The sequence below is a fragment of the Vibrio crassostreae 9ZC13 genome (assembly GCF_000272045.2).
Lineage (GTDB): Bacteria > Pseudomonadota > Gammaproteobacteria > Enterobacterales > Vibrionaceae > Vibrio > Vibrio crassostreae_C.
The window spans coordinates 139415-197085 of sequence record NZ_AJYZ02000040.1 but is presented as its reverse complement, the minus strand read 5'-3'; the positions used below and the strand labels follow the sequence as shown (position 1 = coordinate 197085).

Here is a 57671-nt window from a genome sequence, read left to right as displayed (position 1 = left end):
CGGCATTCGCCAAGGTTCACGGAGCATCTGCCAACGAAAATGGTAATACTTGTTTAGCTGATTTTCGGTGGTTGGTGTTATGAGTTTAAACATGCTTATTCCTTTAAGCCTAAACCTGCAGCCAGAATGTCACTGGGCCATCATTAACCAAAGACACTTTCATGTCGGCTGCGAATCGGCCACGTTCCGTTGGTAACACTGATTCACACTGGTCAGAGAAATAGTTATAAAGACGCTCAGCATCTTCTGGGTGAGCACCACGAGAGAACCCTGCTCGAGTCCCTTTCTTGGTATCGGCCGGCAGAGTGAATTGAGACACCACTAATACCTTACCTTCTACTTGCTTCACGTTGAGGTTCATTTTATCGTCTTCGTCTCCAAAGACACGATAAGTGGTCACTCGTTCCATCAAACGTTTGGCTTTGGCTTCGTCGTCACCTTTTTCTACGCCTAACAAAACTAATAAGCCTTGTTCAATCTCACCAACTACTTCGCCATCAACACGGACGGCAGCTTCACTTACTCTCTGGATCAGTGCTATCACTGTTGTTTCCTTGCTCTGTGATTTTGTCTTTATCCGACGAGTGTACCATTTCTTTCGAGTCACTCCACTGTTCCTGCTCACCCAATGCAGCGGTCACCTCAGCACCCACCAGCACAATCAACCAGCACAAATAAACCCAGACAAAAAGAATTGGTATTGCCGCCAATGCGCCATAAATCAACTGGTAAGAAGGGAATTGAGTAATGTAGGCCGCGAAGCCTTTCTTACTGAGTTCGAACAACAGAGCCGCCACTAGAGAACCTGCAGCCGCATGAGAAAAGTGTATCTTTTTGTTGGGAACCAACAGGTACAGACCGAAAAACGCAAAGAAAGAGAGAATCAAAGGCAGTTTGCGAATTACGGTATTAAAGGCGCCAGATACGACTTCATTTTGTAGCAGACTGAGCGATGTCACATACGAAGTGGCAGCAATACTCGCCCCAACCAAGATCGGCCCAAGTGTTAGCACCATCCAGTACATTGAGAACGACAATACCGCACGTCGCTTCTCATTAACACGCCAGATGTAGTTTAGGTTCTTATCGATGTTCGAGATCAACATCAGTGCCGCAATGAACAAGAACACACTACCGACCGCCGTCATCTTACCCGTGTTGGCAACAAACTCGAGCAAGGCACCGTGCACCGCATCTCCTGACGCTGGAACAAAGTTGATAATAACGAAGTTTTGAATCACGATACCAACATCAGCAAAGATGGAAAATGATGACAAGATAGAGAGCAGAACCGTCAACATCGGTACGATCGAGAGCAAAGTAATGTACGCCAAGTAGCCCGCATTCACGTTGACTCTATCGTGCGTCATTCGCGCCAAAAGATAGCGAGAAAACTGAATACTGAGTGTGGCGACCTTTTTTATCTTCAACTTGTAACTCCCTTGTAACTCGTTCATAGTCCTAATTAATATTCCGACATATTAATCACAGTAAGTAAATGTTCAAAAATAGCGCAGGAAAAAGGCTTGAGAACAAGGCAGATTTTTTGATAAGTAGTTATTCTACAATCAAAAATTCTAACGTCGTTATCGAGCATTTTAACAAGCTAGGTTGGGCAGTTATTTACTACGATTGATATTATTTAACTATAGGAAACTAGGATGCCTTATTTAATAGTTATAGTCCTCTCTATTTTTACTCTTACTGGATGCCAGTCAGCTTATTACTCCGCCATGGAGCAAGTGGGTTACCACAAGCGTGACATTATGGTCGATAGAGTGGAAGACGCTAAAGAGTCGCAGCAGGATGCTCAGGAAGAGTTTACCAGCGCACTTGAAGCCTTGAGTAGCCTGACTAATTTCAGTGGCGGCGACCTTGAAGACATGTACAACCAAATCAACGATAAATACCAAGACAGCGAGAAAGCCGCGCAAAATGTCAGTGACCGCATTGCTGCGATTGAAGATGTGTCGGATGCGCTGTTTGAAGAGTGGCAGAGTGAGTTAGATCTCTACACCAGTGATTCACTGCGCCGCTCGAGCGAGCAAAAACTTCGTGAAACTAAATTGTCTTACCAAACGATGCTGTCAGCAATGAAGCGCGCCGAGAAGAAAATGGACCCAGTGCTCAATACCCTTCGCGACAACACGCTTTACTTGAAGCACAACCTCAATGCGAGCGCTGTCGGCTCGCTGCAAGGTGAGTTTATGAGCTTAGAAAAAGACATCGCCTACGCAATAGAACAGATGAATGCTGCGATCGCCGAATCGGATAAGTTCCTTGCTCAACTAAACCAGAAATAACGCCCGTAGGCACAAATAAAGATAAGCCCGTATGAACCCAATCATTATAACTGGCGGCCCTGGTGCCGGAAAAACCACACTGATAAATGCGTTGGCTGGTGCGAGTTACCCCACCTTCGCAGAGTCCTCTCGCCAGTTAATAGAACAGCAAAGTCAGCTTGAAAACGGTATCTTGCCTTGGGTAGACCTTCCCGGCTTTGCTGAGCTTTGTTTAGGTGTGATGAGCGAGCAAAAAGACCAAGCCAATCAACATCCGATTGCCTTTCTCGATCGCGCTATTCCAGACATTTGTGGCTATTTGGCTCAGGCTAACCTAGAGATAGATGCGGCCTACCGAGAAGCAAGCAAAGGCTACCACTCACAAGCCTTGTTCTGTCGCCCTGAGGCTTCAATCTATGTCCAAGATGATGTGAGACCTTATCCGTTTGAGGAAGCGCTAGAGATTCACCACGCTTTAGAAAGAGTCTACCAAGAACTTGGCTATGAGGTGGTTGAAGTGCCGTTTATGCCAGTCGAAGAACGGCTTCAATTCGTTGAGCGTTACTTAGGTATCAAAAGCTAGATCCCCAACTCGGTCGTTCCTCCCTCTTGAGGATGACGAAATCTCGTTTAACCGTATCTAAACAAACTAAAAAACAAAAGCCCCGAGCAGCTAGGCTACTCGGGGCTTTCTTACTTATTCTAAAACGTATTGCTTGTTAGCTAGAAGCTAGTCAGCTGGCAATTAAGCCTTAGCTGGACGTGCTGCACGCTTACGTTCGTTTTCCGTAAGAAGCTTCTTACGGATACGAATGCTTACTGGCGTTACTTCTACTAGTTCGTCTTCGTCGATGAACTCAAGAGCTTGCTCTAGAGTGTGACGGATAGGTGGCGAAAGAACCTGTGCTTCATCAGTACCAGATGCACGAACGTTCGTTAGCTGCTTACCTTTCAGACAGTTTACTGTTAGGTCGTTTGAACGGTTGTGAATACCGATGATTTGACCTTCGTATACTTCATCCGCGTGCTCAGCAAATAGACGACCACGTTCTTGTAGGTTGAATAGTGCGTAAGTCAGAGCTTTACCAGTTGCGTTCGAGATTAGAACACCGTTGTTACGTTGACCGATTACGCCGCCTTTGTGAGGACCGTAGTGATCAAATGAGTGGTAAAGAAGACCAGAACCAGACGTTAGAGTTAGGAACTCAGTTTGGAAACCGATAAGACCACGAGAAGGCATCATGAAGTCCATGCGAACACGGCCTTTACCATCTGGAGACATATCAGTTAGCTCACCTTTACGTAGACCGATGTTTTCCATGATGCCACCTTGGTGCTCTTCAAGCACGTCGATAGTCACAGTTTCAAACGGTTCAGTTAGGTTGCCATCTTCGTCTTTCTTGATGATAACTTCTGGACGAGATACAGCTAGCTCGAAACCTTCACGACGCATGTTTTCGATCAGGATAGATAGGTGAAGTTCACCACGACCTGAAACACGGAAACGATCTGGGTTATCAGTTTCTTCAACACGTAGTGCAACGTTGTGTACTAGTTCTTTCTCTAGACGCTCAAGGATGTTACGTGAAGTAACGAACTTACCTTCTTTACCCGCGAACGGAGAAGTGTTTACTTGGAACGTCATTGTTACTGTTGGTTCATCAACAGAAAGCGGAGTCATTGCTTCAACATTGTTTACGTCACAGATAGTGTCTGAAATTTTCAGCTCACCAAGACCAGTGATTGCAATGATGTCGCCAGCGTTAGCTTGCTCAACTTCGTGACGGTCAAGACCTAGGTAACCAAGAACTGTACCTACTTTACCGTTACGTTTTTTGCCTTCTGCATTGACGATAGTTACTTGTTGGTTTGGTTTAACAGAACCACGAGTAACACGAGCAACACCGATAACACCTACGTAAGAGCTGTAATCAAGTTGCGAAATTTGCATTTGTAGTGGACCGTCAAGGTCAACTGCAGGCGCGTCTACTGTATCAACAACAGCTTGGAACAATGGTTCCATGTTCTCGCCAGTTTCGCCTTCAGTCATTGTTGCCCAGCCGTTTAGAGCTGAAGCGTAAACAACTGTGAAGTCTAGTTGCTCATCAGTAGCACCTAGGTTGTCGAAAAGGTCGAATACTTGATCCATAACCCAATCAGGACGAGCGCCTGGGCGGTCAATCTTGTTGATTACAACGATTGGCTTAAGACCGTGTGCGAATGCTTTTTGCGTTACGAAACGAGTTTGAGGCATTGGGCCATCAACTGCGTCAACGATAAGCAGAACAGAGTCAACCATAGACATGATACGCTCAACTTCACCACCGAAGTCCGCGTGTCCCGGAGTATCTACGATGTTGATGCGGTAATCATTCCAGTTGATTGCTGTGTTCTTAGCAAGAATGGTAATGCCACGCTCTTTTTCGATGTCATTCGAATCCATGACACGCTCTTCAGCTTCACCACGAGACTCAAGAGTGCCTGACTGTTGTAGCAGTTTATCAACCAAAGTCGTTTTACCGTGGTCAACGTGCGCGATGATCGCGATATTTCTTAACTTATCAATCTGTGGAGTAGACATGGATTCTCGATTCACTCATAAAAGTAGCCGTCACTTATCTCAAAAGTTTGGATAATAACCGCTAGCTTGATTTAAAAAACGGTCAATAATATACCAGATTCTAGACAAAAACCCAGAAATATGTGATCTGAACCGGGGCTTTTTTCTTTATTAGCGATTCATATCCGCTTAACTTTGATTCAGTACAGTGTTGAACAGCCCAATTCGTAGGACTCTAAAAAAGTATCACCTGCGAGTGGCGAACCAAATCTCCCGCAAAATAACAAAAGTGGATTGACAACTTAGGCAATTCATTGCTGAATGGTGCTCGCTTATGTCTCATATTGGTGCACAGACAAACAATTGCACCAATAAGGTGCGCCCGGAGATCATTTTGGTGCAAAAACCAAATTAAGCAAAACCAAAAAACAAGTAAATCATTGAAATTAATGGAATAATTTTTTTGGCACGTTTTTGGCTATAGATAAATCAGCATCGATTAATGCACTTATAGACATTAATCAATGCTAGTTTCAACCGAATCGAGCTAATACCGAATTAATAACACTGGAGGTTATCCAAGATGTCAGTAGAAAATGTACTATCCCTGATCCAAGAGAACGAAGTTAAATTTATCGACTTACGTTTTACTGATACAAAAGGTAAAGAGCAGCATATCTCTATTCCTTCTCACCAAGTTGATGCAGACTTCTTCGAAGAAGGCAAAATGTTTGACGGCTCTTCAGTAGCTGGTTGGAAAGGCATTAACGAATCTGACATGGTAATGATGCCAGACGCAGCATCTGCTGTACTGGACCCATTCACAGAAGACGCAACACTAAACATCCGTTGTGACATCCTTGAGCCTGCAACAATGCAAGGCTACGACCGTGACCCACGCTCTATCGCTAAACGTTCTGAAGAGTACCTACGTTCTACAGGTATCGCAGACACAGTTCTAGTTGGTCCAGAGCCAGAATTCTTCCTATTTGACGACGTTAAGTTCTCAAACGACATGTCTGGTTCTTTCTTCAAGATCGATGACGTAGAAGCAGCTTGGAACACAGGTTCTGACTTCGAAGGCGGTAACAAAGGTCACCGTCCTGGCGTTAAAGGCGGTTACTTCCCAGTAGCTCCAGTAGATTCATCTCAAGACATCCGTTCAGCAATGTGTCTAGTAATGGAAGAGATGGGCCTAGTTGTTGAAGCTCACCACCATGAAGTAGCAACTGCGGGTCAAAACGAAATCGCTACTCGCTTCAACACGCTAACAGCGAAAGCTGATGAAACTCAAATCTACAAGTACGTTGTACACAACGTTGCTCACGCATTTGGTAAAACAGCGACATTCATGCCTAAGCCACTAGTTGGTGACAACGGTTCTGGTATGCACGTTCACCAATCTCTAGCAAAAGACGGCGTTAACCTGTTTGCTGGTGATAAGTACGGCGGCCTATCTGAAATGGCTCTTTACTACATCGGTGGTGTAATCAAGCACGCTCGTGCAATCAACGCGTTTGCTAACCCATCAACTAACTCGTACAAGCGTCTTGTACCTGGTTTCGAAGCACCTGTAATGCTTGCTTACTCAGCACGTAACCGTTCTGCTTCTATCCGTATCCCAGTAGTACCAAGCCCTAAAGCACGTCGTATCGAGCTACGTTTTGGTGACCCAGCAGCTAACCCATACCTATGCTACTCAGCAATGCTTATGGCTGGCCTTGACGGCATCAAGAACAAGATTCACCCAGGCGAAGCTATGGATAAAGATCTATACGACCTTCCTGCAGAAGAAGCAGCTGAAATCCCAACAGTTGCAGAATCTCTACAAGAAGCTCTAGCAGCGCTTAGCGAAGACCGTGAGTTCCTAACAGCTGGCGGCGTATTCTCTGACGATTTCATCGATTCTTACATCACTCTGAAATCTGACGACGTACAACGCGTGAACATGGCTACACACCCACTTGAGTTTGAACTGTACTACTCAGTTTAATCTCCTGTAGAGATAAGCCATTTCTTACTGCAACCTTGTAAGAATCGCTGACTAAATATTAGGCTCGCCTCGCAGGCGGGCCTTTTTTATATTCTCCCTCCCCCCGCTTCCTCGTACCATACTAGATACCAATCGTAGTAAATAACTACTCAGCCTAGCTTGTTAAAACACTCGATAACATCGTTAGGTTTTTTGATTGTAGAATAACTACTTATCGAAACTATTTTTGCCGAGCAGGGCTGCCTCGTTCTCAAGCCTTTTTCCTGCGCTATTTCTGAGCATTAACTTACTGTGATTGGCATTTAACAAAAGCCCTCAGAGGCTGTCGCGCTAAATACAATAAAACCAACGCCAAACGTGAAATCACCTAGCGGTGAAAAGAGGCTAAAGATATGAAAAACATACTGTTCCTAATCGGGTTAACAGTCGCGCTCTCGTGCTCTGCTCAAACTGTGTATACCTGGGTAGATGAAGATGGCGTGCTCCACTTTAGTGATAACCCTAGCGCTCAAGATGCCGAGGCTCTTCGCCTGCCAGATGTGCAAGCTTCAGCACCCGCCCCTAAATTTGAGGCCTCAACTCCGGTTGACGCTGCTGCTTCCTCTACAACTAAAACGGCAACGCCAGCCAAAACTCAGGCAGAAACCGAAACCACAAAGCGCGAGGTTCCTACTCAATTAGCCCTCACCATGTTGACTCCAGTTCATGATCAAACCATTCGTAGTAATCGCGGCTTAATCCCGATTCAGATAGAACTCAACCGAAAGCTTGGTATAGGTGAGCAATTACAATTGATGCTCGATGGCCGTCGATATGGCGCCCCACAAACCCAACCTATTTGGGAATTAAAAGGTATCGATCGAGGTACTCACACCATTGCAATTCAAGCACATAGAAGCGGCAAGCTTATTGCATCTACTAGTCCAGTCACCGTGTATTTACATCGAGCGACGCTCAAGTAGGCCAATGTGTTAAAAGAGGCCAAATAACCTCTACTTTTCACCTAATCGAAGCAGCTTTCAGCGACTCTAATGAATTATCTTTAGCTTCTGGTTGATATGCGCCATACTTGAACTTAGCTACGCACCAATTTGGTGCAGTGAGAAAAACACCAGTTCAAGGACGAAATAGTGAATCGATCAGCCAAAAGCGACAGCATAGATACACACCATCTTTCCAGCGCCATTCTCGACAATATGGTGACTTCGACATTAATGCTCGATGAGCAATTGTATGTCCGATACGCAAATCCGGCGGCTGAGCAGCTCTTTTCACAGAGCGCACGACGCATCGTTGATCATCCACTGAGCCAACTTATCCAACACGCTTCACTTGATTTGGCGCTTCTGACGCAACCGCTACAAAGTGGCCAGAGCATTACCGACAGTGACGTTACCTTCGTTGTTGATAACCGCCCACTGATGCTTGAAGTCACGGTTAGCCCAATATCTTGGCAGCGAGAGACGCTGTTATTGGTTGAGATGCGCAAGATAGACCAGCAAAGACGCCTTAGCCAAGAGCTCAACCAACATGCACAACAACAAGCGGCTAAGTTGCTGGTACGCGGGTTAGCACATGAGATCAAAAATCCACTCGGTGGCTTAAGAGGTGCGGCGCAGTTACTTGGGAAAATGCTTCCTGATCAATCTCTTAATGAATATACGCAGATCATTATTGAGCAAGCCGACCGCCTAAGAGCTTTAGTCGACCGTCTGCTTGGCCCACAGAAGCCGGGGACTAAATCAGAAGAGAACCTTCACCAGATACTTGAGAAAGTCAGGCAGCTCGTAGAGCTCGAATCGGGTTCAACGCTCGCCATCGAAAGGGATTACGACCCGAGCCTACCGGACATCTTGATGGATTCGGCACAGGTTGAACAAGCGATGCTCAATATCGTGAGCAATGCAGCGCAGATTCTAAAGACTCAAGATTCTGGCAAAATCACCATTCGCACCAGAACGGTGCATCAAGCAAATATTCACGGGCAGCGACACAAACTCGCAGCTCGTATTGAGATCAGCGATAACGGTCCGGGCATCCCCGATGATTTAAAAGACACGCTGTTTTACCCAATGGTCAGCGGACGAGAAGGTGGAACAGGGCTGGGGCTATCGATTTCTCAAAACCTGATCGATCAACACAATGGGAAAATTGATGTTGAAAGCTGGCCAGGCAACACCACATTCACGATTTATCTACCGATTTAGGTCATAAGAACCTCGCTATTGGACAGCGAGATGAAAGGCTTAGCTCGGTAACACAAAGATTAAGACATCATAAAAACAACAATGATTATCACAATAGATTTGGCTGCAAAGGAATTGAATTATGAGTAAGGGATACGTTTGGGTCGTCGATGACGACAGCTCTATCCGCTGGGTAGTAGAGAAAACACTTTCATCTGCGGATATTAAGTGTGAAACATTTGCTGATGCTGAGAGCGTGTTGCTTGCGCTTGAGCGCGAGACACCGGACGTATTGGTGTCTGACATTCGCATGCCCGGCATTGACGGGATTGAGCTATTGCATCAGGTTCATCAACGCTCTCCCGACCTGCCCGTGATCATTATGACCGCGCACTCAGACCTTGATGCGGCGGTGAATGCTTATCAAAAAGGCGCCTTTGAATATCTTCCAAAGCCGTTCGATATTGATGAAACACTGACTCTAGTCGAACGAGCGATCGCGCACAGCCAAGAGCAGAAACGCGAACAAGCCAGTGAGGTCGCTGAAGACACCAACGCGCCAGAAATCATCGGTGAAGCACCGGCAATGCAGGAGGTTTTCCGAGCGATTGGCCGTTTGTCTCGCTCATCCATATCCGTGCTGATCAATGGTGAATCGGGTACCGGTAAAGAATTGGTCGCTCACGCTCTGCATCGTCACAGCCCAAGAGCTAAGAAGCCCTTCATTGCCTTGAACATGGCAGCAATCCCCAAAGATCTGATCGAGTCTGAACTGTTTGGCCACGAAAAAGGTGCCTTTACCGGTGCTAACAGCGTTCGCCAAGGACGCTTTGAACAAGCCAACGGCGGCACCCTATTTCTGGATGAGATCGGTGACATGCCACTCGATATCCAAACTCGCTTGTTGCGTGTACTTTCTGATGGTCAGTTCTATCGTGTCGGCGGTCACTCTGCAGTTAAGGTAGACGTTCGTATCGTTGCCGCAACCCACCAAGATCTTGAGCGCTTAGTGCATGAAGGCGACTTCCGTGAAGACCTTTTCCACCGACTCAACGTTATCCGAATCCATATCCCGGCACTTCGCGAACGTAAACAAGACATTGAAAAGCTGACTCATCACTTCCTAGCATCCGCCGCCGAAGAGCTCGGTGTTGAAGTGAAGACACTGCATCCTGAGACCATTTTGAAGCTCAACCAGCTCAATTGGCCTGGTAACGTACGTCAGCTTGAGAATATTTGTCGTTGGTTAACGGTGATGGCTAGCGGCAGCGAGATACTGCCTTCCGATCTACCACCGGAATTGTTGGAAGAAAAAGTCGTGACCACTTCAGGTTCTGGGGATAACTGGCAGCAACTGCTCGCGAATTGGGCGAAATGTGCGCTTGATTCAGGAGAAAAAGAGCTGCTCACTTACGCTCTACCAGAGTTTGAACGTATACTGCTCGAGGCTGCACTCCACCACACTAATGGTCATAAACAGGATGCAGCTAAGGTTTTGGGATGGGGAAGAAACACCCTAACTCGTAAACTCAAAGAACTGTACTAGACCTTATATGATTCTCGATGCAGCTACTTTTTAACCAAAAAAGTGTCGCTTGGTTTGAATAGTGTCGGTACAATTACAGTACACTATTCACCAAAGTTGTAGCTAAAGATGTCTTTGAAAACACAAATTACTTTGAGAACCGCAGTGGTTCTGCCATTCGTGATGATTTTTCTGTTCACTATGGGTGTAATGGTTTTCACTCAAAAGCTAAGCTACAAAGAGATGGTGAGTGATGTTAGTGCACGCCAGCTGACATCACTGACTGACAATGTTCATCAAAGCCTGTCTAATTTTTTAGAAAAGCCATTTCACGCCAACCTCTCGCTCAGCCATAACATCGGCTACCACCATCTTTATCAAGCAGGCAATCTTAGTAAGGTCCAAGACTATATTTTTTATACGTTTTCAGACCATTACACTGCTGTACCTCAACTCGATGCGATCGGCTTTGGTTCTGAAGATGGTAACTACGTCGGTTTCCGCAAAGAAGCCAACAAAGGCTACACCTTGATGGTGCAAGACGAACGCACCAATGATCAGCTGGTCATTTACCGTGGCAGCAAAATTAGTGAAGACATTCGATCGGTGATTTCAGGTTACGATCCTAGAATCCGTCCTTGGTACACACCCATTGCGACACAGAAAAAACCGTTATGGTCACCAATTTATGCCAATGCTGACGAACGTCAAGAAATCACCTTATCTGCTCTAGCGCCTATCTATGATGATAATGAATTCAAAGCCGTCGTAGTCAGCGACATCAAAATCAATACCTTCAATGCGTTTCTCAGAAAGCTCAAAGATAGAACGGATGCCTCTGTTTACATCATCGATAAGCAGCAACGCTTGGTCGCGCACTCAGGCGGAGGCAGTGTCGTTTCATGGGGCACAGGACAAACCAACAAAGGGCAACGCAAACTAGCAACAGAGAGTGCTAATCCAGTCATACGTGAGAGTGCTAGCTACGTAGAGCAATTCCACCTAATCGAGAATTTGGGCGAGCAGCGCTTTAGTTTTAGCCTAGACAACGAACGCTACTTCAACCAAATCACCCCATACGAAGATGAGCACGGGCTCACGTGGTTTATTGGGGTGTCGATCCCTGAAAGCAATCTGCTCGGTGAATTGCCAGAAAATCAAAGAAACAGTTGGTTGCTTGGGCTAGCACTGAGCTGCATTGGGGTCATTGCAGGATTAATTGCCTTTAATCGCGCAACCCAACCCATCACCTCGACAGCGGATGCGGCAAAACGCCTTGCTAAGGGCGATTGGGACGCGAGCATGCCAAAAACAGGGCATATATATGAAACCAGCATGTTGGTCGAGTCATTCAATGAAATGACCAACAACTTAAAGGCTTCGTTTCATGCATTACAGTCTCAACTTACCTATGACTCATTAACCAAGCTATACAGCCGTGAAGGCTTTATTGACGCTGCCAAGAAACACCCCGACAACGAAAAAGGCACACTGTATTTGATTGGTATTGATCGCTTCCGAGACATCAATGACAGCCTAGGTCATTACAATGGCGACCAGCTACTTATCATTGCGGCCGCTCGTTTAAGAGGCACACTGCCATCCGAATACCTACTAGCTCGCACTGGTGGTGATGAGTTTGCCATCTACGCGCCAAACGTAACGCAAAGCGATGATGTTCAGCTGCTGACTAACCGCTTACTTCAAACCTTCGCTTCCCCATTTTCAATGGAATCGGAAAGCGTGGTGATTAAGGTATCGATGGGGATAGTGAATGTCTCGAATCTTCACGACATTACACTCCTGCTACGCAGCAGCAGCATTGCATTGAGCAATGCGAAACAAGACAAAACCAGTGTCTGTATTTATAGCCTTGAAATGGGCAAAGCATCGAGACATCGCACCAAGATGTTAGCGCGGATGAACCGAGCGATTGAGCTTCAACAGTTCGAACCGTTTTATCAGCCTATTATTGATCTGGAATCTGGCTCGACCATAGGAGCAGAAGCTTTAGCTCGCTGGATAACGGATGAAGGGGTGATCTCGCCACTCGAGTTCATTCCTCTCGCGGAAGAGAGCGGGCTCATTGACGATATCGGAAAACAAATTCTGCATAAGTCGTGTCGAGATACTGCCATCGCGATTGAATCAGGAAAGTGGAGCAAGGACTTCTCTATTCACGTTAACCTGTCGGTCGATCAACTGAGTGAAAGTGGCTTTGTGGAACAAGTAAAAGGCACGTTGCGAGACACAAATCTGCCAGCAAGCAACCTGACACTAGAGATCACCGAATCACGCATCGTCGACAACGACCCGACCATCATCGATAACATGCTGACTCTAAAAGCACTAGGGATATCAATTGCGATTGATGACTTTGGTACCGGCTATTCGTCACTGGCTTACTTACACAAACTGCCATTCGACTGCCTTAAGATCGACCGCAGCTTTGTCAGCAAACTTGATAAAGAGAACCTAGATAGCTCCATCGTCGCGGCCATCGTTAACATCACTAAGGGCTTCAAAGTAAGCTTGGTGGCAGAGGGCGTTGAAACACAGCAACAGGCTGAACTTCTCAAGCAGCTGCAGTGCCCGCTTGCTCAAGGCTTCTTATACAGTCGCCCAGTTCCGTTTGACCAATGGCCTACCGACCTCATCAACTCCAAGCAAAGTGCCAAGGTCAAACAAAATACCACTGAGAGTCTCACCTAAACCAGGCAGAAATCGAATGCGTCAGATACAAAAATGCCAGCATGATGCTGGCATTTTTTATTGTTCTATTCTCTATCGAGCGATTAGATAACGCGAGAGAATTGCTGCTGGCGAGCCTTTGCACGTAAGTATTTATCAAAACACATACAGATGTTACGGATCAGCAAACGGCCACGCAAAGTCACGCGGATTTCTTTGTCGTCAACTTCAACCAACTCATCGTTGATAAAGGTTTGCAGTAGCCCTAAATCTTCTTTGAAGTAACGATTAAAGTTAACCGAGAACTCAGATTCGATCATGTTTTTATCAAGCTTAAAGTTACAGATAAGCTGTTTGATCACTTCACGACGTAGAAGGTCGTCACTGTCTAGAGCAACACCTTTCCAAAGCGCGTGGCGCAGGTCATTCACTTGAGCGTAGTACTTCTTCAGCTCTTTCTGGTTTTGAGCGTAAGCATCACCAACCATAGAAATCGCAGAAACACCGAAACCAATTAAGTCAGCTTCACCTTGGGTGGTGTAGCCTTGGAAGTTACGATGCAGAATACCTTCACGCTGTGCTACGGCTAGCTCATCTTCAGGTAGTGCGAAGTGATCCATACCAATGAACTGGTAACCCGCTCCCGTTAGCGTCTCGATGGTATCTTGCAAGATAGCCATTTTCTCTTTCGCTTCAGGTAGATCTTCGTCTTTAATCTTACGCTGCGCCGCAAACAGCTGAGGCATGTGTGCGTAGTTAAATACCGATAAACGGCCCGGCTTCATTTCTAACACTTGCTTCAATGTTTCAGCGAACAAAGCTTGAGTCTGCTTTGGTAGGCCGTAGATCAAATCCAGGTTAGTTGAACGGAAGCCTAGCTCTTTCGCTCGTTTAACCATCGCAATGATGAACTCTTCATCTTGCTCACGGTTAACCAGTTTCTGCACTTCTTTATTGAAGTCTTGCACGCCAATGCTCAGGCGGTTGAAGCCTTCGTTACGCAGGTGGTCAAGTACGTCTAGCTCAATCTCACGCGGGTCAACTTCAATACTGATTTCAGCGTCAGCGGTGAAGTTAAACTCTTCACGCAAAATACTCATCAAACGAGTGATTTGTGTTTTGGTCAAGAACGTTGGCGTACCACCACCGAAGTGCAATTGCGTCACTTCACGGCCATTCAATAAAGAGGCGCGTTGGCGGATTTCATGTTCAATCACATCAAGGTACTCATCCGCTTTATGCGAGTGACGAGTAATGACTTTATTACAACCACAGTAGTAACAAAGCTTGTGGCAGAACGGGATATGCACGTAAAGAGAGAGTGGACGCTCAGGATATTGAGTACACGCCATGTCGTAATCAGCGACGGTAAACGCTTCATGAAACTCCAACGCAGTTGGGTATGAGGTGTAACGAGGTCCCGAATAGTTGTACTTGTTTAAGATCTCTTGATCCCAAACGATTTGCTGATTCGTTGTTACTGGCTTGCTCGACATAGCGGTATTTCCAATTTAGATCCGCGAGAACCTAAGGTCTCTCAAATCATTTTACATACATTAAAATATAGACGGGTTATTTTGCCACACGACCTGTAAGGTCGTTCCAAGACAAAATCAATTTTTTAGACAAAAACTCAGAACTGCTAGCTTGATCACTAACAAAGCGTCGGGATTAACGAGACGCAAAAGGTAAGAAGGCTCATTTAACACTATCTATAAAGATAAGGTGTCTCAAGAACACCCTGTATTAAACAAGCCTCTATTTTAAATAGTCTTAGCGACTAGATCATCTGAATGTTGATTTGGTTGTTGAGAGGTTTAACCTTCTCTTGCAACCTTTTCAGATCTTCAATGACCGCATCATTCAAGCGAGTCTCTGCCTTATGGCGCGTGAGATTCTGCTGCATGCGCTCTTTCTTCGTCAGTTCCTGTCTTGCCTCTCCGCGAGCCATATCTTTTACGATATGGTACAGCTCAGAAAGAGCAGGATACTCAGAATCAAAATCGACACGCTCATCACCCTGAACATTATCCATAATGATACACACTCGGATACTGATCTCAGGTAAGTCACATTGCCCTTGAATGCCCGCTAAGCACAAAGTATTTACGTTTTCGTAAATCGTCGCGTTGCGTTTTTCAATGGCTAGTGCTTGATGCTGCTTTTGCAACTCCGTCTGCTTCTTCACTTGAAGTAGAAGGTAACCTGCGTAAGAGCCCAAGCCGAGAATGATAATTCCACCAGCAATTGCTAATAAGGTTACGTTCACTGGCTATTAACCTTTAAAGCTGTCTAAATCGAAATCTTCGAATTGAGATAGCAAGTCTTCGTCAGAGCTCGCTTTCTTCTTAGAGGCAACCGGTGCTTCTTCGAAGATCTCTTCTTCATCGTCTTCTGGCTCTAGTAGACCTAAGCGTCCCATTAGGTGTTCGATACGATCAAGTTTCTCATCAACAAACTTCTGTAGACCAGCACCTAGGTTTTCACCATTTTCGATACGATCTAGGAGTGTGTTCAGTTGAGCGTCATTCTCAAGCATCTCTAACTCTTGTTCGTTAGATAGCTTGCGCTCTTGTTTAGTCGGCTTCTTCGCTGGTTCAACGATCAGCGGAATTTTTTTCTTGCTGCCTAAACGTGGATCACGAGCTTGTGCAGCTTTACGCTGTTTTGCTTCGCTACCATCTGAGTGACGGCTGCCAGACTTAAGGCCTTTACGCTTTTTAACACGCTTACGTTCACGACCTTCAACATCAGATTCACTACGGTTACGAGTAACCATAGGCTCCGGAGCGCCAAGTGCTCCCGGCTTTCTTGATTTCTTACTACGACCCATTACTGCACTTTCCTCAGTAAAATTACATCATTTCCAAAAAATTCTAGTTCGAGCTTATCCCGCTCTGCCAAAAACTGGAATGTTTGACGACTAAAGAAGACGACATGTGTCGGGTCATTCTTGTAGTGCCAACCAGCAAACGCGTCTACGTCTATTACTAGTTTAGTCATAAGACCAATCCAGCCCTTGGGTTTAACTAAATTCAACCATTGCTGCCACACTTTGTCTGGGTGATAAAGATGCTCTATCACCTCCGTGGCAGTCATAAAGTCATACGTTTTTTCCAACACAGAGGGTTCTGGGTGGTAATAGATATCGTACAACTCCATGGTGTGTCCGGCTTCTTCTAACATAATAGATAGCGTAGGGCCTGGGCCACAACCAAAATCCAACCCGTGTGAGTTAGATGAAATTTTGTCTGTTAGTGGATCCGCGATGCGAGATAAAAAGCGGCGATAGCCTGCATCACTAGGATCGTTCTCATGGAGATCATAGTGTGCTTTTTCTTCTTTTGCTTCTAACCTTTGTTCAGGTTTAACAAATACCAGTTCACATTGCTGACACTGCAGATAGGCTCTGCGTTTGTCTTCAAAATAGTGATTCACGCCTTGGTGATGGCATAAGGGACAAGTATACATAGCACATCCTTAAACAGGGATGCGAAACATACCAGAAACTGAGTTTATAGTGGAGAGGTATTGGGTGTTTTTTCATCAAATCAATAAAAAAAGCGATAGGAAAACCTATCGCTCTCTAAATCTGCCTATATCGGCCAAAATTTGCATACTCAACTTGGTACACAAATCTCCATTTGTTATTGGTGCTTTCCATGCCAAATTTGTTTGTTGTTCATCGTCCTGATGAGTTTTGGCTATCCTTTTCTAACACCTTGTTGCTGGGCTGTCCTAGCCTGATCCATTTCTGTCTATACCGTTAGACTAGATGATCATCCATATCTAAGTCAGCTCCTAGCTGATGGCGGTTACTTTACCGTGTTACAAAAAGACTACAAGAGTGCGACTTCACACTTTTGTACACAAATCGATCACACATTGATAAATCAGACATAAACACAAAACGCATTAATAAAACCAATACAAAAGAAAACGCCCCGACCATTACTGATCGGGGCGTCTCTTCAATCTCGCTCGAACGTACATTCCTTTACTCTGGCTAAGAGCAAGAAACCGACAAATTAGTGTAAACCACCAACGTACTTCGATAAGGTATCAATATCAGCGTCTGTTAACTTTTTAGCTACATCACGCATCATCGCATTCATGTCGTTATTACGGTCACCATCGCGGAATTTTTCAAGTTGAGCCTTGATGTAATCTGCGTGCTGACCTGAAATCTTAGGGAAACCAGAAAGTTCGGTACCATTACCACGAGGGCCATGACAAGCAATACACGCCGTTACGCCGCGTTCTGCGTTACCCGCTGTGTAAAGAACCTTACCTTCATCTACTACATTTTCAGGAGTAGAGTTACTAGAGATAGGTAGAGAGGCGTAGTATGCCGCTAGGTCAGCCATATCTTCTTCAGATAAAGGCATCGCCATTGCACCCATTACAGGTTCGTAACGACCTTGCTTACCACCACTTGTCATACCTAGCTTAAGCTCTTTTAACTGCTTCTCTAGATACTTCTCATGTTGACCAGCCAGCTTAGGGTACTGAGTGATCAGGCTGTTGCCGTCAGCACCGTGGCAGGCAACACATGTTTGTGATTTGGCTTTACCAGCTTCAATACTACCTTGAGCCCATACTGAGCAGCTGGCTAAAAGACTCAAAATTAGCGCTAATTTCTTCATGACATTCCATTATAATTATCAAGCTTCCAGTACCACTCTATGTTGCCACTCATGGTACAATAGGCGACCTTATGCCGAGCACGGTTATTTTACACAAATTCACAAAAAAGTAATCAATCGACTACACAAAGTCGAGATGGAGTTAACAGTGAGCGTAAAAATTCATTATCAAAACACGCATTTCATTACCAGTGCACCTGATATTCGTCATTTACCAGAAGACGAAGGGATCGAAATTGCGTTTGCAGGACGCTCCAATGCTGGTAAATCTAGCGCGCTAAATCGCGTTACAAACCAAAAAAGCTTGGCGAAAACCAGTAAAACACCCGGTCGAACTCAGCTAATCAACCTATTTAAGGTAACGGACGGTTGTCATATCGTCGATTTACCTGGATATGGCTTTGCTCAAGTACCACTTGAGATGAAGAAAAAATGGCAGAAGTCGCTAGGTGAATACCTACAACGACGTGAAAGCCTGAAAGGTTTAGTGGTATTGATGGATATCCGTCACCCAATGAAAGACCTTGACCAACAAATGATCTACTGGGCTATCGATAGCCGCATCCCAGTACAGGTTTTGTTAACAAAAGCAGACAAACTGAAAAGTGGTGCGCGTAAAGCACAGCTACTGAAAATCCGTAACGATGCAAAATCTTTCGGTGGTGATGTTGCGGTTGATGTCTTCTCTTCAATGAAGGGCATCGGCGTTGACCAACTGCGTGCCAAGATGGATGAGTGGTTTGCGCCTGCGCTTGCTGATCAAATCATTGATGAGTTAGCAGACGAAGAGAACAACGACTCAGAGTAGTTCCTCTACTTATCGCTATAGGTTAGAGCACTTACAACACGTGATTTAGCCTTATCAATGCCCCTCCTTATATAGGTGGGGTATTTTTTTGCCCAAAAATGAGTGAGTTAAGCATAAGTTTTTAGTGTTAAAAATCGGATTTAGCCACTAAAACCAATAGAAGTGAACCATACTAAAAGACACATCTAAATAATCAGAACAATGAGAAAGGAATACTCATGTGGAAAACACCATTGGCCATCATTGCACTTATGTTGGTCTCACTGACAGGGTTTGCCTCTGAAGCAGAACAAGAACAAGCCCCACTGATCAATGTCGATATGACCTTAGACCTCGATGGCATGGAAAAGTACGCCCAAGACGCGAGTGAGTCTCTTGAGGTGATATCGCAATCTTTGCAAGCGATAGTCAACAACCCCAACCTAAGCGACGACCAGCAACAAGCCCTCAATCAAACGGTTGAAAGTATCAATAAGCTTGCGAGCTCCACCAAGACATCACTCAATCAACTGCCACAAGCCTTAGACCAATCTCGACTCGCCTTTAAACAAACCAGTCAAATGCTGTTGGATGACATTCAGACCAAGATCATCATTGCGCTGGCGGCCGTTATCGCTGTCATTATTATAGCTTTGACCGCTATCTATCTGCTTATCCTGAAACCCATGCAGCAAACCTTGGTAAAAGCGACCAACAATATCTCTTCGATGGCACAATCCATCCAGATCACCGCCGAAGCACTGAAATACAGCACCGAGAAACAACAGAAAATCATGGATTACATTGAGCATTCACCGACTCAATACACTGATAAATAAGGCGTGATCCATCAATCCTTTATCGATAACTTGTAAAATAAAAGTTATTTCAAGTGATAAAACAATCGACTTAGAGACGGATTTAAATTACCAAAAGCTGATCGAATTTCAGATCTAAGGCAAATCAGGGGTTTATCACTGTGCTTGAGAAAGTGTAATAAAAGGCACTAAAAATAAGAGGTTTTACGGGGGAATGATAGGTTGGAAATATTTTTCTTTCGCACAAGAAAAAACGCCCCAGTCAAATACTGACTGGGGCGGCTGAATCAGCCTAATCCAATAACGTGAAACAAAAGGTCTGAAAGATAGAACATCTTACCTCTGTACCCTACGAGATTTAATGTACAACAATTGCTCAGAAATGAAAACAACTTTTGTAGTTTTTTTTCATGAATGTTTTATTAAAACACCTAAATTCTTATTACGACTTAACTTTATTTGAGACAAAAAAAAGCCAGTGTTTGTGCACTGGCTCATACTAATTTGCTTATTAAGGTCAAAAACTGATTAGTGGGCTTGATCCCAGTTGTCACCGTGGCCAGCTTCCGCGACAAGCGGCACTTCTAGCTCTGCAGCGGATTCCATCAATTCTTGTACTTTACTTTCAATTTCGGCTAAAGATGACTCTTCCACTTCAAACACCAATTCATCGTGTACCTGCATAAGCAGTTTTACACGACCATCGCCTTCCGCTTGAATCCACTCATCCACCAACAACATCGCTTTCTTAATGATGTCCGCTGCTGTGCCTTGCATTGGCGCATTGATCGCCGCGCGTTCAGCAGCTTTACGACGCATGCCATTACGAGATTGAATCTCAGGAAGGTGCAGTCGACGACCGTAAATGGTTTCAACGAAGCCTTGCTCTGAAGCAGCACTGCGCGTGTCTTCCATATACTGCATTACGCCAGGGTAACGCTCGAAGTAAGTGTCCATGTAGTGCTGTGCTTCGCCACGAGGAATACCCAGTTGCTTAGCCAAGCCAAAGGCACTCATACCGTAGATAAGACCGAAGTTAACGGCTTTAGCACGACGACGTTGTTCAGTGGTCACACTCTCAATATCAACACCAATGATCTCAGCAGCCGTTGCCGCGTGGATATCTTTGCCTTGTTGGAATGCTTCCAGAAGCGCTTTATCACCCGAAAGGTGCGCCATGATACGCAATTCAATTTGAGAGTAATCGACCGCTAGAATCTTCCAACCATGTTGTGCAACGAATGCTTGGCGGATACGACGGCCTTCTTCATTACGAATTGGGATGTTCTGCAGGTTTGGATCTGTTGAAGACAATCGACCCGTTGCTGTCACCGCTTGGTGATAAGACGTATGAACACGACCCGTTTCAGCGTTGATCATCTTCGGTAGTTTATCTGTGTAGGTCGACTTTAGTTTCGCAAGGCCACGATACTCAATGATCAGCTTAGGTAGCGGGTAATCAAGAGCCAACTCTTGCAGCACTTCTTCGTTGGTTGAAGGTGCACCTGATGGCGTTTTCTTGATAACAGGCAGACCCATTTTCTCAAACAGGATCGCTTGCAGCTGTTTTGGCGAGTTCATGTTGAACTCTTGCTCTGCAATCTCGTAGGCTTTCTGTTCTAGCTCATCCAATCGAACCGCAATCTCTTGCGATTGAGCGCCCAGCAACATGTCATCGATGAATACGCCGGTACGTTCAATGCGAGACATTACAGGGATCAGTGGTACTTCGATTTCTTCATAGATGGCTTTTAGCTTTTCATCTTGCTCAATGTTTTCCATCAAACGGTTATGAAGACGTAAAGTCACGTCAGCATCTTCTGCTGCGTATGGAGACGCTTCACCCAGCTCAATCTGGTTGAAAGTAAGCTGCTTCTTACCTTTACCTGCGATTTGCTCAAATGAGATGCAGCTGTGCTGAAGGAAACGCAGCGCTAGGCTGTCCATATCATGCTTGCCGCCAACGCTATTAAAAACATAAGACGCTAGCATGGTGTCGTGCTTGATGCCTTTCATCTCGATACCGTAGCGCGCTAAAACGCTCATATCGTACTTCAGGTTTTGACCGACTTTAGCCTGTGCGTCATCTTCAAGAATCGGCTTAAGCTGTTCAAGTACCCAATCACGGTCGAGTTGTTGAGGTGCATCTAGGTAATCATGGGCAACCGGTACGTAAGCGGCAACGCCTTCTTCGGTTGCGAATGATAGACCAACAAGGTTAGCCACCATGTAGTCCAAGCTATCTGTTTCAGTATCAAAGGCAAACACCTCTGACGCTTTCAGTTTCTCTAGCCACGCATTAAAAGAGGCTTCATCTAAGATGGTTTCGTAGTTGCTGCGATCAATCGTCACTGCAGAGGTGTTCATTTCTACGGTAGAAGTGGTTGATGCCGTGCTGCTGCGCACTGCACCCGACTTCTCATCCGCCTCAACCACACCGCTGCCGCCTTCAAGTAGCTCGTTCAACCAAGATTTGAAGACCAGTTGACCGTATAGCTTAATCAGCTCATCCGTATTTGGTTGTGCTTTTACAAGCGACTCAGGTGTCTCTTCTAACTCGACGTCCAGTTTGATCGTTGCAAGCTCGTAAGACATCTCAGCGTTGTCTTTATTATCAATCAGCTTCTTAGCCATGGTTTTTGAACCACGGAAGCCAAGAGCGGCAATATCATCCAGGTTTTGATACAGCTTTTCGATGCTACCAATGCCTTGTAGTAGAGCAGTTGCTGTTTTGTCACCAACACCTGGAACGCCAGGAATGTTATCCACTTTATCGCCCATCAGTGCAAGGTAGTCGATAATCAGCTCAGGTGGGATGCCAAACTTCTCTATCACGCCTTCGCGATCCATAACCACGTTGGTCATGGTGTTGATCAAAGTAACGTTGTCATCAACCAGCTGCGCCATATCTTTATCGCCAGTACTGATCAAAACCGGCATGCCCGCTTTAGATGCTTGAGAAGCTAGCGTACCAATCACATCATCCGCTTCAACGCCTGGGATCGAGATAAGTGGTAGACCCATTGCGCGAATCACGTTGTGCAAAGGTTCGATCTGACAACGTAGATCATCCGGCATAGGTGGACGATTAGCCTTGTACTCTGGGTACATGTCATCACGGAACGTCTTTCCTTTTGCATCAAAAATAACCGCAATACGATCAGAAGCAAATTGACGCATCATGCTGCGCAGCATGTTAACTACACCGTAAACCGCGTTAGTCGGGATATCACCATTGCTCATGGTGCCAGGGTAAGCATGAAACGCGCGATATAGGTAAGAAGAGCCATCGATCAGAATCAATGGATTATCAGGAATACGAGCCATAATGTTTGTGTATCCAGTAAGTACAGAAATTATCTGTTAAGAATGCCACGTCTGTTGGTTGGATTCCACGTTGTCGATCTGTATCCGTTCACTCGGTTGTGTTCGTTATAATCGATTTGTTGTTATTTTTTGTTCTTAGACGCAAGCGTTCTGTGGATAACTCTGTTTATATTATTTATCCACCCTGTTGAGAACTACGGTGAACAACTCAAAAAACACCAATAAACAACTGAAAATAAAGAATAATTTTACAGATCGAACAGATGATCAACGATCTTTTCTCGATCTTGCGTTGTGGAAAAGAATGCTGATGGCGTTTTATTCATAAAAATACGTGCCACTAAATATGCATCTTGTTGAAATGGTAGGTATAAAAAAAAGCGACACCCGAAGATGTCGCCTAGCAAAAACCGGTAAAGCCATTCAAATTGAATACCACAGCTTTACCTAAAAGCTATAAATTACACTGGAAGCAATGTGAGCAATGTCGTGTCAAAAAGAACTTAGTACAAGTTCGCGAGAATTCTGTTGGGTAACCAAGTAGATACTTGAGTACTTAACATCCTTGTGAACATTTCCTCATTCCCTAAGACGAAGTTAATAATAATGATTCTCATTTAATAGTCAACAATTAAATGAGAATAAATCTCATTTAATTTATAAACCGTTAACAGCAGTGCTTAAATTTGCTTCAAAAAATGGATTCTATGGTCATTAATGTCTTCTTTTTCTTCAAATCTTTCGATTAGGTAACCGTTTCTCAATAACAGGCGCAACATTGCAGGGAACTGGTTACGAGACTTAACCTTTAACTGTCTGTAGCCCTGCTCTTTCGCCCACTGTTCCTGAACGTCTAATTGCGCCTGTGCAACGCCTTTGTTCCTCGCGAGCGGTGACACGCCACCAAACCAGCTGTAAAAAGTATCTTGATCCAATTCATAGCCGATCTTAAAGCCAAGCAACACGCCAGCTTCTTCAGCCACTAAGATAAGGCTCTTTTTCCCTGCCAGCCGCTCTGACAGAGAAGCGACACTCTCTTTTTTAGCGAACTCAGAGATCTGCTCGACCACAGACACCACTTCTTCTAAAGAACCTTCACGTACGACAACTGACATCTTATTCATCCTTATAAACGAAAGGGCTGGCACAATGGCCAACCCTTTACTGATCACTTAAGTGAGATCTACACGGTTACTTTTCTTTTAAATGCTCAGCAGCTTGTGCGTTATCTTCAGCAAGCCACTCTGCGACATCTTTAGCGAAGTAAGTAAGAATGCCATCAGCGCCAGCACGCTTAAAGCACAACAGTGATTCCATGACGGTTTCGCGCTCTTTCAGCCAGCCGTTTTGAATCGCCGCTTTGTGCATCGCGTATTCACCAGATACTTGGTAAGCAAACGTAGGCGCTTGCAGTTCGTGCTTAACACGACGAACAATATCAAGGTAAGGCATGCCTGGTTTCACCATCACCATGTCCGCACCTTCATTAAGATCCATCGCGACTTCATGAATCGCTTCATCGCTGTTGGCTGGATCCATCTGGTAGTTCTTCTTGTTACCACCTTTCAGGTTCGAAGCACTGCCAACTGCATCACGGAATGGGCCGTAGTAGCACGATGCATATTTTGCAGAGTACGCCATAATCTGAGTATGAATATGGCCCGCTTCTTCTAACGCTTCACGGATCTTACCAATGCGACCATCCATCATATCCGATGGGGCAACTACGTCAGCACCCGCTTCAGCGTGTGATAATGCTTGCTTGATCAAGACTTCAGTCGTCTCGTCATTCATCACGTAACCATCTTCATCGATGATGCCGTCTTGGCCGTGAGTGGTGAACGGGTCTAGTGCTACGTCAGTAATAACGCCAATGTTTGGCACATGCTCTTTTAGTAAACGTACAGCGCGCTGCACCAAACCTTCTGAGTTATGAGCTTCAGCTGCGCATAAACTTTTAGCATCTTGGTTCACGACTGGAAATAGAGCAATCGCAGGAACACCCAGCTTTGACAGGTAATCTGCTTCCTCAAGCATGTAGTCGATCGACAAGCGTTCAACACCTGGCATTGACTCGACAGGCTCGCGGCGGTCTTTACCCATCAGGATAAACATTGGGTAGATTAGATCATCCACAGACAATTGATTTTCTGCCATTAGGCGACGGCTAAAGTCGTGCTTACGCATACGGCGCATACGGCGACCTGGGAATTGACCTTGAATTGAAACAGACACTAGATTCTCCTTGCCTAGTCTAAGCACCGAAATACTTAGATATGAAAAGTGCTAAATACAGGCAAAAGCATATCACTGATGGCTCAGGACGCTAGCAGTAAAATATGAAACCCACTCAAAAATAGGGATAAATGGCAAAAAATGACCTTCTCCTCACACTGCCGTATACTCATGACAACTCAGTAAAGACCGCTTTCAGGACAAAACAATGATCGACACCCATGCTCATATTTACGCTAGTGAATTCGATGAAGACCGCGAACAAGTTGTGCAGCGCGCACTGGCTCAAGGGATTGATACCATTCTATTGCCGAACATCGATTTAGAATCTATCGAACCAATGTTAGCAACGGAAGCGCAGTTTCCTGATGTGTGCCGTTCAATGATGGGCTTACACCCTTGTTATGTGGATGCGAATATCGAGCAAACCCTCAAAACCATTCGAGCTTGGTTTGATAAGCATGACTTTATCGCGGTGGGTGAGATTGGTATCGACTTGTACTGGGATAAAACCTTCAAGGCTGAACAAGAGATGGCGTTTGTGACTCAACTGCAGTGGGCAAAAGAGCTTGATCTACCTGTGGTGATCCACACTCGTGATTCCATTGAAGAGACACTTGCCCTACTTCGTAAAGAACAAGATGGCAGCTTACGCGGGGTATTCCACTGCTTTGGTAGCAGCTTAGAGGAAGCTCAAGCGATCAACGAGCTAGGCTTTCATTTAGGTTTAGGCGGCGTTTCGACCTTTAAGAACTCTGGGATGGACAAGGTGATCCCACATCTCGATATGGATTACGTCATTCTAGAGACAGATTGCCCATACTTGGCACCAACACCGAATCGCGGTAAACGCAATGAACCAGCCTACACAGAATTAGTAGCAAAACGCATCGCCGAATTACGCGGAATTACCCTTGAAGAAGTCGAAAACATAACCACCAAAAATGCTAAGGCATTGTTTAATTTATGACAAATCTATTAATAAGTAATTATTACGGATTTTTCCTGAATTTATTTGAGAAAGCTAAGTGACATGTATAGTATCAACCACCTGCATATGGAGGTAGTTGATTATGTGTGACCATTCACAACACTTACAACGTCAACATCGAACCCTATGGCATAAAATTTTGGGCATCAAAGAGCTCTATATATGTCAGAACTGTGGCTATCAGTTAAAGATTCGATAAACAGACATAATAAAAAAGCGGCCCTAGGCCGCTTTTTTATTATGTGATTTTTACTGAAGCATTCCGAATCAAGATTCAGCTTCTTCCTCTTCATCCGCATCTGGCTTACGCGTATAAAAGCGTGCGAAAAACAGACCAATCTCAAACAGAATACACATTGGAATCGCCAACAGTGTTTGCGAGATCATATCTGGTGGTGTCAGCATCATACCGATGATGAAAGCACCCACCACAATGTAAGGACGCTTTTCAGACAGAGATTGAGGCGTTGTTGCCCCCGTCCAACACAACAAGATAATCGCAACAGGCACTTCAAAGGCAATACCAAAAGCAAAGAACAGCGCGAGTACAAAATCAAGATAGCTTGAGATGTCGGTTGCGAACTCTACTCCCCCTAATGATATGGCCGTAAAAAAGCCAAATACCAACGGGAATACAATAAAGTAAGCGAACGCCACACCACAGTAAAACAGCAATGAACTTGAAGCCAATAGCGGCATGATCAAGCGTTTTTCATGCTTGTATAAACCCGGAGCAACAAAAGCCCACACCTGATACAAAATAAACGGAACCGCGAGGAATATAGACGCGATCAAGGTTAATTTCAGCGGTGTGAAAAATGGCGATGCAACATCGGTTGCGATCATCGTCGCCCCTTCCGGTAGACGATCTACCAAAGGTGCTGATACGAATTCATAAATATCATTAGCAAAATAAATTAGCCCGACAAATATCACTAGCACCGCGACAATCGCACGTAGTAGGCGATTACGTAGTTCTAGAAGGTGGCTAATTAAAGGCTGTGTCTGCTCAGTCGAAGACATGTCAAACCTCTTAAACAGGAAGATCGAAAAGGAGCCGCGCGTGTATCTATCCAGTTGAATTGGTATCCACTTGAATAGTTATTTACTTGAATAGATATCTATTTAAACATCTAGCGAATCAAGTATCCGGCGACTCCTCCTTGCGAGACTATTCGGCTTTCTTATCTGACGGTGCTGAAGCTTCACTGTTGACCTGAATGGTTTCAGATTCCACAGTTTCCATGACACTAGGTTTAGTCTCACTTGGCTTATCAGACTCAGGCTTAGCATACGGACGTTGAACCTCAGCAGCGGCCTGCTTGAGTTCATCGACTGACGCTTTAAGGTCTGGAGATAAATCTTCCATACCCATTTTTTCCGCCTTGCGTAGGTTTTCTTGCAGCTCTTGCACCTTAAGCTCATGAGAAAGTTCATCTTTCACACTGTTTGCCATGCTTTTCGCTTGTCCAACAAACTTGGAAATACTGCGAATCGCCACGGGCAAACGCTCAGGCCCTAAAACCACTAACCCAACGACAGATATTAATACCAGTTCCCAAAAACCGATATCAAACACGATTTACGCCTGCTCTTTGTCTTTCTTTGTTTCAGCAGTTGTTTCAGCGTGAGCTTCTGTCTTCTGCTGTTCAATATTCTTTGGTTCGAAGTCTGCATCTTTCTTATCTGCAGGCTTGTCTTCATCGCTCATCGCTTTTTTGAAGCCTTTAACCGCTGAACCTAAGTCACCACCCATACCGCGCAGTTTCTTTGTTCCGAATAGCAAAATTACAATTACAGCAATGATTAGAAGTTGCCAAATACTGATACCACCCATTGTCATTGTCCTCGGGTCTGTCTACACATAAAAATATTAAGAGAGTCTACTGTCTAACGACGGTAAGCTCGCCAACTAAGCAACCAAAATGTGACACCTGCGATGCCACAGCCCATAGATAGCTGCTCATAAGGGCTTGAAACTAATATTGCGGAGCATACGACTAAAGTGGCTCCAACGCCAAACAAAAACTTTCCAGTTGCTTGCTGACGCTTACTATCTCGGTAACCTTGATAAAGCTGATCCATTCTGTGGTTCATCGCTTTACCTTGGCGCAAGCTGTCATAAAGTAGCTCTGGCAGCTCTGGCAGTTTTTCTGCCCAGAATGGCGCGCGCTCTTTTACTGCGTTGATCACAGCTTGCGGCCCCACCTGATTCATCATCCAGGTTTCAAGGAAAGGCTTGGCGGTTGCCCACAAATCAAGTTGCGGATACAACTGACGACCTAGGCCTTCCACATACAACAAGGTCTTCTGTAGAAGTACCAACTGAGGCTGAACCTCCATGTTGAAACGTCTTGCTGTATTAAATAAGTTTAGCAACACATGGCCAAATGAGATCTCGCCAAGTGGTTTTGCAAAGATTGGCTCACACACCATACGGATCGCGAACTCAAAATCATTGACGTTAGTGTCGTGTGGCACCCACCCCGAATCCACGTGCAGCTCGGCAACTTTACGGTAATCTCGATTGAAGAAAGCCAACAAGTTCTCTGCTAAATAGCGCTTATCTTCGCTGTTGAGCGTGCCGACAATGCCACAATCCAAACCAATCCACTGAGGGTTATCTGGATTCTCTGGGTTAACAAATACGTTGCCCGGGTGCATGTCTGCATGGAAAAAGCTGTCTCGGAATACTTGGGTAAAGAATACCGTCACACCGCGTTCCGCGAGCAATTTCATGTTGGTGCCGTTGGCTTCTAGCGTCTCAATATCGGAGACTTGAATACCGTAGATACGCTCTGACACCATCAGGGTTTCGCTGCTTAGATCAGGGATAACCTCTGGAACATACAGCTCTTCACTGCCTTCAAAATTACGTCGCAGTTGAATGGCATTGGCCGCCTCACGGCGCAGGTCTAGTTCATCAATTAACGTTTTTTCGTACTCGTGAACGACCTCAACCGGTTTCAAACGACGTGCTTCAGGAAGCGACTTAGCGACTATACGCGCCATTCGGTGCATCAGTTTTAGATCTGCATCAATCACCGGGCGAATATCAGGGCGAATTACCTTCAGAACAATCTCGCGGCCGCTCTCTTTAAGCTTTGCCGTATGCACCTGAGCGATAGAAGCAGAAGCCAGTGGCTCGATATCAAAGTCGGTAAACCAGTTGTCTAAACTGCCACCCAACGCCTTTTCCATATCTTGCTTCGCCAGTTGACCATCAAACGGCGCAACTTGGTCTTGCAACAACGCCAACTGATCGGCGATATGAGGAGGGAACAGATCACGACGTGTCGACATCATCTGTCCAAACTTGATCCACACTGGACCAAGTTCTTGCAGCGCAAGGCGCAAGCGATGACCCAACTCTTTATCTTGATGCTTGTTCTTGAGCCAAAACAGTGACTTTCGCGCCAACAAAGGGGCTTTAGTCAGTTGGTGTTCCGGCATCAACTCATCAAGGCCGTATTCCAACTGTACCTTGATAATATGATAAAGACGTTTCAGTTCTGCTGGGGTCATGCTTTCTCCAACAGAGCGTTCAACTTAGCTTCAAGACGAGCAGCAGAGCTTTTTACGTCATCAACTTGGTCGCAAAAATGCGCGACTTCTAACGGTGCAGGTGCGATCTTCCACTCTTCAGTCAGAACTTGAGCAACATGGTTTTGATGCTTAGTCGCCTGTTTTGCCACAAAGCCACCGACGTTTTTAACGCCTTGCACCAAGGTATGCGCAACCACATCACCCGTTACGCGCGATAACCACTCTTCCAAATCAGGCTTGCAGTCTGTCATCAGCTGAGCAAATTTCTGTGCCAGTTGAATATCACCCTCTAAGATCAGCTTATCTTGCTTGATCAGCTTGGTGATGTTCGATTGCTCACGCAGTTCAGGTAACACCGATAGGTTCAAAGATAGGTAGCAGTCAGGCTGCCCTTCGTATTCTGACAACACATCAATCTGTTGGCTGAAAACGAAAGTGAGTGTTTTATTCAACTCTTTCAAATTGACTTGAATGATCTGCCCCTTTAAACGAGACAAACGACGAACCAGTGCTGGATCATCGTTCACGAAAGTATTTAAAGAGGTTTCAATAACCGCGGTTACCAATGGATCAAATGGCATGACTGTCCTTACCTTTGAAAACGGATAAGCCTTAACCTATCCGTTCTGTCTTTATTCTTATTGTTTAGCACGCCCTAAGAGCCTACTACCAAGTTCGACTAGAACTTGTAACCGCGGTGCAGCGCAACAATGCCGCCCGTTAGGTTGAAGTATTTAGTATTCTCGAAACCCGCGTCTTGCATCATGCCTTCCAAGGTTTCTTGGTTAGGGTGCATGCGGATTGATTCTGCAAGGTAACGATAGCTGTCTGCGTCGTTGGCAATCAGCTCACCCATTTTTGGCAACAGGTGGAAAGAGTAGGCATCGTAAACCTTTGATAGTGGCTCAAGCACTGGCTTAGAAAACTCAAGAACCAACAGACGGCCACCCGGCTTAAGTACGCGGTACATAGAACGCAGCGCTTGGTCTTTATCGGTTACGTTACGCAGACAGAAGCTGATCGTAATGCAATCGAAGTAGTTATCTGGGAATGGCAACTCTTCAGCGTTCGCTTGTACGTAGTGTACGTTGCCAACAATGCCGCTATCACGCAGCTTATCACGGCCAACATTCAGCATTGAGTTGTTGATATCAGCAAGAACCACGTGGCCTTTTTCACCAACGATACGCGAGAATTTCGCAGTAAGGTCGCCAGTACCACCACCAAGATCTAGGATACGCTGACCAGGGCGAACGCCACTGCAATCAATCGTGAATCGCTTCCACAAGCGGTGAACACCACCCGACATTAAGTCATTCATGATGTCGTATTTAGCGGCTACAGAGTGAAATACCTCTGCTACTTTCGCGACTTTTTCGTCTTTTGCGACTGTTTCGAAACCAAAGTGTGTGGTTTCTGACTCTACTGCTGAATTTGTCTGCACGCTTGTGTCCATAATGCTGTTATCTACCATGGTAAGTTCTCATCGACAGCACGCTCCGTGTTTAGAGGCGCTGCGGCCGATTAGTTTACTTTATCCTCAGCGGGTTGTCTTTCTACTAAGGAGGCATTTTCTGAAAAAGCCTCATTTTGCGCCATTTCGGCCAAACCAATCGAGATCGGTTTCTTCACTTCAACACCCAATTGCTTGAAGCTTTCGGCCTGACGAATCACGTTGCCTCGCCCTGTGACTAGCTTATTCATCGCCCCTTGATAACTTTGGTTTGCTCTATCAAGTGAGCTGCCAAGGCCTTCCATATCATCAACAAACAGGCGCAGCTTGTCGTAAAGCTTGCTCGCACGTTCTGCGATAACCTGTGCGTTCTGGTTCTGTCTGTCGTTACGCCACAGGTTATCAATGGTACGCAGTGCCACCAGCAAAGTGGTTGGGCTGACCAAGATGATATTTTGCTCCATCGCGTCTTTCACCAAGCTAGGATCCGCCTGAATCGCCACTTGGAATGCTGGTTCAACCGGGATAAACATCAACACGTAATCCAGACTCTGTATGCCTTTGAGCTGATGATAATCTTTCTGGCTCAAGCCTTTGATGTGCGCTCGCAGTGACACCAAGTGATCGCGCAATGCAGCATCGCGTTGCTGATCGGTTTCGGCATTGAAATAGCGTTCAAATGCCACCAGCGCCATTTTTGAATCGACCACCACTTGCTTGTCTTGTGGCAGATGCACAATCACATCCGGTTGATAACGCTTGCCCGCATCGTTTTGCAGGTTCACTTGCGTTTGGTATTCGTGGCCTTCGCGCAGTCCTGATTCAGCAAGCACGCGAGCCAGCACCACCTCGCCCCAGTTACCTTGTTGTTTGTTGTCACCCTTTAGCGCTTGAGTCAGGTTCACCGCTTCACGCGTCATACTCTCATTAAGACGCTGCAGGTTTTTAAGCTCATGCACCAAAGTATGACGCTCTTTGGCTTCTTGGCTGAAGCTGTCGTTAACCTGCTTTTTAAAACCTTCTAGCTGTTCTCTCAAAGGTGACAACAAACCTTCTAGGCTCTGCTTGTTCTGCTGATCAACCTTGGCGGTTTTGGTTTCAAACAGTTGATTCGCTAACAGTTCAAACTGCTGCTTAAGTCGTGATTCAGCTTGCTCTAGCAACTGCAGCTTTTCGCTATTGGCGAGGTTTTCTTGGTCATGCCTTGCTTCTTGCTCGCGCAGCTCGGCTTCTAATTCAGACTTATGATCTTTAAGCACATTGATCTCATCAGCGTACTGCTGGCGCTCTTGCTTTACCGCCTCAAAGTAGCGCAGTTTTTCCATTGCAGCCATCACCTTACCGTGCGCCTGCTTGAGCTCGAATGCCGCTTTGTCTCGGTCATCATCTAACTCATCGAGCTCTTGTTGCGCCTCTGCGAGTGATGCTTTGAGCTGAGCTTGCTGAGATTCATGCAACAAACGATCGGACTCTAGCTGCTGCTCGAGCAATCGCTGCTGAAAAGAGAGCTTCTGTTTAATCCACCAACCCACGACACCGCCGCTGACGAGCGCGCCAGAAATTGCAGCAATAAGCGTTGCCTGATGTTCGATAATCCATTGCATGATAATGATTTAGCCTAATTTGAAATAACTCATTAAATGGTATTTTGATACTGGATAAATGTCCAGTTTGCCGTATTAAAATTCGACAGATAGACTAGGCGCTCCGTATTCTGTCCCATCAAATTAGAATGAGTTACCATGAACGAACGTCGTGCCTTGGGCTTTGGCCTTTCCGCAGTACTGCTGTGGTCAACGGTCGCTACTGCTTTTAAGCTGACCCTTGCTGAGTTTTCACCGATTCAAATGCTGACCATTGCCAGTATTGTGTCGTCGATTGCGCTGATCGCAGTCTGCGCCTTTCAAGGTAAGCTCTCTCAGCTGAGTACAACGTTCCTTTCAAACCCTTGGTATTACCTGCTGCTCGGCTTGGTTAACCCATTGGCTTATTACCTGATTCTATTCAAAGCCTACGACCTGCTGCCCGCTTCTCAAGCTCAAGCCATCAACTACAGCTGGGCTATCACGCTAACCTTAATGGCGGCGGTTTTTCTGGGGCAAAAGATTCGTAAGCAAGATTGGATTGCGTGTACCTTCAGCTATGCGGGTGTGGTAGTTATTGCCACCAAAGGCGATGTGTTAGGCATGCAGTTCGATAGCCCACTCGGTGTGGCACTGGCGCTGCTTTCTACTCTGCTTTGGGCAGGATATTGGATTCTCAACACCAAAAACAAGGCTGACCCAGTGGTTGGCGTACTGCTTGGTTTCTTAGTGGCATTACCTTTCGCGATCGGTTTAACCCTTTTTGAAGGCGAGAGCTTTAGCCAAATCACAGCGAAAGGTTGGATGGCCGTAACTTATGTTGGCCTGTTCGAGATGGGCATTACCTTTGTCTTGTGGCTCTCGGCATTAAAACTGACCAACAACACGGCACGTATCAGCAACCTAATTTTTGCCTCGCCGTTTATCTCGTTGATGCTACTTTCCACTATTATCGGCGAAGAGATTCACCCAGCGACCCTGTTTGGCTTGGTACTGATCATTGCCGGCCTTGTTATCCAGCAGATCAAATGGGGAAAGAAGAAAAACAACCTCAGCCCTGAAAGTTAATGCCCAGAAAGATTAGGATTATCGCACTACGCGACTTCCCGAATTATCAACGATAACAAGCTTTGAATACAAAAATGGCGAGTCCTATGACTCGCCATTTTTATGTAATTTAAAATCTAATGGATAGGCTCAAAGCTTAAACCCACTGACCTGCTGCAAAGCCAGAACTCCAACACCATTGGAAATTATAGCCGCCTAACCAACCGGTTACGTCCATCACTTCACCAATGAAATAGAGGCCAGACACGCTCTTACATTCCATGGTTTTTGAAGATAGATGATTGGTGTCCACACCGCCTAGAGTCACTTCCGCTGTTCGGTAACCTTCCGTGCCGTTTGGCGCAATTTTCCAGTTCTCTAAATGCTCTACAATGTCATTCAGCTGTTTTTCATTGAACTGCTTGAGCGGCTTGTCTTCAAGCTCTTTGCGGTCAATCAGTACTTCTACAAAACGCTTTGGTAATGCTTTCGCTAAGGTGTTTTTCAGGCTCTGATTTGGGTGCTTCTCGCGAGAGTTAGCCAGCAGTTCAGCTACATCGACTTCTGGTACTAGATTAATCGAAACCGACTGACCCGCCTTCCAGAAAGAAGAGATTTGCAGTACCGAAGGACCCGATAGGCCGCGGTGGGTAAACAGCAACGCTTCTTTGAACAAGGTTCCGTCTTGCGCGGTGATCTCGGCAGGAATTGCGATACCAGAAAGCTCTGCGAAAGCTTCTTTATCTTCTTTATGTAGAGTGAATGGCACTAAGCCTGCGGTAGTTGGTATCACAGACAAACCAAATTGCTCGGCAATCTTATAGCCAAATGGCGTTGCGCCCAGCTTAGGCATCGACAAACCACCTGTCGCCACAACCAGTGAGTCACACTCAACTTCGTCGGTATTGAGGTGCATCTTGAAGCCAGCGTCTGTTTTTTCGATGGAGTGAACATCACAACGGTAGCGTTGTTCGACTTTCGCCTGCTTACACTCGTCAAGCAGCATGCTCACGATATCTTTTGCTGTGTGGTCATTCACACAGAACAACTGGCCGTGATCACGCTCTTCGAACTCAATACCGTACTTGCTCACCATCGAGATAAAATCCCAGTTGGTGTATTGAGATAAAGCTGACTTCACGAAGTGAGGGTTGTTACACAGGAAGTTGTTGGCTGAAACATCATAGTTAGTGAAGTTACAACGACCGCCACCTGAGATTAAAATTTTTCTGCCTGGTTTCTTTGCATGATCAACCACCAGCACTCGTCGGCCACGTTTACCCGCTTCCGCAGCACACATTAAGCCTGCGGCGCCCGCACCAATTACGATTACATCAAATTTTTCACTCATGTGGTTCTGCTTTTCTTCACTTTTGCAGCCCGAGTACACCCTGTTCTCGAAATGCCATCAATAAAAAAGGATGTGCATAAACAGCACATCCTTACTAATTGCTCGCTATTTTAGCGGCAATTTTAAACTTTGCAATTGATGTTCAATTGTACAATTTGCAGACAGCAGCAAAACCACTACTTGGCTTAGCGAACCAACAACCGAAGCTTTACACCAAAACCTAAACTCTACTTCACACGTACTAAATAACTTAGACGATGAAAGAAGACAGCAACGTTACACCCAGCAGAGCGGAAGAAAGTATAAACAACTGTCTTACGCGATCACACTTCGACATAAACACTTCGTCGTGATGATGGTGGTACTCTTTGCTTTTGATGTAACTAAACAAGCGAACCTGCTTGGTCATATTGCCATGAGTTGTGAAGAATCCACCTCCGTCTACTTGTTGATAAAGTAGAGGATGTGCTTCTCGCATTATATAAATGAGTGTTCTTAGCGCAGTAAAATATCGCGCCCAGTTCACGCAAGTCACAACCATTAGTGCAAATAGAATAGTGTCGCCGCTGATCATCCTTTCCTCCCTACATCTTCATAAGAAAACTCAAAAGAAAAAGATAATCAGTGTCTTTCCCGTACTACCTAAACGGCAGGAGCTTCCATAATTGAAGATGAACCATCTTTTGCCAATTGCGCTAGGTCTTTATCAATAAAGAACAGTGCTTTACCGTCTTCACCAACAAGCTCTAGCTTATCCAATACACCTTTAAACAACTTCTCTTCTTCGTGTTGCTCTGCAACGTACCATTGCAGGAAGTTAAAGGTTGAGTAATCTTGTGTGCTGAAAGCAACGTGAGCCAGTTTGTTTATCTTTTGAGTAATCATTTGCTCATGTTCATAAGTTTCACGGAACACAGCACCAAGGCTATCAAATTCATGTTTTGGCGCTTCAATCGCACCTAGAATTGGCATTGCACCTGTTTCACTTACGTAAGTGAAAAGACGCTGCATATGTTCCATTTCTTCTACTGCATGAACACGCAGAAACTCTGCTGCACCTTCAAATCCTTTGTCTTCACACCAAGCACTCATTTGTAAGTATAGATTGGATGAGAAAAATTCTAGGTTAATTTGATCATTCAGTTGCTCAACCATAGTTTTTGACAGCATTTAAGACTCCTAATTACATCCTCAATTTTCTCTACTATATCACTATTTAATGAATATCTCGCAGGCCATTAGTTAACCAATATTTCGAGCTGTCATTACGCAAGACAGTGGATATGAGATCACTTCAGCAAAAAAAACCATCGCATAGTGCTAATCTTAAATCAGACAATGAATAAAGGAGGTAGCGATATGAGTTACAAACATATTTTGGTCGCGGTCGATTTATCAGAAGACAGCAAATTAATTGTGGATAAAGCGGTAGCATTGGCTAAGCCATTGGAAGCCAAAGTCTCTTTTATCCATATCGATATTAACTACGCAGAGCTGTATACCGGCCTGATTGATATCAACATGGCCGAAACCCAGCACAACGCGATGGAAGCGTCTCGTATTCAGCTGCAAAATTTTGCGGAGCACGCCCAATACCCGATCACCCATACCCTAGTAGGCAGTGGTGATTTGAGTCATGAGCTGTGTGACACCATCAACGAGTTCAATGTTGATCTCGTGGTTTGCGGTCACCATCAAGACTTTTGGAGCAAGCTGCTCTCTTCAACACGCCAACTGATCAACGCCTCTCCGGTTGATATGCTGGTCGTGCCTCTAAGAGATTCAGAAGACTAATGATTTAAGGTTAGGTAACATACAGCTCATATCTTATTAACGAAGTTTTACTATGAGCTATTTAGCTGGTGTTACCCTCCTATGGGCCTTCTCCTTTAGCCTGATCGGCGTTTACCTTGCGGGTCAGGTTGATTCTTGGTTCTCTGTTTTAATGCGTGTTGCCCTTGCCGGCGTCGTATTTCTTCCTTTCCTAAAGTTTCGCGGCGTATCGCGTAAGCTGATCGCTAAATTGATGGCAATTGGTGGTATCCAGCTTGGCCTGATGTACTGCTTCTACTATCAATCTTTCTTACTGCTATCCGTTCCTGAAGTCCTTTTGTTTACCGTTTTCACGCCAATTTACGTCACGCTTATTTATGACTTTCTCAAAGGGCAATTCTCTCCGTGGTACCTAGTGACAGCGGCAATTGCAGTATTGGGCGCGGTATTCATTAAGTTCGCAGGTATTAACGAAAACTTTTTAGTCGGCTTCCTCGTCGTGCAAGGCGCGAACCTGTGCTTTGCTATTGGTCAGGTGGGCTACAAGGTGGTGATGGAGAAGGAATCGACCGAGTTGCCTCAGCGAACCGTATTTGGTTACTTCTACTTAGGGGCGCTATGTGTCGCGTCAGTGGCTTTCATGCTACTAGGCAACCCAGAGAAACTGCCCACCACCACACTTCAATGGGGAATCCTGATCTACCTTGGCTTGATTGCGTCGGGGCTGGGTTACTTTATGTGGAATAAAGGCGCGTGCATGGTGAATGCTGGCGCGCTGGCAGTGATGAACAATGCCTTGGTTCCTGCTGGTCTGGTGGTGAATATCCTGATTTGGAACAGAGATGTCGATTTGGTTCGCTTGTCTATTGGTGGCGCCGTTATCTTATTCTCTTTATTCGTCAATGAGACGTGGGTGAAGAAGCGCGTAGCAAGATCCGCAAGCAACGCTTAGCTGATTTGAACGAGCTACATGAGTCAGCTCGGATAACCCCAAAAAGCAAAAGAGCGACCTAAGGTCGCTCTTTTTAAATCATCGCTGTAGCAATAAACCATTCAAATCAACTTCAGTGGATTTGATTGTGGCTCACTACCTGAGTCTTGGTTTCAGTGAAGGCAACATCATCAAGTTGTAGGTTGATTCGTTCCAATTCACTTTCCAGCTTCTGACTTTTCTTAAACAGCTTTTGCTGCTTCTTAATCATCTTCGCCAGTTTCTTATTGTACTTCTCTTGTTTCTTAGCCGCTTTCTTCGCTTGTTTGAGTTCAGCTTTCTCATCACCGCTCGCCTTCGCCATCAGTTTTTTCAGCTTGGCTTTTTTCTGTGCGGCTTCTTTTTTGGCAAGCTCAGGGGCCATATCAGCGGCGGCTGGATCGAACATTTGTACGCTCGGTTCAATTGCCTCGTTGATTTCCGCAAGCGACAGTTCTGGTGCAGGTAATGTTTCCGCTAGCAGGCCGCATGCGACTTTCTCTTCAACGGGTTTGTTTTGACAACCAAGAGGTGGAATTGCGGTGGGTTTGCATAGATTCGCTTGATCCGCCGAAGAACGCGCGCAAGAACGACACACGAACTTAGGTTCAGTCACCAAGCTGTGGATCTCGCCCAAGTGTTCGGTGATATCTCGACGGTTTAACTTACAAAAGCGTTTAGCCATGCTTCAACTCCAGCTAAGAATAATAATGATTCTTAGTTAGATATACATCTGTAACGCGACTATCGCAAGTGTTAAATGGCAATTTATCGTATTTATGACGGGAAATTTTCTTAGCGTGTATCTAAGTTATTGATGCTTCAATTAAGTCATTGATGCTTTCACATAGACGTCAAAACGGTTCTTTTTGGTTTCGATCGCCATGCTCGGTTTTTGCTCGTCTAACCAAGCTGCGTAATCCGGTCTTTTAACCACAACTCGCTTCGATGCCAACTTCATCGCTGGCTCAAATAGGCCATCAGCATCCAGATCGGCACCCACCAAAGATTGGAATACGCGCATCTCTTTTTTGACCAGAGCCGATTTCTTTTTGTTCTCTGGGTGTGGGTACATAGGGTCGAGGTACACCACATCAGGTTGTTCAAAGTCAGGATCGTTACTGAGCTTGTCTAAAGCATCGTGACTGGATGCGTGAATCAACTTCATGCGTTCAGTTACCCAACCACCGATATCTGGGTCTTGTTGCGCTCGCTGCAAGCCATCATCAAGCAGTGCGGCCACAACGGGGTGACGCTCGACCATTTGCACCTTACAACCTAGAGAAGCCAACACAAACGCATCGCGCCCTAAGCCTGCAGTACCATCAAGAATAGTTGGCGTTGCGCCTTTGTTTAAACCAGCTGCTTTGGCAATCGCCTGACCTTTACCACCGCCAAACTTACGTCGGTGACCAACTGCGCCTCCCACTAAATCAACAAAGATAGCGCCAAGCTTGGGCTCATCGACTTTACGTAGCTCAAGTCGCTCACTAGTCAGTACCAAAGCAAAATCGCTGCTTTCATCATGAGATAAGTTCCAGCGGGTCGCTAAGTCATTCAAATGATCGATTTGGGTAGCATCTTCGCAAATCAGTTGTAGTTGCAAGGTCGTCTCCAACAGACAGTAGTATTCAAAACAAAAGAGGCAACCAGTTTACCTGATTGCCTCAACAATACATATTAGCGGTGAAAAGTATTCCCAGCTAAAGTCGGCTTACCTAAACCAATGGCTCTGTCTCTCGCTCTTGTCTTAACTCTTCAACAAGCTCTGCGAGTGGCTTAGGTCGCCCTATGATGTAGCCCTGCGCGTAGTTCACACCCAGTTCGATAAGCTTGTCGATAATCTGGGTATTTTCAACGAACTCAGCCACGGTGTGCTTGCCCATCTGCTTGGCAAGATCATTGATCGAGCGAACCATCACATGGTCCATCTCATTCACATCAATATCACGTACAAACAAGCCATCGATCTTCACAATATCGACAGGCAGCTTTTTCAGATAGCCAAATGACGATAGCCCTGAGCCAAAATCATCCAATGCAATCATGCAGCCAAGCTCTTTGATTCGAGTGAAGAACTTGATCGCCTGCTTCATGTTACTCATGGCCGCTGTTTCGGTGATCTCTAAACAAATCTTATGACACGGTATCGATGAATCGCTCAGGCTATCTATCAAAAATTCGACAAACTCACGGTTACCCATCGAGTGACCGGAAAGATTGATTGAACACATCCCCAGTTCCTCAATAACCTCAGGGCGTTGCTCCAACCAACCCAAGGTTTGACTGACGACTTGGCGGTCAGTCAAATGCGCGATGTTATAACGCTCTGAGGCTGGCATGAAGATCCCCGGGGAGATGTATTCCCCTTGGATGTTCTTGATGCGGACCAAGATTTCAAAGTGCATTTTATCGCTGTCTTCATCTAGGCCAAGAATTCGCTGCGCAAACAACTCTAAGCGATCGTTAGCCAAGGCCTCATGCACTAGGTTAACGCACTCCATCTCAAGATGGCGACGACGCAGGTCTTCATCATCTTGATGGTAAAGATGATAGCGATTGCGACCTTCTTCTTTAGCGGCATGACAAGCTGCATCCGCCTGAGCGTGCACCATCTGTGGTGAAGCTGCTGTATGGTCGATCAATCGAATACCGATAGAGCACGTCAGGTTGAGTCGAATATCATCCCACAAGAATGGATTCTCACTCATCATCGAGATAATACTGCGACACACATTCACCGCATCTCGTTCAGTACAGTCTTTCATCAGCACAGCAAACTCATCACCACCCATTCGCGCTAACACCGCATTGTAAGGCAGTACGTCTTCTAGCAGTTTGGCGCTAAACAAGATCGCAGCATCACCCGCTTCATGTCCTGCGGTATCGTTCAGCACTTTCAGCTGATCCAAATCTAGGAACAACATTGCGTGAGTTCGCATGTGGCTCTCAACCTCTTTCAGCGCCTTTTGCAGCTCTTGCTCAAAGTGGTTGCGGTTAAAGGTGTCAGTCAGTAGGTCATAGCGAGCCTGATACTCTAGCTTTTCAGAAAGCTCGTGCGTTTCGGTGATGTCTTCACCCACAATCAACAGCTGATCAGACTCCACCAACGGGCGGATATTTTCACGAATCCAGCTCTTGCTGCCGTCGGCATGGCGATATTCGATATCACGACGCCACACACCACGAATCTTATGCTGAGGTTGCAGCAAGATATGACGAGGAATCATCGCGTTCTCATCAACATAGAATTCTCTAGGGCGATGGCCCAACAACTGATCGAGAGGGTATCCCAAAAGCTCTTCGGCAAACTGGTTCACTTGTTGAATGCGATTATTGCCATCGAGCGTAATCATCATCACCGGCTGTTTGTCGTAATACAGCTTCAAGTTTGCTTCACGTTGGAACAGCTTATTCTCAGCAAGCTTACGTGAGGTCACGTCGCGCGCCTCAAAGAGAAACTGAATGTCTTCGTCTTCACTGCCCGGCATCGGCTTCAATGAAATATCCAACACCATCGCACCGCGATCTCGACACCACACCTCGGCTTCAAATCGTAAGGCTGGGTGCTCACTTTTTGCGATGAAATATTCGGCTAGCACTTCTCGCGCAGAACTTTCCCAATGTTGGTGTTGTTGCAGCGGCGTTCCCAGTTTATAGCCTTGATTATAAAGCAGCTCATGTAACTTGCTGTTACTCGACAGCAGCACGCCACCCTTATCAATGATGCCCATAAATTGCAGGCTCTGATCAAATATCGACTCCAACAGTCGTTGGCTTTGGCGACTTGCACGTTCGCTCTTCTTCAGACGGTTAAGGTAATACACCAACACCGCGATAACACACGACATGCTCAAGAACATTAAACCGATGGTGCGAATTTCATCGCGATAGCGCATTAAGAATGACTTCGGCTTATTGAGGAAGGTTACTGAGGCTTCATTCTCTGCACCCAAATCCCAACGTGAGATCTGTTGGTAATCGAGTTTGATTTCTGGCGCGCCAGCAACCACTAATGGCAATGGAGCCTTAGGATTGTTCAGCACGCTCAACAGCACGCGCCCCGTGTCTCGACCTTGCGTTTCTCCACTGTGGATCACGCCACCAATCGCACCAAACCCAAGTCCTAAATCATGCACAATATACAATGGCATCTGAGTTTTTTTGTTGAGCTGACGCCAGTCTTCTTTGCTGCTGACCCGACCATTGATGTCGCGGTAGTAGGCCCAGAACAACAAGCTTTTAGTTAGATCAGCGCGTTGCGCGAACGTCATCAGTTCTTGATAAGAATCAGGCGTATATTGCTCCACCATCCCAGAAAACTCAGGGCGTTTTTGTAGAAATAAATCCACTTGAGCGCGAATCGCTTCACCCGTTACCGAGTGATCGGTAACCACGTAAACTTTTTTAACCGTCGATTGAAGTCGATTGATCAGCTCAATATTGCTCGCCATATCAATATCTTCAGTGATACCGGTTGCGTGCAAGCCTTCAATCATTTGCGGAGAAAAATTGTTGATGCCACCAAAAATAACGGGCGTGCCATTGAGTTCGGGCGCTAAGCGTTTCATCAGATTGAGGGCGTTATTATCACTGACGACTACAGCGGCAAACTCTTCATGCGACAGCTTAGTGCGGTATAGCTGATAAATTCGCTCTAAGTATTCAGCGTTTTGAGTTCGCTTGGTATCGAGATAAACAACCCGGTAAGATAACCCATCGCGATCGAGCTCATCAGATAGTCCTTTATGGAAATCATCTGTCCAGAAAAAGCCTTGATGATAAGAGTGAATAACCAACACATCTTTTGCCTGAGCTGAAGCAAAAACACTCCAACACATCACAATAAAAAATAACGAAAATCGCACTGAATTCACCCTAACCCTATAGTTACTGCTAATATTATCACCCTTGGCTATGATGTGTACTCAAGCCGGTATGTTTTTCATTCAACCTAAGGATTATGCATGTCCACAACCACAGCTCGTCTAGATGATCTAGACCGTGCCATTCTCAAAACCTTGATGGAAGATGCACGAACTCCTTACGCTGAAATGGCAAAGCAGTTCGATGTCAGCCCTGCGACGATTCACGTTCGCATCGAAAAGATGAGATCGGCAGACATTATCGAGCGAACGGAAGTTGTGGTAAACACCAAAAAACTGGGTTACGACGTGTGTTGCTTTATTGGCATCAACCTTAATGCTGCCAAAGATTACCACTCGGCGATCGCTAAGCTGAATGCCTTAGACGAAGTGGTTGAGGCGTACTACACCACTGGTGCTTACAATATCTTTGTAAAGCTGATGTGTAAGTCGATAGAAGAGCTGCAGTTTGTATTGATCGATAAGCTGCAAGCGATCGATGAAGTTCAGTCGACAGAGACACTGATTTCATTGCAGAACCCTATCAACCGCAATGTGAATCCATAACATTGATTCGCCTTGCTTGGCATAACGCACAGACAAAAAAAGAGCCTCTAACTAGAGGCTCTTTTCGCAATAAACTAGATAGTTACCGTGATTATGCGTTGATTCCCGCGTGGCGCAGCATTGCGTCGATTTGTGGCTCACGACCACGGAAGCGTTTGAACAGCTCCATTGGCTCTTCACTGCCACCCATTTCAAGGATGTTGTTCAGGAAGCGATTACCCGTTTCAGTGTTGAAGATACCCTCTTCTTCAAATGCTGAGAACGCATCTGCCGATAGCACTTCTGCCCACAGGTAGCTGTAGTAGCCCGCGCTGTAACCACCAGCAAAGATGTGACCAAAGCTGTGTGAGAAACGGTTCCAATCTAGGCTTGGCAGTACCGACACCTTAGACTTAACATCCGCTAGCGTTTCTAGTACGCGAGCACCCACTTCAGGGTCGTATTCTGTGTGTAGCGTGAAATCGAACAAACCAAGCTCTAGCTGACGCAGGATAAACATCGCAGATTGGAAGTTCTTCGCCGCTAGCATCTTCTCTAGCATCTCTTTTGGTAGCGCTTCACCCGTTTCGAAGTGACCAGAGATGAACGACAGCGCTTCTTCTTCCCAACACCAGTTTTCTAAGAACTGACTTGGTAGCTCAACCGCATCCCAAGGCACACCATTGATACCCGCAACTGCGCCCGCTTCTACTTGCGTTAGCATGTGGTGGATACCGTGGCCAAACTCGTGGAACAGAGTCACGACTTCATCATGAGTAAACAGTGCTGGCTTATCACCAACTGGCTTGTTGAAGTTACACGTTAGGTAAGCGACGGGCGTTTGTAGCTCGCCAGATTCAGTAATACGACGACCACGACAGTCATCCATCCAAGCGCCACCACGTTTGTGCTCACGTGCGTATAAATCTAGGTAGAAGCTACCGCGCAGTGCACCTGTCGCATCAAAGATATCAAAGAAGCGCACAGAGTCATGCCATGTGTCGACACCTTCACGCTCTGTTACCGACATACCAAACACACGGTTAAGCACCTCAAACAGGCCTGAAACCACATTCGATTCAGGGAAGTATGGGCGAAGCTCTTCATCAGAGATCTCGAACAGGTTCTGCTTCTGCTTTTCGCTGTAGTAAGCGATGTCCCATAGGTTTAGCTCAGAAACACCAAACTCTTTCTCTGCAAACTGACGCAGCTCTTCAACTTCACGCTCACCTTGTGGTTTTGCTTTTACTGCTAGGTCGTTCAGGAAGCCAAGAACCTGATCTGGCGTCTCAGCCATCTTAGTCGACAGTGATTTTTCGCTGTAAGTACTGAAACCAAGCATGCGCGCGATCTCGTGGCGCAGCTTAAGTTGCTCGGTGATGATCTCAGTGTTGTCCCACTTACCTGCGTTTGGACCGCGATCTGAAGCGCGCGTTACGTACGCTTCATAAAGCTCTTTACGCAGTTCTTGGTTATCACAGTAGGTCATCACAGGTAGGTATGATGGGATATCTAAAGTCAGTAGGTAGCCTTCTTGCTCTTTAGACTCAGCCGCCGCTTGAGCTGCCGCCAGTGCTGATTCAGGCATACCTGCCAGCTCAGCTACGTCTGTGATCTGCTTGCTCCAACCCATGGTTGCATCAAGCACGTTATTTGAGAATTGAGAGCCTAACTCAGACTGGCGCTTGCTGATCTCGCCGTAACGATGCTGTTCATCTGCAGGTAAGCCAATGCCCGACAATTCAAAGTCGCGCAGTGCGTCGGTAATAGTTTTTTGTTGAGCTCGGTTCAGTGCAGAGAATGCTTCACTCGCCTTGATCGCTTTATACGCTTCGAACAAGCCTTTGTGTTGGCCAACCCAAGTGCCGTATTCAGATAGCACAGGTAAGCAGCTCTCATACGCTTCACGCAGTTCGTCACTGTTCACGACAGAGTTCATATGGCTTACAGGTGACCAAATGCGACCTAAACGATCATCCACTTCTTCAATTGGAGCAACTAGGTTGTCCCAGCTTGGTGAAGTATTACCTTCAAGTACTTGTTCTATCTTGTTGCGACACGCTTCAATCACTTGCTCAACTGCAGGCTTTACGTGCTCTGGCTTGATCTGTGAAAACGGAGGTAAGTCCGTGAAGGTTAATAGCGGATTAGACATATAAACATTCCTTTGGCTTTAGAGACTTTCGTCTTTTTTGTAATGAGGTCGTCTTACAGTCATCAGGCTCAGGTTCGCCCTAAAAAAATCACCTGCGAATAGTTATTAAATAGTGCCCAATAAGGCAAATTTCAATAGTAGAACCAATAACTAACCACATATTGCGAACGACTGTTCCTGAATTGTTCGAGAATTTATGGTCCATTGAGGGTTATAATGGTCTGATTAACCCCACCTACACTAACCACACTCTAAATCGAGAGTGTTACGAGAGTTTAATTTGTTAAGTTATCGCCACAGCTTCCACGCAGGTAACCATGCCGACGTAGTAAAGCATATCGTACAGAGCCTTATTCTTAATTCTTTGAAACAGAAGGATAAGCCTTTTGTTTATCATGACACTCACTCTGGTGTAGGTCGTTACGACTTAACGCATGAATGGTCTGAAAAAACCGGTGAATACAAGCAAGGTATTGCACGCGTTTGGGAACAACAGAATCTTCCTGAAGACATTCAAAGCTACCTTGAGTCTATCTCAACACTAAACAACGGCGACAAGCTGCGCTACTACCCAGGTTCACCACGTGTTGCACGTGCCCATCTGCGCGACCAAGACCGCATGGTACTGACTGAGCTTCACCCAGCCGATCACCCGCTGCTTGAGCAAGAGTTCCACCGTGATCGTCAGGTATCTATCTACAAAGAAGATGGTTTTAAGCGCTTAAAGGGCAGCCTGCCACCAAAAGAACGTCGTGGTTTAGTACTGATCGACCCGCCTTACGAGCTGGCAAAAGAGTACCGTGATGTCGTGACTGCAATCGCTCAAAGCCACAAGCGCTGGGCAACCGGTATCTACGCAATTTGGTACCCGGTAGTAAATCGCTGTGATATCGAAGATATGATCGAAGGTCTCGAAGGCTTAGGCATCAACAAGATTCTACAAATCGAACTTGGCGTATCACCAGACACCAACGAGCGTGGCATGACGGCATCAGGCATGATCGTGATTAACCCGCCTTGGAAGCTAGAAAGCCAAATGAAAGAGATTCTTCCATTCTTGAAGGAAGCAATTGCGCCAGCGACCGGTCACTTCAAAGTAGAGTGGATCGTACCCGAGTAATCTCGAGTCCACATCATAGACTGAAGAATCTTCAACAGACTGTGATGTGGACGAATAAATTTTAAACAGGGAGATTGAGTTCAACCGATCTGCCCTCAATATAATAATTAGACAATTTAAGAATCTATAGGACGTAGGTATCCAGTGCTCTCACTGTGACTACAACCTTCAATAAATGGAGAAAGTAATGGCGACTCATTTTGATTACATCTGTATCGGTGGCGGTTCAGGCGGCATCGCATCGGCTAACCGCGCAGCTATGCACGGTGCAAAAGTTGCACTTATCGAAGCTCAAGACCTTGGTGGTACTTGTGTAAACGTTGGTTGTGTTCCTAAAAAGGTAATGTGGCACGGCGCTCAAGTCGCTGAAGCAATCAACCTATACTCTGAGGACTACGGCTTCGACGTTGAAGTAAAAAGCTTTAACTGGAGCAAGCTGATTGAAAACCGCCAAGCGTACATTGGTCGTATCCACCAATCTTACGACCGCGTACTAGGTAACAACAAAGTAAACGTAATCAAAGGCTTTGCTAAGTTCGTTGATGAAAAGACAGTTGAAGTGAACGGTGAACACTACACAGCAGATCACATCCTGATCGCGGTAGGTGGTCGTCCAGCAATTCCAAACATCCCAGGTGCAGAATACGGCATCGACTCAAATGGCTTCTTCGACCTAATGGAGCAACCAAAACGAGTTGCGGTTATCGGTGCTGGCTACATCGCAGTTGAGATCGCAGGTGTACTAAGCGCACTAGGCACAGAAACACACTTGTTCTGCCGTAAAGAGTCTCCACTACGTAGCTTCGATCCAATGATCATCGAAACGCTAGTAGAAGTAATGGAAGCAGAAGGTCCAACACTTCACACGCACTCAGTGCCTAAAGAAGTAGTGAAAGAAGCAGACGGCACACTGACTCTACACCTAGAGAATGGCAACACTCAAAACGTTGACCACCTTATCTGGGCTATCGGCCGTCACCCAGCGACTGACGCTATCAACCTAGCATCAACTGGCGTTGAGACAAACGACCGTGGCTACATCAAGGTAGACGAGTTCCAAGCGACTAACGTTCCTGGCATCTACTGTGTTGGTGACATCATGGAAGGCGGTATCGAGCTAACTCCTGTAGCGGTTAAAGCAGGTCGTCAGCTTTCTGAGCGCCTATTCAACGGTCAAACTAACGCGAAAATGGACTACAACCTAGTTCCTACTGTTGTATTCAGCCACCCACCTATCGGCACGATTGGTCTAACGACTCAAGAAGCTGAAGAGAAGTACGGCAAAGACAACATCAAGGTTTACACATCGGGCTTCACTGCGATGTACACAGCAGTAACCAAGCACCGTCAACCTTGTAAGATGAAGCTAGTATGTGCTGGCGAAGAAGAGACTGTCGTTGGCCTACACGGCATCGGTTTCACGGTTGATGAGATGATTCAAGGCTTCGGCGTTGCAATGAAGATGGGCGCAACCAAAGCAGACTTCGACTCTGTTGTGGCAATTCACCCAACGGGCAGCGAAGAGTTTGTTACCATGAGATAATCAACGTCTTAGTTGAGCTCTCTTTAGAAGCAGGCCTTGTGCCTGCTTTTTTTATGCCCGCTTTGAACCTTGGTTCTCGATTCGACGTAACACAAATATCCACCTATCTAGATCAGCAATGGAGTTTGTGATGAATCTACTAATCGAATCATTTGAAGGCGGGATCTACTTGGCTTACCAAGTTATTGGCGGGCAAAAGCAATTAATTAAAGATGACCACCAGCATCCTATGAAGTTTTTGAGTGTAAACCAAGCACGCGATCATTTTAGTGACCAAGGCGTAGCATCAGCAATGTTGGTTCATAACAGCGCCTACGACGAGATGTGCGGTGAGCATTGTGGTAGCACACAGCCTTTCGAGATTGATTTGAAGTGGAGTTAAATCAACCTCAAATCAATCGCGATAAAAATTGAAAGGCTTGCATCAATGCAAGCCTTTCTTATGGGAGTCACTTTCACTTTTAATCACCTAGATTAGCGCGATGTCCGTTTAAGTCTTCGTTTAATGTTCTGCTCTTTCACTACAAAGTCGAATAGCGGAGCGAACAGGTTGGCGAACAAGATAGCCAGCATAATGCCCTCTGGGTAGGCTGGATTGAGCACTCGGATGCCGACCGTCATCACGCCGATCAAAATCCCATAGGCCCATTTACTCTGATTGGTAAACGCGGCAGATACTGGGTCTGTCGCCATGAAGAAGGTACCAAACGCTACACCACCCAACACAAAGTGCCAGTAAAACGGCATCGAAAACATCGAGTTAGTATCCGACCCTATCCAGTTCAGTAAACTCGAGGTCGCCACAAGCCCAACAATCACACCGGCGACAATGCGCCAAGACGCTATCTTCATCACAATCAAAATCAACCCCGTCAGCATGATCAGCAGTGACGACACCTCACCCATCGAACCTGGAATATTACCGATAAAGGCATCCATCCAGGTGATCGCCTCGCCAGTCATGTTATTGATGAGTGACGTGCTGCCGCCTTCATACCATTGACTCAGCGGTGTCGCGCCTGAATAGCCGTCAGCGGCAACCCACACAAGCCCACCCGACATGTTGGCTGGATAGGCGAAATAGAGAAACGCGCGGCCTGCAAGGGCTGGGTTCAAGAAGTTTCGTCCTGTACCACCGAACAGCTCTTTGGCGACAACGATACCAAAGGTGATACCTAAAGCGGCTTGCCAAAGCGGGATGGTTGGCGGAAGAATGAGTGCGAATAGTACCGAGCTAACAAAGAAACCTTCATTCACCTCATGTTTTCGTACAACGGCAAATAAAACCTCCCAGAAGCCACCTACCACAAACACCGTGGCATAAACGGGTAGGAAATAGAGTGCACCAAGCAACATCTGACTTTCCCAGCCACTTGCCACCAATGACTGCGCATCACCAAATGCCCACGACAGACGCCAGCTGCTTTCAATAACCGAGGCAAGTTCGTTAAGTTGATAGCTGGAGGTTAATGCGAGGACGCTTTGGTGTCCGACGTTATACACCCCCCAGAACATTGCCGGGAAAGTCGCCAGCCATACCAGAATCATGATGCGCTTTAGGTCAATGCTGTCACGAACATGGGTTATACCGCGGTTTACGTTTCCGGGTGTATAGAATATTGTCGCGAAAGCTTCATACACTGGGTAGAGCTTTTCGTACTTCCCTCCGGCTTCAAAGCGTGGAGCCACGTCTTCTAATCGTTTCTTTAAACTCATAATCTCAATCACCTTATTACTTGAGTTATGGTTTTCTACGCATCAGCCGCGCTATTTGAACAATTTTTAACGATTTTTAATCAAATTCGTCTTGAAGAACGAGTGTCTAAAAGTCGAACCGATGTTGAAAAAGAGAGGCGTATAAACAACAAAGCCCCAGCAATGGCTGAGGCTTATTTGGTTTGGTAACGGTCGTCGTTACTTAACGCACATCACATTAAGCAATGAAGAACCTTTCAACTGGTTGACGTTACCGTTGGTAAACAGACCTTTCTTATCTGCGCCCCAATAAGGGAGATGCATTGGCCAGTTCTGTTTTTCCATAATCTTTGAGCTCAAGATGCTTTGCCATTGCTTCTCACTCATCAGCTTCATGTTGACCTGATTACACACCAATTCAGCGCTATCGTAATCTAGGCGGCTCCAAGGCTTACCTTGCTCCATGTAGAACTGTTGTTGATGATCTAGAAGGTAAGGAATAGCATATTGGCTACCCGCAATGTCTGCTTTCACGCGAATCTCGATCTCTAGATCATTGTCTGAACTCGCGTTACCGCTTGGTAGCGTCTGAATTGCTGCAGCGCTCGCTACCGCCGCCACTTGCTTAGTAGCCACAGGTTTCGGTGCAGGCTTAGCTTCTACTTTTGCAGGAGCCTTGTGCGTCACCGCTTTTGGCTCTGCTGGTTTTGCCACAATAGGCTGTGATGAGGTTTTCGACTTATCGACCATACGAATAAAGGCTTCACCGTAACCAGAAACCTTACGCACCTGAGCTAGGTCTTTTCTCGCATCAGAGAAGGTAGAATAAGGTCCGATTAAGCAACGGTAGTCTCCGCCTTCCGGCTTCATCCAAACGTTGGTCGAGATCTTCTCATACAAAGGCTTTGCTCGGCTCAGTGACAAAGGCTTGTTCAGCAGGCCACATTGAACCCAAAACAGTTCGTTATCTGAATGACGTTTTGGTGCTTTACTGCCCCACACGCCCTTACCGATCGGACATGATTGCTCTAGCTGTGGTAATTGGTTGGTGCTTGCCTGAGTTGCATCACATAGAACCGACTCTGCATTCACTTGGCTCGATACCAAAAGAGATGCAGCGATAAGTCCCATACGATAATTTCTCGTCACAGCACGACATACAGCATTCATTGTCAATTTCATAACCACCACTTAAACCCTTGCGGGCTAATTATTACCGAATCTATGTCGATAAAACATGAATTCCATTTTAACTATTATTGACACTGTCAATAATACTAAGTTCCAGATCCATTAAGCAAAAAAAGAGCCGTAATTGCTTACGGCTCTTAATTTAGTGACTTTTTTTACTAAAAATCAAACCGGGCTATCACCCTTTATAAATTTTCGGGTTAAACACGTCACGTAACCAGTCGCCTAATAGGTTAATAACGAGAACCAATGTTACCAAAAGCACACCTGGGAATGCTGTGATCCACCATGCTCCTGAGAAAATGTAGTTAAAACCAGTACTGATCAGGGCACCGAGTGATGGTTGGTCTACCGGAAGACCTAAACCTAGGAAAGAAAGTGCCGCTTCTGACATGATGGCATTTGCCACCTGTACCGTAGAGATAACCAAAATCGGTGATAAACAGTTAGGCAGAATATGGCGGAACATGATGCGAGGCGCTCTAAAGCCCATCACACGTGCCGCTTCTACGTACTCTTTCTTCTTCTCTGCCAATACCGATGCACGAATCGTACGAGCATACTGCGGCCATTCAGCAATACCGATGATCACCACCAGCATAACAACCGCATATTGCGCGTAGAAGTCACTACCGAAACTCGCCTTAAAGATGGCCGAGACAATGATCGCAACCATCATGGTTGAGAACGAAAGCTGAACATCGGCAAAACGCATCAGGAAGCTATCAATACGACCACCGAAGTAACCTGCAGACAAGCCAATGATGATACCGAGAGTCAGCTGAAGACCTACCGCTAGGAAACCGATCGTCAATGACAGACGCGAGCCGTAAAGCATCGTAGATAAGATGTCACGACCCTGCTCATCAGTACCCAGTAGGAAGCGTTCTTCGCCGTCTTCCATCCAAGATGGTGGCAACTCAGAATCCATGATGTCGATAGACGTCACGTCATACGGGTCTGTTGGCGCTAGAATAGGTGCCGCTAATGCCATAACAAGGAAAGCTGCAAAGATAGCGAAGCTCACCATTGCCACTTTGTCACGTAAGAAGTAGTACAGAATGTCTGACTGCTTGAATCGCTCCCAACGAGATGGAGCTGTTGTTGTTTGTTCCATGATTATGCTCCTTTCCCTGTGATGTTCACTGTTGGGTTAATGATGCCGTAAAGCAGGTCAACAATGGTGTTAGTTACTACGAAGATCAGGCCAACGAAGATAACGTATGCGGTAATCAGTGGTGTATCCACTCGGTTAATCGCTTCAAGGAATAGGAAGCCGGTACCCGGCCACTGGAATACAGTTTCAGTAAGAATGGTGTAAGCCACCATAGTACCGATTTGAACACCGCCTACCGTTAGTACTGGCAGCATTGTGTTTTTCAAAGCGTGTTGGTAGTAAATCTTGTTCAGCGCTAGACCTTTTGCTTTACCAAACTTGATATATTCAGAGCTAAGAACCTCTAGCATTTCAGAGCGTACTAGACGAATGAACAGAGGCAGCATGATAGATGCTAGAGCAATACTCGGCAGCACTAAGTGTGCAAGGCCATCTATCGTTAAGAAACCAGACTCCCAGCCAAACCAGTTTGCGGTCTCACCACGTCCAAACGACGGCAGCCAACCTAACTCAATAGAGAATACATACATCAACATGATTGCGGTTAAGAAAACAGGCACAGAAATGCCGATACTACTGCCCGCCATCACCAGTTTAGTGAAGAAGCTTTTTGGGTGTATTGCAGAATAAACGCCAAGTGGAATCGACAGACAAACAATGATCAGAGAAGCGCCGAACACAAGCTCAAGCGTTGCGACTAGTTTATCTAAGATTACGTCCACAGCTGGGCGTTTAAAGAAATATGAAGTACCAAGATCACCTTGTAGAGCTGCGCCCACAAAGCGAGTGTATTTTGTAATGAAGGGATCATTTAAGCCGAGTTCATCACGCAGCGCTTGACGCTCCGATTCTGAAACAGATTGACCGACTAACTCACGCAACGGGTCGCCCAGGTTATCCTGAATGGCAAACGCCACCAAACTGATCACAAACATCACTATCAGTGCCTGAAACAGGCGCTTGACCAGAAACGTAACCATTCCTTGCCCCTTATCTATCCATGACTATCTAGTCGAAATCCGCGACTAGATAACAAAATTCAGTCTTCAAAAAGGTATTTAGCCAGACTGAAGGAAGACCAAATACCGAAACTTAAATCTATATCTTAATAATTTGAGAGCCTGAAAAGCTTCAGGCTCTCGATTCTAGCAAGCTAGATTATTTTACAACTAGGTCGCCGAAGTAAGGCATAACCATTGGGTTTACTACGTCTGCTGCACCTACGTTAGACTTCGCGCCCCACGCTTCACTTTGCCAGTGTAGCGGTACGAATGCTGCGTCGTTGTAAAGTGTTGCTTCAACGCCTTTCAGCATTTCAGCACGCTTAACTGGGTCAGTTTCAGTGTTAGAAGCTTCTACGATCGCATCCATTTCTGGGTTTGAGTAGCCAGAACAGTTGTATTGACCACGGCCAGTCTCTTCGTTACGAGTCATAGTTAGGAACTCGTTGAAGTTAGCTGAATCTTCTGTATCTGAGTGCCAGCCGATCATCATCATGTCTGCTGAACATAGGTCAAACTCAGGCCAGTACTGTGCTTTAGGCATAGTTTTTAGATCAACTTTGATACCAATCTTAGACAGCATTGCCGCAGACGCTTGCGCTACTTTCGCATCGTTCACGTAACGGTTGTTTGGAGCCATCATAGTTAGCGTAAAGCCATCTTCGTAGCCCGCTTCTTTCATCAGCTCTTTCGCTTTTTTCAGATCGTAACGAGGAACTAGGTCTTCGTTGTGACCCGCGTAGCCTGTTGGGCTTTGCTGACCAGCTGCTGTTGCGAAGCCTTTCATGATCTTCTTAACGATACCTTCGTTGTTGATTGCGTGAACAATCGCCTGACGAACGCGAACATCTTTAAGTGCTTCGTTGCTGTTTTGGTTCATTTGGAACGTGATGATACGAGTACCAGGTAGCGTCACTAGATCGATGTTCTTAGCGTTTTTAACACGCTTGTGATCGTTTGGTGCTACTGGGTGAATCATATCAACGTCGCCAGAAAGAAGTGCTGCAACACGTGTCGCGTCTTCTTTGATTGGCACAAGTGTTAGCTTGTCTACGTTGCCTTCAGTTTCTGTGTCCCAGTAATCGTTGAAACGCTCGAACGTTACTTTAACGCCTTGCTCACGCTGCGTTACGATAAATGGACCAGTACCTGAAACGTTAGTCGAAGCAAACGAGTTACCGTGCTTAACTAGCTCAGACTTGTCTTTACCTTCCGCTGTTTGGCCAGAGTAGAACTTGCTGTCCATTGGGAAGATGTAAGTTGCTGTTTGTAGTACTAGTGGGTAAGCCGCTTTTGATACTAGCTCAACTGTGTAGTCATCCACTTTTACCATTTTTTCGTATGGCGTGAAGATAGACTTAAAGTCTGGAGAAGCTTGTAGACGTTCAAAAGTCCACACAACATCATCAGCAGTCAGTTCGTTACCAGAGTGGAATTTCACACCTTTACGTAGGTTGAAGCGGAAAGTCGTTTCATCAACACGCTCCCAGCTAGATGCTAGGCGGCCTTCAAAATCCATCTCTTGAGTGAAACGTACTAGAGGGTCAAACACCATGTGAGACATTTGCAGTGTGCCACCAGACAGCTGCTCGTGCGGGTCAAGTGATACTGGGTCAGCTGCGTAGCCAACGGTAATATCTGCTGCTGCTGCACTAAAGCTTAGGCCAGCTGCCATTAAAGCTACTGCTAATTTGCTTTTCATGGTTTTCATTGCATAACTCCTTCATGCGGGAATCCAGATCCCTAGTTGTTGTATTTGCGTCTGTTTATTGTTGTTAGCAAGCTAAACTCCAGCCTGCTGATTTTTATACCGCGGCTTGTGCCACTGCTTTTTCTTCTCTTAAGCCTGTAAATTCAGGCATTAAAGAAATCAGTTGTTTGCTGTATTCATGCTGAGGTGATTGGAACAGCTGCTCCGTTGGCGCAACCTCCAATAATGTCCCCATCTGCATCACACCAACACGGTCACACATTTGGCGAATAACCGGTAGATCGTGACTGATGAACAGCATGGTTAGGTTTAGCTCGTCTTGTAAGTCTTTTAGTAGGTTAAGAATCTGAGCCTGTACCGACACGTCCAGTGCCGATGTTGGTTCATCACAAATCAAAAGACGTGGGCGAGTCGCCAAAGCGCGAGCGATAGAAATACGCTGACGTTGACCACCTGAGAATTCGTGTGGGTACTTCACCCCAGCCATTTTGCCTAAACCCACGTGCTCTAGCAGGTCGTTCACGATCTGACGAGCTTCATTTTCGTTGCGAGTAAGCTTATGGAATCGGATAGGTTCAGCAATGATGTCGAATATCTTCATTCGAGGGTTCATTGATGTGTAAGGGTTTTGGAAAACCATCTGCATTTGACGACGCATAGGGCGACGTTCTTTTTCAGATTTCAGACCAGTAAGATCAACGCCTTCAAACGTTACCTTGCCTGAGTTTGGTGCGTACAAGCCAGCAATCACACGAGCAATCGTTGATTTACCTGAACCTGATTCACCTACTAAACCAAACGTCTCACCTTCATGCACTTCAAAGCTCACGTTGTTTGATGCTTGAACGTACTCACGACGGCTCTCAAAGAAAGAATCTTTGGTAGTAAAGCGTAAGTTTACGTTCTCAACGTTCAACAGAGGGCCAGTGTAATCACGGTGATCTTGGCTTTGACCTAACCAGTGGTTCTTAACATCCAATGGTTCCATCTCTTGTGCTTCTTCGATGTAGCTAACAAGAGGGAAACGATCGAGTTTGCGATCCGAACGAGGAACCGCAGAGATAAGACTGTGTGTATATGGGTGCTCAGGAGTACCCAGAACTTTCGCTGTTGGGCCAAACTCAACTAAGTCACCACGATACATAACGGCTACGCGGTCGGTAACGTTAGATACCACGCCCATGTCGTGCGTGACCAACATGCAACCTACGTTCTTCTTAATACATAGGTCGCGAATCAAACCCAAGATCTGGTCTTGGATAGAAACATCCAGTGCTGTTGTTGGTTCATCTGCGATGATTAGGTCAGGTTCACCTGCCAATGCGATCGCGATAACCACACGCTGACGCATACCGCCAGAGAATTGGTGAGGGTACTGCTTTAAACGGTTTTCTGGTTGTGGGATACCCACTTGGTTCATCAAGTCTAATGAGCGCTGGTAGGCTTCTTGATCCGAAACCTTCATGTTGGCATGAATCGTCTCTTTTAACTGCTGTTCTACTGTGAATAGAGGGTTAAGAGAAGTCATTGGGTCTTGGAAGATAAAACCAATCTTTGAGCCGCGAACAGAACGCATCTGTTCAGGAGATAAACCAGAGACTTTTTCGCCATCCAGAAATACCTCGCCGCTAGCAATGCGGCCAGGAGGGCTCAGCAAATCGATCACAGCATTACCTACTGTTGATTTACCTGCACCAGACTCGCCTACAACACCAACAATCTCACCACGTTCAATGTTGAACGAAAGTGATTTAACTGCGGCGTGAACTCCATGACGAGATGGGTATTCGATACGAAGATTTTTTACTTCTAAAAGTGACATTACCAGACCTCTACTGCTTTGGCAGCTTTCTGCCCTGTCTGCAAAATTGAATCCATTCTTACCAGAATATTGTTCTGATATTTTATACGGTTGACAATTTGGCAAATAATTCACAGAAAAGCAACAAAAATAGGATAAAAAGTCGACATTAAACGCTTAGCAAGCAAAAGTGCCACATAACTATTCACCAAAAGAGCATATAGTAAGAAAAATCAACATTATATTATCGGCAAGAAATACTCACAAACTCCTTACCACTACTTACTTGTAGAGTTAAAGCCGTGCTTCAAAGCAGATCTCACTACCAGTCACTAAAAACAAATAATTATTCCAAAAAACAATTAACACTATAGAAACAAACGCTAATTTTGTTAATTTGAACAAATAAAACAACCAGATAAACATTAATTAGCCATACATTTAACCATCTGTATTATTTTGGTAAATACAAAACAGACAAACGAAAGGCCTAATAAATCAGAGGAGTTTTTGAACGACCAAATGCGTACAAAGCTGTCAAATTCAGGCCTTAGTGAGCAAATTTAGGGTCAGGTTTCACTTTTCATAAAAGTCTTTAGACCAAACCCATTAATATGTCGAATTATTGAGCACTCCATTTATATAAAATTAGATATAGAACTGTACATTTGATAAAGAAAGCAACTCTGTAGCAGCACCATTATCAAGCAGATCGTTAGGAATCTGTCTTATATAAGAAGGGGAGATAGATGTAAGAAGCCCCGTCATTTCTGACGCGGACGGCTAGTTGAGGCTTCTTAAGTGATCAGTGAAGAGACATTCTTTGAACATCAGGCGAACCCCACTCTGTTCAAGTTATCTAAGTTTCAGATGTAAAAAAGCCCTAGTCTTTCGACTAGGGCTTCTTAAGGTGGTCGGTGAAGAGGGATTCGAACCCCCGACCCTCTGGTCCCAAACCAGATGCGCTACCAAGCTGCGCTATTCACCGAGACGTTTCGTTTGATTTCTCAAACTGGGAACTTCAAAGAAGCTACCAAAATTAATGGGGTGGCTAACGAGATTCGAACTCGCGACCACCGGAATCACAATCCAGGGCTCTACCAACTGAGCTATAGCCACCACTAATTTTTTATATAACCGCTTAAAAGCGATTATTGAAATA

49 protein-coding genes and 2 tRNA genes (1 of these 51 cut by a window edge) are annotated in these 57671 nt (G+C 45.7%); 17 read left to right on the top strand and 34 right to left on the bottom strand.

The features are described from left to right. The 3 genes in view from A136_RS13470 to A136_RS13460 are tightly spaced (at most 16 nt apart) and all read right to left on the bottom strand, a layout consistent with a single transcriptional unit that may run on beyond the window. Nucleotides 1-93: the start of a bifunctional GNAT family N-acetyltransferase/hotdog fold thioesterase gene (locus A136_RS13470; protein ID WP_017063064.1), read on the bottom strand. The gene continues 843 nt to the left of window position 1, outside the view; 93 of the gene's 936 nt are visible here — the first part of the coding sequence; it begins with the start codon at nucleotides 91-93; its stop codon lies off the left edge, out of view. Nucleotides 94-109: 16 nt separating this feature from the next. Continuing rightward, nucleotides 110-544, bottom strand: coding sequence for a D-aminoacyl-tRNA deacylase (gene dtd, locus A136_RS13465; protein WP_004735590.1), 435 nt, complete (start codon nucleotides 542-544; stop codon nucleotides 110-112). Then, nucleotides 516-1457 (bottom strand): virulence factor BrkB family protein, encoded by a 942-nt coding sequence (locus A136_RS13460; protein WP_032546762.1) that lies wholly within the window; start codon nucleotides 1455-1457, stop codon nucleotides 516-518. The genes dtd and A136_RS13460 overlap by 29 nt, the downstream gene beginning before the upstream one ends. 204 nt (nucleotides 1458-1661) lie before the next feature. Here A136_RS13460 and A136_RS13455 point away from each other — a divergent pair, with 204 nt between their 5' ends. Together A136_RS13455 and A136_RS13450 are read left to right on the top strand one after the other, a co-directional pair. Beyond that, nucleotides 1662-2303, top strand: a complete 642-nt coding sequence (locus A136_RS13455) for a DUF2959 domain-containing protein (protein ID WP_029235101.1) — start codon at nucleotides 1662-1664, stop codon at nucleotides 2301-2303. Between the two features lie 31 nt (nucleotides 2304-2334). After that, nucleotides 2335-2865 carry an AAA family ATPase gene (locus tag A136_RS13450; protein WP_017063061.1) on the top strand — a complete coding sequence of 177 codons (531 nt, stop codon included), beginning with the start codon at nucleotides 2335-2337 and terminating at the stop codon, nucleotides 2863-2865. Nucleotides 2866-3027: 162 nt separating this feature from the next. On the opposite strand, the gene typA is transcribed toward A136_RS13450, so the two are convergent. Continuing rightward, nucleotides 3028-4863: a translational GTPase TypA gene (gene typA, locus A136_RS13445; protein WP_017059220.1), complete on the bottom strand. Its 1836-nt coding sequence runs from the start codon at nucleotides 4861-4863 to the stop codon at nucleotides 3028-3030. A 562-nt stretch (nucleotides 4864-5425) separates the two neighbouring features. Between typA and glnA the strand changes: the two genes are divergently transcribed. The 5 genes from glnA (at nucleotide 5426) to A136_RS13420 (ending at nucleotide 13258) form a co-directional block, all read left to right on the top strand. Next, entirely contained in the window at nucleotides 5426-6835 is a 1410-nt protein-coding gene (gene glnA / locus A136_RS13440) for a glutamate--ammonia ligase (protein ID WP_017059221.1), read from the top strand. A 392-nt stretch (nucleotides 6836-7227) separates the two neighbouring features. Then, on the top strand, nucleotides 7228-7797 hold the full coding sequence (locus A136_RS13435) for a DUF4124 domain-containing protein (protein WP_017063060.1): 570 nt from the start codon (nucleotides 7228-7230) through the stop codon (nucleotides 7795-7797). 168 nt (nucleotides 7798-7965) lie between these two features. Further along, the gene (gene glnL, locus A136_RS13430; RefSeq protein WP_019826501.1) at nucleotides 7966-9042 is read left to right on the top strand and encodes a nitrogen regulation protein NR(II); all 1077 of its coding nucleotides are present in this window, start codon (nucleotides 7966-7968) and stop codon (nucleotides 9040-9042) included. 121 nt (nucleotides 9043-9163) lie between these two features. Continuing rightward, nucleotides 9164-10567 (top strand): nitrogen regulation protein NR(I), encoded by a 1404-nt coding sequence (glnG, locus tag A136_RS13425; protein WP_017063059.1) that lies wholly within the window; start codon nucleotides 9164-9166, stop codon nucleotides 10565-10567. 108 nt (nucleotides 10568-10675) lie between these two features. Then, nucleotides 10676-13258, top strand: coding sequence for a bifunctional diguanylate cyclase/phosphodiesterase (locus tag A136_RS13420; RefSeq protein ID WP_017063058.1), 2583 nt, complete (start codon nucleotides 10676-10678; stop codon nucleotides 13256-13258). 83 nt (nucleotides 13259-13341) lie between these two features. On the opposite strand, the gene hemN is transcribed toward A136_RS13420, so the two are convergent. The 5 genes from hemN to A136_RS13395 form a co-directional block, all read right to left on the bottom strand. Beyond that, complete coding sequence (gene hemN, locus A136_RS13415) at nucleotides 13342-14733, bottom strand: oxygen-independent coproporphyrinogen III oxidase (protein ID WP_017063057.1); 1392 nt, start codon at nucleotides 14731-14733, stop codon at nucleotides 13342-13344. 284 nt (nucleotides 14734-15017) lie between these two features. Then, nucleotides 15018-15506, bottom strand: coding sequence for a DUF2489 domain-containing protein (locus A136_RS13410; protein ID WP_017060164.1), 489 nt, complete (start codon nucleotides 15504-15506; stop codon nucleotides 15018-15020). Between the two features lie 6 nt (nucleotides 15507-15512). Then, on the bottom strand, nucleotides 15513-16070 hold the full coding sequence (yihI, locus tag A136_RS13405; RefSeq protein ID WP_017060163.1) for a Der GTPase-activating protein YihI: 558 nt from the start codon (nucleotides 16068-16070) through the stop codon (nucleotides 15513-15515). After that, complete coding sequence (locus tag A136_RS13400) at nucleotides 16070-16708, bottom strand: class I SAM-dependent methyltransferase (protein WP_010433503.1); 639 nt, start codon at nucleotides 16706-16708, stop codon at nucleotides 16070-16072. Before A136_RS13400 ends, yihI begins: the two co-directional genes overlap by 1 nt. Before the next feature lie 557 nt (nucleotides 16709-17265). Further along, nucleotides 17266-17883, bottom strand: a complete 618-nt coding sequence (locus A136_RS13395) for a c-type cytochrome (RefSeq protein WP_012602993.1) — start codon at nucleotides 17881-17883, stop codon at nucleotides 17266-17268. Nucleotides 17884-18031: 148 nt separating this feature from the next. On the opposite strand from A136_RS13395, the gene yihA reads away from it, so the two are divergent. Then, entirely contained in the window at nucleotides 18032-18691 is a 660-nt protein-coding gene (gene yihA / locus A136_RS13390; RefSeq protein ID WP_017063056.1) for a ribosome biogenesis GTP-binding protein YihA/YsxC, read from the top strand. A 218-nt stretch (nucleotides 18692-18909) separates the two neighbouring features. Continuing rightward, on the top strand, nucleotides 18910-19509 hold the full coding sequence (locus A136_RS13385) for a GTP-binding protein (protein ID WP_017060161.1): 600 nt from the start codon (nucleotides 18910-18912) through the stop codon (nucleotides 19507-19509). A 507-nt stretch (nucleotides 19510-20016) separates the two neighbouring features. Here A136_RS13385 and polA read toward each other — a convergent pair. The 3 genes from polA to hemB all read right to left on the bottom strand — a co-directional run bounded on the left by polA (nucleotide 20017) and on the right by hemB (nucleotide 25050). Next, nucleotides 20017-22815: a DNA polymerase I gene (gene polA, locus A136_RS13380; RefSeq protein ID WP_017063055.1), complete on the bottom strand. Its 2799-nt coding sequence runs from the start codon at nucleotides 22813-22815 to the stop codon at nucleotides 20017-20019. Nucleotides 22816-23495: 680 nt separating this feature from the next. Further along, nucleotides 23496-23930 carry a GNAT family N-acetyltransferase gene (locus A136_RS13375; RefSeq protein ID WP_017063054.1) on the bottom strand — a complete coding sequence of 145 codons (435 nt, stop codon included), beginning with the start codon at nucleotides 23928-23930 and terminating at the stop codon, nucleotides 23496-23498. A gap of 76 nt (nucleotides 23931-24006) precedes the next feature. Further along, on the bottom strand, nucleotides 24007-25050 hold the full coding sequence (gene hemB / locus A136_RS13370) for a porphobilinogen synthase (RefSeq protein ID WP_017060158.1): 1044 nt from the start codon (nucleotides 25048-25050) through the stop codon (nucleotides 24007-24009). A 208-nt stretch (nucleotides 25051-25258) separates the two neighbouring features. Here hemB and A136_RS13365 point away from each other — a divergent pair, with 208 nt between their 5' ends. Further along, nucleotides 25259-26020, top strand: coding sequence for a TatD family hydrolase (locus tag A136_RS13365; protein ID WP_017063053.1), 762 nt, complete (start codon nucleotides 25259-25261; stop codon nucleotides 26018-26020). Between the two features lie 288 nt (nucleotides 26021-26308). Here A136_RS13365 and tatC read toward each other — a convergent pair whose 3' ends face one another. From tatC to rmuC, 7 genes are all read right to left on the bottom strand, one after another. Beyond that, nucleotides 26309-27064, bottom strand: coding sequence for a twin-arginine translocase subunit TatC (tatC, locus tag A136_RS13360; protein WP_017060156.1), 756 nt, complete (start codon nucleotides 27062-27064; stop codon nucleotides 26309-26311). A gap of 148 nt (nucleotides 27065-27212) precedes the next feature. Continuing rightward, the gene (gene tatB, locus A136_RS13355; protein ID WP_017060155.1) at nucleotides 27213-27620 is read right to left on the bottom strand and encodes a Sec-independent protein translocase protein TatB; all 408 of its coding nucleotides are present in this window, start codon (nucleotides 27618-27620) and stop codon (nucleotides 27213-27215) included. Nucleotides 27621-27623: 3 nt separating this feature from the next. Then, complete coding sequence (gene tatA / locus A136_RS13350) at nucleotides 27624-27878, bottom strand: Sec-independent protein translocase subunit TatA (protein ID WP_017060154.1); 255 nt, start codon at nucleotides 27876-27878, stop codon at nucleotides 27624-27626. A 53-nt stretch (nucleotides 27879-27931) separates the two neighbouring features. Continuing rightward, nucleotides 27932-29566, bottom strand: a complete 1635-nt coding sequence (ubiB, locus tag A136_RS13345) for a ubiquinone biosynthesis regulatory protein kinase UbiB (RefSeq protein WP_017063052.1) — start codon at nucleotides 29564-29566, stop codon at nucleotides 27932-27934. Next, nucleotides 29563-30168, bottom strand: a complete 606-nt coding sequence (locus A136_RS13340) for a ubiquinone biosynthesis accessory factor UbiJ (RefSeq protein WP_017063051.1) — start codon at nucleotides 30166-30168, stop codon at nucleotides 29563-29565. The genes ubiB and A136_RS13340 overlap by 4 nt, the downstream gene beginning before the upstream one ends. A 98-nt stretch (nucleotides 30169-30266) precedes the next feature. Further along, a complete protein-coding gene (ubiE, locus tag A136_RS13335; RefSeq protein ID WP_029235100.1) occupies nucleotides 30267-31046 on the bottom strand; it encodes a bifunctional demethylmenaquinone methyltransferase/2-methoxy-6-polyprenyl-1,4-benzoquinol methylase UbiE in 780 nt (259 codons plus the stop codon). A 65-nt stretch (nucleotides 31047-31111) separates the two neighbouring features. After that, nucleotides 31112-32644: a DNA recombination protein RmuC gene (gene rmuC / locus A136_RS13330; protein WP_017063049.1), complete on the bottom strand. Its 1533-nt coding sequence runs from the start codon at nucleotides 32642-32644 to the stop codon at nucleotides 31112-31114. Between the two features lie 138 nt (nucleotides 32645-32782). Between rmuC and A136_RS13325 the strand changes: the two genes are divergently transcribed. Further along, nucleotides 32783-33691 carry a DMT family transporter gene (locus A136_RS13325; RefSeq protein WP_017063048.1) on the top strand — a complete coding sequence of 303 codons (909 nt, stop codon included), beginning with the start codon at nucleotides 32783-32785 and terminating at the stop codon, nucleotides 33689-33691. 136 nt (nucleotides 33692-33827) lie between these two features. On the opposite strand, the gene A136_RS13320 is transcribed toward A136_RS13325, so the two are convergent. From A136_RS13320 to ftnA, 3 genes are all read right to left on the bottom strand, one after another. Next, nucleotides 33828-35021, bottom strand: a complete 1194-nt coding sequence (locus A136_RS13320; RefSeq protein WP_029235099.1) for an NAD(P)/FAD-dependent oxidoreductase — start codon at nucleotides 35019-35021, stop codon at nucleotides 33828-33830. Between the two features lie 250 nt (nucleotides 35022-35271). Next, a complete protein-coding gene (gene uspB, locus A136_RS13315) occupies nucleotides 35272-35595 on the bottom strand; it encodes a universal stress protein UspB (RefSeq protein WP_004735557.1) in 324 nt (107 codons plus the stop codon). Nucleotides 35596-35663: 68 nt separating this feature from the next. After that, complete coding sequence (ftnA, locus tag A136_RS13310; RefSeq protein WP_004735556.1) at nucleotides 35664-36191, bottom strand: non-heme ferritin; 528 nt, start codon at nucleotides 36189-36191, stop codon at nucleotides 35664-35666. A gap of 189 nt (nucleotides 36192-36380) precedes the next feature. On the opposite strand from ftnA, the gene uspA reads away from it, so the two are divergent. Both uspA and A136_RS13300 read left to right on the top strand, forming a co-directional pair. Then, complete coding sequence (gene uspA, locus A136_RS13305) at nucleotides 36381-36815, top strand: universal stress protein UspA (protein ID WP_017060149.1); 435 nt, start codon at nucleotides 36381-36383, stop codon at nucleotides 36813-36815. A gap of 52 nt (nucleotides 36816-36867) precedes the next feature. Continuing rightward, nucleotides 36868-37746, top strand: coding sequence for a carboxylate/amino acid/amine transporter (locus A136_RS13300; RefSeq protein WP_017060148.1), 879 nt, complete (start codon nucleotides 36868-36870; stop codon nucleotides 37744-37746). 112 nt (nucleotides 37747-37858) lie between these two features. On the opposite strand, the gene A136_RS13295 is transcribed toward A136_RS13300, so the two are convergent. The 3 genes from A136_RS13295 to A136_RS13285 form a co-directional block, all read right to left on the bottom strand. Next, on the bottom strand, nucleotides 37859-38449 hold the full coding sequence (locus A136_RS13295) for a hypothetical protein (protein WP_017060147.1): 591 nt from the start codon (nucleotides 38447-38449) through the stop codon (nucleotides 37859-37861). Between the two features lie 141 nt (nucleotides 38450-38590). Continuing rightward, on the bottom strand, nucleotides 38591-39370 hold the full coding sequence (locus A136_RS13290) for a class I SAM-dependent methyltransferase (protein ID WP_017063046.1): 780 nt from the start codon (nucleotides 39368-39370) through the stop codon (nucleotides 38591-38593). A 112-nt stretch (nucleotides 39371-39482) separates the two neighbouring features. Then, entirely contained in the window at nucleotides 39483-42605 is a 3123-nt protein-coding gene (locus A136_RS13285) for an EAL domain-containing protein (protein WP_017063045.1), read from the bottom strand. Between the two features lie 126 nt (nucleotides 42606-42731). Here A136_RS13285 and asnC point away from each other — a divergent pair, with 126 nt between their 5' ends. Beyond that, on the top strand, nucleotides 42732-43196 hold the full coding sequence (asnC, locus tag A136_RS13280) for a transcriptional regulator AsnC (RefSeq protein ID WP_008218581.1): 465 nt from the start codon (nucleotides 42732-42734) through the stop codon (nucleotides 43194-43196). A 91-nt stretch (nucleotides 43197-43287) separates the two neighbouring features. Here the strand turns inward: asnC and prlC are convergent, their stop codons facing one another. Beyond that, entirely contained in the window at nucleotides 43288-45330 is a 2043-nt protein-coding gene (gene prlC / locus A136_RS13275; RefSeq protein ID WP_017063044.1) for an oligopeptidase A, read from the bottom strand. Nucleotides 45331-45610: 280 nt separating this feature from the next. Between prlC and A136_RS13270 the strand changes: the two genes are divergently transcribed. The 3 genes from A136_RS13270 (at nucleotide 45611) to A136_RS13260 (ending at nucleotide 48375) form a co-directional block, all read left to right on the top strand. Continuing rightward, entirely contained in the window at nucleotides 45611-46450 is an 840-nt protein-coding gene (locus A136_RS13270; protein ID WP_017063043.1) for a 23S rRNA (adenine(2030)-N(6))-methyltransferase RlmJ, read from the top strand. A 187-nt stretch (nucleotides 46451-46637) separates the two neighbouring features. Continuing rightward, entirely contained in the window at nucleotides 46638-47993 is a 1356-nt protein-coding gene (gorA, locus tag A136_RS13265) for a glutathione-disulfide reductase (protein ID WP_017063042.1), read from the top strand. 130 nt (nucleotides 47994-48123) lie between these two features. Then, on the top strand, nucleotides 48124-48375 hold the full coding sequence (locus A136_RS13260; protein ID WP_017063041.1) for a DUF6482 family protein: 252 nt from the start codon (nucleotides 48124-48126) through the stop codon (nucleotides 48373-48375). A gap of 92 nt (nucleotides 48376-48467) precedes the next feature. On the opposite strand, the gene A136_RS13255 is transcribed toward A136_RS13260, so the two are convergent. The 8 genes from A136_RS13255 to A136_RS13220 all read right to left on the bottom strand — a co-directional run bounded on the left by A136_RS13255 (nucleotide 48468) and on the right by A136_RS13220 (nucleotide 57628). Beyond that, the gene (locus tag A136_RS13255; protein ID WP_017063040.1) at nucleotides 48468-49709 is read right to left on the bottom strand and encodes an NADH:ubiquinone reductase (Na(+)-transporting) subunit B; all 1242 of its coding nucleotides are present in this window, start codon (nucleotides 49707-49709) and stop codon (nucleotides 48468-48470) included. Nucleotides 49710-49907: 198 nt separating this feature from the next. Then, complete coding sequence (locus A136_RS13250) at nucleotides 49908-50870, bottom strand: SPOR domain-containing protein (protein ID WP_017063038.1); 963 nt, start codon at nucleotides 50868-50870, stop codon at nucleotides 49908-49910. Nucleotides 50871-51057: 187 nt separating this feature from the next. Then, the gene (locus tag A136_RS13245; protein WP_017060135.1) at nucleotides 51058-51996 is read right to left on the bottom strand and encodes an ABC transporter permease; all 939 of its coding nucleotides are present in this window, start codon (nucleotides 51994-51996) and stop codon (nucleotides 51058-51060) included. Nucleotides 51997-51998: 2 nt separating this feature from the next. Continuing rightward, complete coding sequence (locus A136_RS13240) at nucleotides 51999-52976, bottom strand: ABC transporter permease (RefSeq protein WP_008218600.1); 978 nt, start codon at nucleotides 52974-52976, stop codon at nucleotides 51999-52001. 178 nt (nucleotides 52977-53154) lie between these two features. Then, nucleotides 53155-54708, bottom strand: coding sequence for an ABC transporter substrate-binding protein (locus tag A136_RS13235; protein ID WP_017060133.1), 1554 nt, complete (start codon nucleotides 54706-54708; stop codon nucleotides 53155-53157). A gap of 94 nt (nucleotides 54709-54802) precedes the next feature. Next, a complete protein-coding gene (locus tag A136_RS13230) occupies nucleotides 54803-56530 on the bottom strand; it encodes a dipeptide ABC transporter ATP-binding protein (RefSeq protein ID WP_017063037.1) in 1728 nt (575 codons plus the stop codon). An 890-nt stretch (nucleotides 56531-57420) separates the two neighbouring features. Then, nucleotides 57421-57497, bottom strand: a tRNA-Pro gene (locus A136_RS13225). A gap of 55 nt (nucleotides 57498-57552) precedes the next feature. Next, nucleotides 57553-57628: transfer RNA gene (locus A136_RS13220), tRNA-His, on the bottom strand. Nucleotides 57629-57671 lie beyond the last annotated feature (43 nt).

Coding starts and splice junctions, on each gene's coding strand:
- ftnA (WP_004735556.1), bottom strand. CDS start 36,191: ATGCTGTCAAAAACTATGGTTGAGCAACTGAATGATCAAATTAACCTA.
- A136_RS13300 (WP_017060148.1), top strand. CDS start 36,868: ATGAGCTATTTAGCTGGTGTTACCCTCCTATGGGCCTTCTCCTTTAGC.
- A136_RS13455 (WP_029235101.1), top strand. CDS start 1,662: ATGCCTTATTTAATAGTTATAGTCCTCTCTATTTTTACTCTTACTGGA.
- polA (WP_017063055.1), bottom strand. CDS start 22,815: ATGGCTCGTATTCCTGATAATCCATTGATTCTGATCGATGGCTCTTCT.
- gorA (WP_017063042.1), top strand. CDS start 46,638: ATGGCGACTCATTTTGATTACATCTGTATCGGTGGCGGTTCAGGCGGC.
- A136_RS13235 (WP_017060133.1), bottom strand. CDS start 54,708: ATGAAAACCATGAAAAGCAAATTAGCAGTAGCTTTAATGGCAGCTGGC.
- A136_RS13395 (WP_012602993.1), bottom strand. CDS start 17,883: ATGAAGAAATTAGCGCTAATTTTGAGTCTTTTAGCCAGCTGCTCAGTA.
- A136_RS13450 (WP_017063061.1), top strand. CDS start 2,335: ATGAACCCAATCATTATAACTGGCGGCCCTGGTGCCGGAAAAACCACA.
- A136_RS13245 (WP_017060135.1), bottom strand. CDS start 51,996: ATGGAACAAACAACAACAGCTCCATCTCGTTGGGAGCGATTCAAGCAG.
- A136_RS13285 (WP_017063045.1), bottom strand. CDS start 42,605: ATGTGTTGGAGTGTTTTTGCTTCAGCTCAGGCAAAAGATGTGTTGGTT.
- A136_RS13240 (WP_008218600.1), bottom strand. CDS start 52,976: ATGGTTACGTTTCTGGTCAAGCGCCTGTTTCAGGCACTGATAGTGATG.
- glnG (WP_017063059.1), top strand. CDS start 9,164: ATGAGTAAGGGATACGTTTGGGTCGTCGATGACGACAGCTCTATCCGC.
- A136_RS13400 (WP_010433503.1), bottom strand. CDS start 16,708: ATGTATACTTGTCCCTTATGCCATCACCAAGGCGTGAATCACTATTTT.
- ubiB (WP_017063052.1), bottom strand. CDS start 29,566: ATGACCCCAGCAGAACTGAAACGTCTTTATCATATTATCAAGGTACAG.
- A136_RS13340 (WP_017063051.1), bottom strand. CDS start 30,168: ATGCCATTTGATCCATTGGTAACCGCGGTTATTGAAACCTCTTTAAAT.
- asnC (WP_008218581.1), top strand. CDS start 42,732: ATGTCCACAACCACAGCTCGTCTAGATGATCTAGACCGTGCCATTCTC.
- tatA (WP_017060154.1), bottom strand. CDS start 27,878: ATGGGTGGTATCAGTATTTGGCAACTTCTAATCATTGCTGTAATTGTA.
- tatC (WP_017060156.1), bottom strand. CDS start 27,064: ATGTCTTCGACTGAGCAGACACAGCCTTTAATTAGCCACCTTCTAGAA.
- A136_RS13255 (WP_017063040.1), bottom strand. CDS start 49,709: ATGAGTTTAAAGAAACGATTAGAAGACGTGGCTCCACGCTTTGAAGCC.
- rmuC (WP_017063049.1), bottom strand. CDS start 32,644: ATGCAATGGATTATCGAACATCAGGCAACGCTTATTGCTGCAATTTCT.
- hemN (WP_017063057.1), bottom strand. CDS start 14,733: ATGTCGAGCAAGCCAGTAACAACGAATCAGCAAATCGTTTGGGATCAA.
- typA (WP_017059220.1), bottom strand. CDS start 4,863: ATGTCTACTCCACAGATTGATAAGTTAAGAAATATCGCGATCATCGCG.
- A136_RS13320 (WP_029235099.1), bottom strand. CDS start 35,021: ATGAGTGAAAAATTTGATGTAATCGTAATTGGTGCGGGCGCCGCAGGC.
- A136_RS13325 (WP_017063048.1), top strand. CDS start 32,783: ATGAACGAACGTCGTGCCTTGGGCTTTGGCCTTTCCGCAGTACTGCTG.
- A136_RS13385 (WP_017060161.1), top strand. CDS start 18,910: ATGTGGAAAACACCATTGGCCATCATTGCACTTATGTTGGTCTCACTG.
- glnA (WP_017059221.1), top strand. CDS start 5,426: ATGTCAGTAGAAAATGTACTATCCCTGATCCAAGAGAACGAAGTTAAA.
- prlC (WP_017063044.1), bottom strand. CDS start 45,330: ATGTCTAATCCGCTATTAACCTTCACGGACTTACCTCCGTTTTCACAG.
- A136_RS13260 (WP_017063041.1), top strand. CDS start 48,124: ATGAATCTACTAATCGAATCATTTGAAGGCGGGATCTACTTGGCTTAC.
- uspA (WP_017060149.1), top strand. CDS start 36,381: ATGAGTTACAAACATATTTTGGTCGCGGTCGATTTATCAGAAGACAGC.
- A136_RS13365 (WP_017063053.1), top strand. CDS start 25,259: ATGATCGACACCCATGCTCATATTTACGCTAGTGAATTCGATGAAGAC.
- A136_RS13420 (WP_017063058.1), top strand. CDS start 10,676: ATGTCTTTGAAAACACAAATTACTTTGAGAACCGCAGTGGTTCTGCCA.
- A136_RS13375 (WP_017063054.1), bottom strand. CDS start 23,930: ATGTCAGTTGTCGTACGTGAAGGTTCTTTAGAAGAAGTGGTGTCTGTG.
- A136_RS13250 (WP_017063038.1), bottom strand. CDS start 50,870: ATGAAATTGACAATGAATGCTGTATGTCGTGCTGTGACGAGAAATTAT.
- A136_RS13295 (WP_017060147.1), bottom strand. CDS start 38,449: ATGGCTAAACGCTTTTGTAAGTTAAACCGTCGAGATATCACCGAACAC.
- uspB (WP_004735557.1), bottom strand. CDS start 35,595: ATGATCAGCGGCGACACTATTCTATTTGCACTAATGGTTGTGACTTGC.
- A136_RS13230 (WP_017063037.1), bottom strand. CDS start 56,530: ATGTCACTTTTAGAAGTAAAAAATCTTCGTATCGAATACCCATCTCGT.
- A136_RS13460 (WP_032546762.1), bottom strand. CDS start 1,457: ATGAACGAGTTACAAGGGAGTTACAAGTTGAAGATAAAAAAGGTCGCC.
- A136_RS13435 (WP_017063060.1), top strand. CDS start 7,228: ATGAAAAACATACTGTTCCTAATCGGGTTAACAGTCGCGCTCTCGTGC.
- yihI (WP_017060163.1), bottom strand. CDS start 16,070: ATGGGTCGTAGTAAGAAATCAAGAAAGCCGGGAGCACTTGGCGCTCCG.